The organism is Ornithinibacillus proteolyticus, assembly GCF_039581225.1.
Lineage (GTDB): Bacteria > Bacillota > Bacilli > Bacillales > Amphibacillaceae > Ornithinibacillus > Ornithinibacillus massiliensis.
Map to the genome: position 1 here is coordinate 1 of NZ_JBCPXV010000027.1, position 51,961 is coordinate 51,961.

The following is a 51,961-nucleotide window of genomic DNA, read 5'->3' on the forward strand; positions in this document are numbered from 1 at the left end:
TTTGCCTTCAAGCCCTCCGCACATTCCCTCACGAGCATGCACTGCCTGTCAGCTATACACTTCCGCCACTACGGCGTGTTTGGGACTTTCACCCTTAAGTTCGGAGCGCTGCCAAGCGCACAAAAGAAGAAAATGTTTAAATCCATTTTCTTCTTGAAGTTCGCTTTGAATTTTCTCTATGGTTCTGGTTAAATTCCAATACTTGATTTCTTTCTCTTTGTTTTCTCTTATCCCGCTCAATCAATGAATCTAATTTTTCAACGGCTCTTTCTAGTTCCTCCTCATTTATATCTCCTCTAGCATAAATTCCGCATAAAACACTATAAGCTATTGCCTTTGTTTCTATATTTACAACAAGATCTATATCAGAGTTTCCACTCTTGTCTATCAGCGTTTTTAATTTATTTTCTATTCGCTTTTCCAACATCATTCACTCCTCTTGTTGATAAATTTAAATAGAGGGATACTGTATCAAGTATCCCTCGCAAAGACTCATTAGAAATCAAAATCTTGATCTTGTCTTTGATCTTGGTCCTGATCAGAATCCGCTTCGGACCTAGCACGTACTCTAGCACGTGATTCACTATCTACATTAATGTCTAGATCTACTCTTGAATTACCACTATTTTCAACTCTAGCCCTTGCAACATTCGTATTTTTATCTTTAACACGAACATCAGTATCATTATCTACTTCATTATCACTTCTAAAATCTAGTTCATTATCAGCATCGCTTCTTGAATTACTTTTTGAATTACTTCTTGATCTAGAGTCACCAGACCCTCTTCCACTATCCCCAAAGATACTTGGGTTTCTCCATACGTTACTCATAGATTATTCCCTCCTTTTTGTAATAGTCGCTATATTATATTCAAATAGATATCATATGCTTAGATGAACTCCCTATTAAACTATAGTCAAAGATATATTTTTGAAATAAATACGTTATTAATCTAGTATAAATCCCCTATAAGTTATTCTTTCCTAAAGAATAGAAAAGGCCTATTTTTATTTGTTGCTAAAAGTCCGGGAATAATAACATTGGATAAATCCCTTTCAAAATCAGTTACCCTCGTCATATATATTAGATATACCTCTATATAATAAACACTTGGGGATGAGCTTAATTTTAAATTCCTCACTGCACTTAGCCATTAAAAAAACCCCGAAAGCTAGTTTTCACTCTAACGTTCGGGGGTCGATAATCGTTCTATAATAAGTTATTTTTATCATTATTCGTAAATATTACCTTTTATTTAGGATATTATTTTGCTATCGGTTTAACTACAATAGTAATAACGAGGCGTTTCCAACTGGTTCATAAACAGAAAATGAATAGCCTTTAAAGTTCAAATGGCAAACTAGTCTCTTAATCCGCCTGCATTCCACCATCAACATTATATAATGAGCCTGTTACAAATGAAGCTTTATCAGAAGCCAAGAATAACACGACTTCTGCTACATCTCTTGGTGTGCCAAAGCGACCTAATGGGATACCTTGTTTAAGTGCTTCTCCAACACCTTCAGGATCATCCGGATTCATGTTCTTTTGAATACCGGATAACATCTGTGTATCGACGGCAGCAGGTGCTACCGCATTCACGCGAATACCACTAGAAGCTACTTCAAGAGCGGCTGTTTTAGTCAATCCTGCAACAGCATGCTTAGAGGCTATATATCCTGCCATGCCGGCAGCCCCTATGTAAGCGGCATTTGATGCTGTATTGATAATGGACCCATATCCTTGCTTTTCCATTTGCTTTATAACATGTTTTAATCCTAAAAACACACCTGTTACATTATAATAACAGAGAAACATAATTCGATAATATAATGACCCAGAGCTCGTGTTCACACTCTGGGTCAATTTTCCATTAACTTATCGTATTCATTAACTCATATTGACGAAGCTTTAAATCAAATAAGGTAAGTGGATCACGATAGAATTCCGGTTTTTCTCTCATTATTTCTAGAGAATCCGTATGTTTGGCGATATCTCCCTGTAATTCCTCATTTACACTATTTATCACCTCATGGGAATTTGCGAAAAATCTACTAATATCCCATTCTATCGAGCCCTCAAACAATTCTACCTGTTGGATAAACGGTTGGATGATTTTCTCGGTTATTTCACTGTAATCCCCATTTTCAATATAGCTTCTATATTTGCTGTACAATTTATCATTACCTTTTGAAATGGAACCAAACAGTTTCCCTGCTCCTTTTAACAATAATTGAGACGGATTGTTACGCATCAAGATATTCACTTTCTCAATATGAAGCATTCCCCTCGTTATCCGCTCCATGTCCCTCTGCCAATCATCCAATACTTTAAAATCACCTTCTAATTTAAGCTTTTCCTCCCCATATTGGTAATTAAAGCCTTCACTCATTTCATTTAGATTCAATTGATAAGTATTGAATACTTCTTCGGAATTTTTTATCCAGCTTGCAATTGCATGTTTAAAATCATATAGAGCCGTCCTTTCCATATAATTCGCAATCCGCTTATTCATTTCGTTATTCAGGTCCACATGAAGCTTGCCAAAATCACTATCTTCCTTTATTAGTTCAGAGCAATTGCGAATTATTTCAGGCAGCTTTCGCTTGATTTGTTGTATGGCATCCTGTTTTATCTGACTGAATGAATCCGTTACACCTCTCGCTTCTTCGACTTCCATATCACGCAGCTGACTTTGTATATCATGAAGTCTTGTAAGTAGCTCTTCGTTCCAATGAATCTTATCCATAATTTCTTGTAAGACTTCTATACGTTTTTCAATCAGAAATTCTATCGCAGCCTTTATAATATTCCGTATTTTGGATGGACTTGCCACATCGATGTTGTACTCCTCTAACATTGGCTCCATAAATACTTCTAAATCATTTAACAAGCCCTCTTTCTCTGCCCATTTCTTAATGGACTCATATAGTTTAATCCCCTCTTGCCGGTTGTTTTGACTGACGTTAGAATTGGCAAAATAGTATTCTGCTTCATTAATCAGTGTTGCTTGCAGGTCGGAAGGAAAAATATCATTCCAAGCCAGAACAGCCGATGAAGAGATTAATGTATCAGATGTAGATGATATTTCTAACCAGTTTGATAAATGCTTTTGAATTAATGTAGAAATCTCTTTTATTAGAAACCTTCCACTGATTAATTCAAAGTAAGCATCTTTAAATAGGTTCGGAAGCTTCTTCCACATATACGATTCTTCGATACTATTATTCAATAAAAGCTCGTTAATTTCTTCTAGCCAATGAAGATAGAATTCACTTTGTCGATAGCTGTCCCACAATATTTCAGTAAGGCTTTCAAATCGGTATTTGTCCATATCTAATACGGTGACTAATACCTCGTTAAAATAGTTTGGGCCATAATGGGCAGTAAGTCCTCTCCCTACATACTCTTCTAATATCGTGATCCAGGAAAGTGACTTTGTTCGGATTGCCTCCTTTACTGCCAATTCAACTGCATGATCCCAATCCTTAATATCCTCAAAGTACGTCTGTGCAATTTCCGTCACACTTGGATAATCCGGATTTAATGTAACAGCGTTCTTAATTGCATCAACTGCTTTTTGTTGTTCCCCTTGTTGTATGTAAAGTGAAAAAAGCTGGAGTAGTACCTCCGTCTTCAAGTCTATCGACTCGGTTTCTACTTCCTTGTAAAATTTTTCTGCATGATCCCATAAACCCATTTCAAAATGAGCATCCGCTATATTTTTCTGTGCCCATGGAATAAATTTTTCATCTAAAGGATGTTGCCATTTATAAATAGCCGCTTCAAAATCATTATTTAAAAAATACACTTCTCCTTGAGCATATCGAATGGAGGATAGTTCTGGACGTTCTTTCTTCATCTCCTCCATGTACATATCACCCAACACTTTAATTGGATGCTCCTTATTATTCTGATCCACTATATTTTCATAATAGGATTTATTAATTAGTTGATTCTCTGTTGTCACGTTAATCCCCCACATTGTAATTAATTTTATCGTTACGGTGTTTATACCTTTATAGAAATCATTTTCGGTTACAAAAAATCTTCACACATTACTACTATATAAAGCTCACCGTTACTATATTCGTATTATTACACTTGTTTATGGGGTGAAGGGGAATGATAATTTTTTCCAAACTTTAAGTTTGAGTGAACTGGGAAGGGGATTTCTAGTGGGGTGGCTTAAATGGTGAAGGCTCAGATTTGGGTTGGGTGCTTTTTTGAGGGTTGGGTGCATGCTCGCTTGGTGTGGGGTCATGTTCAATTGGTGCGGGCGCATCTTTCTAGGGTTTGGGCTCATGTGCGCTGAGCTTGGGATCATCTTGCTCTGGTTTGGGTGCATGTTCACTTTTCTTGGGCTCATCTTTCTCAATTTCGGGCTCATGCTCACTTTACTCTGGATCCTCTTTTCCAGGTTTGGGTGCATGTACGCTTCACTTGGTGCATCTTATCCAGATTTGGGCGCATGTTCACTTAGCTTGGGATCATCTTTCTCAATTTTGGGTGCATGTTCACTTTTCTTGGTGCATCTTATCCAGATTTGGGCGCATGTTCACTTAGCTTGGGATCATCTTTCTCAATTTTGGGTGCATGTTCACTTTTCTTGGGATCATCTTTCTCAATTTTGGGTGCATGTTCACTTTTCTTGGAATCATCTTTCTCAATTTTGGGCGCATGTCCACTTTACTTGGGCGCATCTGATCCAGGTTTGGATGCATATCCACTTTACTTGGGCTTATCTAATCCAGATTTGGGCACATGTACGCTTCACTTGGTGCATATTCCCCCTTCCTAAACTACTCCCAAATGTTCATATATTCTACAAAAATGGCACGGAAATGTCCTTCTTTTTCCGTGCCATTTAACGTACGCATGATTTAAAAGCGGGTTCATATAAGACTATTCAATAAAGGAATCATTAAGGCTGCTTAATAGATCAGCAAACAATTCCTGTTCATCTACGGACCATTCTTGTAACATATTTTGGAATCGTTCTATTCTTCCTTTTTTGTCAGCGAGTAAATTTTCTCTACCGAGTGGGGTAATTTGGAATACACTTCCTCTCCCATCTGATGAATCTTTAGAACGGGAAATGAACCCTTTTGCTTCGGCAGTTGATGCTTGTCTAGAAAGTGTTGATATATCTAACTTAAAACGTTCAGCCAATGTTTTTAATCTTGCTGGTCCAGACTCTTCTAAATTCCGCAGTAACAAATATATCGATCTATCTAGAAATCCTATTTTCTTGTCTGTTTTTTCCTTGTAAACAGCATGACGAATAAAGGTTGTAATCTCATATTCTATCCGCTCGATTGCTTTTTTAGTTCCTTTTTGCACCAGCTTCCCCCCCTATATATCCTTTCTTAATCCATTGACAAAAACCCAACTACTTGTATAATACAATTATGTAGTTGCATTATACAAGTAATTAAAGAAAAATATATATTTTTATCCATACTAAAGATAAAGAAGGTGGGCAAGTTGTTCCAAATATAAGGACAACTTATTTTTTATGAAAGGAATACGGGTTATTTTACAAATAGCTATTTTATTTATGTTTTCATTTGTTGGCGATGTACTACACAACGTACTGAATTTACCAATACCAGGCAGTATTATCGGTCTAATTCTATTATTAATTTGCTTATCTTGTAAGCTTATGCCTGCTAGCTTTATAGCTGATGGGGCAGGTCTTTTACTTGCTTTACTACCTTTATTATTTATTCCCGCTATGGTCGGTATAATAAAATATCCATCATTATTCTCTATAGATGGTGGAATTCTATTTTTCATAATTATCATGAGTACGATCGTAACGATGATTGCTGCTGGATATACGAGTCAGCTCATCGAGAAGAAATCAACATCACGAAAGAAGCGAAAAAAATGCAACAAACACTTATCGCAATCAGTATAGTCCTCCTAACGGTAGGGATTTATTTTGCTATGTTAACGATATACAAGTATTTACCTTATCCTGTGTTTCTTCCAGTTCTTACGACTACAATAGTATTAGTAGTACTATTAACACTTTCTCATATTTCCTATGAGGAGTACATGATTGGTGGAAAATGGATTAATGCTTTACTTGGCCCTGGTGTTGTAGCACTAGCGTATCCACTCTACAAAAATCGAAAAGTACTTATTGAAAATATTCTTCCCATCGTTACTGGTGTATTCACTGGAATGATATTTGGAATGGTAAGTGGATTATTATTTGCTCAAGCTTTTGGCATTGGGGAAGACTTAATTTTGTCTATTCTGCCGAAGTCCATCACTACCCCCGTTGCAATACAAATCTCATCTGGACTAGGCGGGATACCTTCCATGACTGCTGTGTTCGTCATGATTGCTGGTCTATCAGGTGTCATTTTGGGACCTCATATTCTGAAATGGAGTCGTATCGACAGTTACCTTGGAAAGGGAATTGCTTTCGGTAGCTCCTCCCATGCCTTAGGTACTGCAAAAACATTTGAGTATGGGGAATTAGCTGGTTCTATGAGTTCTGTTTCTATGACATTGAATGCTGTATTTGGCACTATATTTGGTCCAATTGTAGCGTGGGCATTTCATATTTTTTAACAGAATTTATAACATGATAAAGGACATGGGATACGCTTCTTCCCCATGTCCCTTTTCCTATAACAAATCCTTACCTTCTCGCCATCTTCTGCTCATATATTTCTCCGACTCACCCGTATTAGCATTTATATAAAATATCTCCTTAACTAGCTCACTTTTCACTGCTACTTTCCATAACGGCAAGTAATTTAAGGTGATTTCTCTGATTTCATGTTTTGGCTTCTTTAATACATAAGAACGATTTATTTGTTTCTGCTGTACATCCCTTACATAGTTTACTGCACTATGTTCATCTGGAATCCGAACAGGTACTAGGTAATCCGGTTCCAACTCTTCCCTTGTTAATGGTGGTACCTTAGAAAACACCCCTCGATAACCTGAAACCCCATCTACAAAAATAAGATTCGGTGTTCTTCTCGGAGGAAATGGTGGGCGTTCTGCAATGACAATGGTTTTCGCAATGTAAAAGGGATGATAGATCAATTTCTTTTCTGTAGTAGAGTCGATTAAATGTTTGATCGTAATAGACTTATTGAATTTATGGCCTAGTCCAAGACTTTTATAAATATATTGGTAAAGTTCGACTTCACTTATCCTATTTTCCGTTCCAATTCGTTGGATGGATCTTCTTTTGCTTTCTATTGCATGCATGATTCATCACCCTCTTCATTAGTTTAAATGACCATGATAGTAATCCACTCGGTCTTGTATGTCCTTAGCTGGTGGTTTCGTCATTAAGCTAACGATAACGGTTAAAAATAATGAGACAGGCGCACCAATTATTGGTTCTGCATTGGTAGGGAGCCATTGTCCAATAATAAGAATCAAGAAGGTGAGTGCTCCTCCTACCATCCCGACGAGAGCCCCTGTTGTATTTGCCCGTTTCCACCAAAGTCCTAGTACTAGTGGGAATCCGAAAGAGGATAATAAGAATCCGCCGACCCAACCAACCATGATAGCAATCAACCCTGGTGGATCAATTGCGATAATGACACCGACAACGCTCGCAATAATCATAACGACAAGCCCTAATCCCGTGACAAATCGTTCTGATGCCTGTTTATTAATATGTCCTTTGTATATATCATGTGCTATCCCTGCGGATATAGCTAATAGCATGGCGTCCGCAGAGGACATAATTGCTGCCATAAGCCCTGCCAGCATAATTCCACCCAAAATCGGCGGCAAATAATGTTCCACAACAGAAACAAAAATCATATCACTTCTATCTAACGATTCAATAATTCCTAAACTTGCGCCAGCAGATGTCACCATGAAGCCTGATATAAATAATGTTAAATATAATAAACATGCCCACATAGCAGAACGCCGAGCAGTTCTGGCATCACGAGAAGCAAAATTACGCATGACGACAGATGGCGAAATGATGCCAAACCATAGAAATGCAATAAATAGACCGAAATAGGACATCCAAGGCTGTGTAATATCTCCAAATGTCGGGCTCACTGCGAGAGCATCACTAATTAAGGAACTAAGGCCACTATGATCAACTAAAATAAATCCAGCAAGTACGACAATTCCTACCAGCATAATCGCACCTTGTAAAAGATCCGTATAGGTAATAGCCCACATCCCACCTAATGCCGCATATATAGTAAAGCCCAATCCAAGTACGATAACGGCCGTTGTATAATCTATTCCGAGTACATAGGAGCCGATAAGACCAGATGCTGTTAACTGTGGTACCATATAAAAAGTCATTCCAATTACAACAATAACAGCGGAAACAATTTGGACTGATTTTCCATATCGTTGGTTAAAAAAATCTGGCATCGTTTTCGCACCAGAACGGCGAATTTGTCCTGAAATTAAAAACATCGCAAATGGCATAATTGCAATAACACCAAATGCATACGTAAAAAAGTAAGGTACTCCTAAAGCAACCCCAGACCCAACTGCCCCCATCAAAGAACTAGAGCTAGCTACTGCAGCAAAAATAGCAAATGCGCCAACAAAAGTATTGATACTTTGTCCAGCAGTAAAATAATCACTTTCCGATCGCCGTGCTCTTCGGTAAAAGTAAATACCAATCACAGTAATAACAATTAAATAAATAAAAAGAATAATAGCTTCTGTAGTTCGCATCACTATCCCCTCCTATCCTAATCTATTTTTCTCCCTCTCTCGCTTTTCAATCCAAAGACAATAAATAATCGCTAATAAAAACCAGAAGAATAAACCGATAAACATCAACCATCCAACCAAAGAAATCCCAGCAACATAAATGTCTGTCGGCCACCAGATGAATACAAAGCCTGCATAGAGAACTAATACTATCGTTAAGATAAACCCTGGGTCTTTAAATTTAGAGTTAGATGCCATTTGTACACCTCCTGTTTTCGAATTGCAAAACTTGTCTTATCTACATGAGTATGTGAAAAGATAGTGGATTATTCGGAGAGATTATGTGGGGAGTTGCTTTTAAGTCTTGACGTTAGGTTCTAATTAGAAAGTAAAAATGGCTCTAATCATCAAAATCAATGATTCGAACCATTTATTAGTGTATTTCTCATTAATAGCAAAGAAGAAAACATCCTATTAATAAAACTATAGGGTTAAACTATTGGATATAAAGTGCAAACATATCTCAACTTTTCAATTATTAACTCTCAGTCGTTCTAATTGGCTGTAATCTCTTCCATAAATGTTGGATTATTTTTCCGAAAATTGTTACAACCAGAAGAGAAGCAATAATGATACTTAAATACTTCATATCTAACAATACATTACCTCCACCATAAATTAGACTGAAATAGCTATTAACCCCATATGTCGCTGGAAGTAAATCACCAAGTCCCTGATAAAAAGAAGACAATAATTCACGTGGGACAATAGCTCCTGAACTAACTAATTGTGATGCGGTTAAGGCAATATTGAAAATCATACCGATGAGTATTGCGGATAGATTGAGCCAGCTGTGCGGACTTTTGAGCCAGTGTTTGCGGAAGATTGAGCCATTAAGTGCGGACAAGAGAGCCACTCTAACGGAAGTCCGCTTGAGTGGCTGTTATCTTATCTGAATTTGTTATTCTCTAATAGGCTATCAATAATCTCAATTGCCCATTTCACAAGTTCATCGCAATCTAAATCCTCATCTGCAGTCCTTATGCAAGTAGGTAATAGTTTTTCTTCAACTTTAATCATTACCTCGCTAGGCAAATACCTGTGTGATTACGGCCAATGAAATGTACCAACCTTGCCATGTTTTTTACCACCGAATGACAAAAAATGTACCATCAAATGACAAGCGTTTACCACTAATACCTTTGTATAATTAATGGGCACACCTATGGGTGTGACATTATTTATATAGGAGGTATTTTTTTATGATCCATTATCGAAAGATTTTGGAACTTTATGATGAGGGAATCAGCCTAAGGGGTATTGCAGCAAGTACCGGCAACTCTCGACAAAAAGTAACAGAAGTCATTCGTCTTGCCGAAAAGAAGGGCTTGGTTTGCCCATTAGAGGAGGTAATGACGGATCGATGGATTGAGGAATTCCTTTTTCCAGAAAAGAGTTTGGAGGCTTCAGGAAGCCATTGAACTTCGATTATATTCATGAAGAGTTGGCAAAGCCTAATGTGACGCTTTCACTTCTTCATCATGAGTATGAAACTGAGTGCCGGGCGAACAATAAGATTCCTTACTCATATCGTAGTTTTTTGCGTCATTACAGTAAGTATGCAGATAAGTTCAAAGCCACAATGCGCATTCGTAGAAAACCAGGGGAGATCATGGAAGTCGATTGGGCAGGAACTACCGCTTTCATCATCGATCGAGATACTGGGGAGAAAATAAAGGCGTATATTTTCGTTGCGACACTGCCGTGCAGTCAGTTATCGTATGCGGAAGCAACATTATCGATGGATTTGCATTCATGGATTAATGCCCACAGCAATGCGTATAAGTATTTTGGTGGTGTTACACAAATTATAGTGCCGGACAATCTTAAAACGGGCGTGACAAAACATACCTCACGTGAATTGGTCTTAAATCCTACTTATAAGGAAATGGCAGATTACTACAATACTGTGGTCATGCCTGCGCGGGTTCGTACTCCGAAAGATAAGGCAAGTGTTGAAGGCTCTATTGGCGCTATCTCTACCTGGATTATTGCAGCGCTAAGAAATAATCAATGTTTCAGTGTCGATGAATTGAACGAAGAAGTTTTGAGGAAATTAGATGAATTCAATCAACGTCCCTTTACTCGCAAAAAGGGAAGTCGTTGGTCAGCATTTGAAGAAGAGGAGAAATTTGCGCTTTCCCCTCTTCCTGCTTCGCCGTATAAAATGTCTGAATGGAAGACAGCGAAAGTACGTCCAGACTATGACATCTCTGTTGAAAGTATGTTTTATTCAGTTCCATATGAATATATCAATCGCCAAGTAGAAGTGAAGCTTTCTGATAACTTAGTAGAAATCTTTTTCAATCATATGCGGATAGCTTCTCATAAACGATTATATGGGAAGTTTGGTCAGATATCTACTATTCGTGATCATATGCCTGATAATCACAAGTTATTCGTAGATCAAACTCCAGAAGCTGTGATTGAATGGGCTGAAAGTATCGGACCATCAACCTTGAACGTTGTTCAATTCATTCTAGATACTTCGCAAACAGAAAAACTAGCTTTACAATCCATATTTTCGTTGAAAAAATCTGAACGTCGTTACACAAAGTATGAAATTGAACGTTCCTGTAAAATGATTATTTCTATGACGAAAAGACCGACGGTCAAAAGTATACAAACAATTTTAAAGAACAATAAAAAGAATGACGCTGAGCAAGAACTAAAACGCAAAACAGAAATTAGTAAAAATAACTATGGCTTCACACGTGGAGCTTCTTATTATGGGGGAACGAACAAATGATGAATGAACAAACCTTAACAAAGTTACACGAAATGAAATTGAGCGGTATGGCTGAAGCATATAGGGAACAAGCATTAAACAAAGATTTTCAAAAGATGAGTTTTGAAGATCGCCTTTCTTTACTCGTTGATTTAGAATATTCCCGTCGCAAAAGTAATAAACTTCAACGGTTAATAAAGACAGCTACATTCTTAAACTCAAATGCGTCTATAGAAGATATAGAATATCATGAGGATCGAAGATTAGATAAGGAGTTGATTTTGAAACTGGCTAGCGGGAGCTATATCCACGATAGTCACAATATTATATTAAAAGGTCCAACTGGTTCAGGCAAATCATATCTAGCTAGTGCATTTGGAGTAGCTGCTTGTCGTCAATTTTATAAAGTAAAATACATTCGCTTACCAGAATTACTAGATGAACTATCACTCGCAAAATTAGCTGCAGACGGCAGTTACCGGAAATGTATTAAAAAATATACGAAAGTTGATCTACTCATACTTGATGAATGGTTATTGACGGATTTATCAACCGATGAAGCAGCAATTCTACTAGAAATCACCGAAGCGCGTCATAAAATAGCTTCAACTATATTCTGTTCCCAAATTCATCCTAGTGGATGGCATTTAAAATTAGGAAATGAAACGATTGCGGAGGCTATTTTAGACCGTATTATCCATGACTCCTATCAAATACTAATTGACGGAGAAGTTTCTATGCGTGAGCGTCATGGATTGGGTGTGGAAGTATAATATGACAATATTAGAAACTATAATTCTACTTCAAGAACATAAAATAAATTGTGATCGATACACAGTTGAAAAATGGATTGAAGAAGGTAAATTAATGGCCACCGTAATCAATGATGAGTATGAAATAAATTTATCAGAGGTTGTGGATTTCTTATATAATCTAAGTTTAGTAGGAACAGCTGATGAGAAAGGTATTGATGATAAAACTAAGATTGAAAGACTAAGAACCCTAGTTGAAAGACTGGAAGTAGAGAATGACAAATTAAGGTGGGAAAAAACACTTTTGGAATTTGAATTAGGCATTAGTCCTTTTAATTACGCTGTTTTCGTATATATTGTTGCTATTTGACCATACTATAAATAGGCTGATATAATGCCATTTATGGAGGTGTTTAGAGATGTGGAGACACGTTTATCGTGATTTTAGCGACCTATCAAAATCAGAGCAATTAGCGTTATTTGAAGCAATGAAACAAGACTTATTCCCTGAAGAACGAGAAGATATTGCGAAGATGCTAAAAGATATTCGTGAAACTCGTTTTTCTGGCGGTTTGGCTTGCCTCCATTGTGGAAGCGTATCGGTCAAGAAGAATGGCAAATATCGTGCGAGACAACGATATTTGTGCAAGGACTGCGGAAAGACCTTTAACGATATGACCAATACTCCATTGGCAGGTTCTCGATATCCTCATAAATGGCTTAAATACTTTGAAATGATGGTAGAAGGTTATACGCTACCTAAAATCTCTGAGGCTTTAGATATCCATATTTCTACGGCTTTTTATTGGCGACATAAAATCTTGAATGCTCTCCGTTCATTAGGCAATCAAACTTTAAAAGGGATTGTTGAAAGTGATGAAACCTTTTTCTAGGAAAGCGACAAAGGGAAGAAGTCTATTATTCATAGAAAACCTCGTAAGCGTGGCGGTGTCGCTACTAAAAGAGGCATTTCGAAAGAACAGGTTTGTGTTCTTGTCGCACAAGACCGAAATGGACAAGTCATTTCTCAAATGGCTGGAAAAGGTCGTATTAAATCAACAGATATAGATAAGGTGTTAGGAGATTATATCGACACCTCTGCTTTGTTATGCTCCGATACAGCGACAAACTACAAGAAATTCGCAAAAGATAAGGGCTTGCAGCACGAAATGGTGAATATGCGGAAAGGTATTTATGTGAAAAAATCTATCTTCCATATTCAACACGTTAATGCTTATCACAAACGGCTAAAACAATTTATGAATCGTTTTCAAGGTGTGGCAACCAAATATCTTGATAACTACTTGTTTTGGTTCAGATACCTTGAACACAGCAAAAAGGTGGCTCACAAAGAACGAGTGAAGCAACTTTTATTTAGTGCTGTCCATAAATCTAACTATACGACAGTTGAGATGTTCAGAAGAAGTGCATAATAAAAGACCTCTAATTGGAGGTCAATAATTTACTTTTCTATTGTGATATATTCATCATCCTTTAATCTCGTAACTTCGCATCTTTCAAGGATTTCAAATTCTTTTAGTCTATCTTCAATTGTCTTGTTTGTACTATCCTTGAACAAATCTTCTCGGTCATAGTGAGGAAAAACAAGTTTGTCCGTTAAGCCTAATGCAGAAAAATCCTTAGTATTTAATGCATTCATTTGCGGTGTGAAGAAATGAACGACTTTAATGTTTGGACCAAGTAGAATAGCACCAGCACTCACACCTACAATAACAACATTTTTTTTCACTAAATTACGAAAGATACTATCTGCCCCACTCTGTTTAGTGTGAAATAACAAATTAAATGGATTACCACCATTGATATATATGACATCCTTATGTGCAAGACTTTTTGGGTTATCAAACTCTATATCAATGAAATCGATGTTTTGAAACCCCATATCCTTAAAGTCCTCTTTCGCCTTCTGAGCAAACCTATTATTATCCTTTTGTGGCGATGCAGTTGTGACAATGGAAACGTGCAGTTCGTTAGGTTTGCCCTTAATGAGTTTTAAAAATTCCTCTTTGATAGCACTATTGTAAAAACCATTAGAGGTTAGTAACAATTTCACTATAATCAGCCCTATTCTATTTTCTATTTCGTATTAGATATCCTTATTTTAACAGAAAAAATAGAGAATCAAGAATTTTTATCAAAAAACAACATTCTTTACGAAAACAGCCTTTAATTAAAATCCCAATAATTAAGCCACTATCTGCGGGTAGTGGCTTTCATTTAGCCAAAAAGTGATCATTTTAATGGTACATGTATTGGCGAATAGTGGTAAATTAGTTGGCGAACATTGGTAAAAAACATGTCACTGGTGGTAAAATCCCGTGGCCGTAATCACCTGTGAAGAAAATACGTAGCTATACGATGTTCAACCTCTATCGGAATCATTTAGATCCCACCAGTCCATGACGTTCTCTCATAGAAACATCACCATCCAAAAGAATCTGATAAGAATCGTGAACAATACGGTCAAGAATCGCATCAGCTATCTGTGCCTGTCCTAGTTTTGCGTGCCATCCTTCCGGAGAGTATTGAGAACAGAAAATAGTAGATGCTCTCTTTAACCTTGCCTCAATAATCTCCAATATATGAAGCACATTTTCCTCTGAAGGCTCTGTTAGTAACCACTCATCAAGAATCAATAAATCTACGGTTCTGTATTTTTGAATTAACTTCCGGAAGCTACCATCTGCTTCGTATTTTGCTACAGCTAATTCATCAAGTAATTCTGGTAATCTAACATATTTTACTTTATAAAACTGGCGACAAGCATGAACACCAAATGCATTGGCTATCCACGTTTTTCCATTGCCTGATGCACCCATTAAAATGATGTTATGATGGTTTTGAATATAGTTCCCTGTTGCTAATTCTAGAATAAGATTTTTGTCTAGCTTACGATCTGGATGATATTCAATATCTTCGATAGCTGCTGTTGGTTCATTGAATGTTGCCTGCTTAATTAACCGTTCTAGTTTATTTGTTTTTCTACGATCATACTCGTAATCTACCAGTAGATTGAAACGATCATCAAAATCCATACTGTTATATTCTTTATTCTTCCCCTGTTGCTGGTATAATTCTGCCATTGCACCCATTTTCATTTCTATTAATTTACGTAAAGTCTCTTGATTCATCATTTATTATCCCTCCCAAAGTATTGAGCACCACGTACAAATCCAAAGTCATTGGAGTCGGTATTATGGCTATTAGTTGCTACTTTTTGTTTTAGTTTTCGTTTTTTATTTCTTTCTAGCACGCCTTTTAAAACAGAAACCGTGGGGTTTGTTGATATCTCAAGTAATGTTTCTGTTGCTTTTTCCATTTCTATCTTTGTGTATTTAGTAGATAAGTTTCTTAATGTACTAAGGATATTTAATGCTTTTTTCTCCACGTTCATTTCCAAAATATAAGAGACAAATTGCGTCATAGATGATCCAATCGTTTCAGCCCACTTCCGATTATTTTCAGGATTATGTTCCAGATATAACCGATGATTATCAGGCATATGATCTGTATTCGTAGAATACTGACCAATCTCACCTTTTAATCGTTTATGGGATGCAATTCTCACCTCTTTGAAGTAAACTTCAATTAAATCCGTAGTTAGTCGTATATCGACAGACTCTCGGACATAATCATAGGGAACGGAATAATACATTCTTTCAACTTGGATGTGGTAGTTCAGTTGAACTTTTGCTGTTTTCCATTCCGTAAGCTTGTACCTTGTTTGAGGAAGCTGTTGAAGGTAGGATTTCTCTTCTTCCTCAAACACTTTTTTTCGTGAACCTGGTCGCTTTTGAAAATCAATCGTATTAATTTCTTCTAACTTGTCAAAGATTTTCTGGTTTAAATCTTCGATATGAAAACACTGATAGTTTCTTAAAGGAGCGATAATCTGTCGAGAAATATAACCAACTGTTCCTTCAACACTGGCTTTATCTTTCGGTCTTCGAACACGACTAGGAACGATGACTGTTCGATAATAATCTGCAAGTTCACGATAGGCTTCATTGAGGATAGGATCCCCCTAAGCGCTTTGGTAACTCCTGTTTTTAGGTTGTCCGGAACCAAAGTTTCCGGAACTCCCCCAAAATACTCCAAGGCATGGATGTGAGCCGTTAACCAACTAGGTGATTTCATATCTAGAAATGCCTCTACGTAACTGTATTGACTGTAAGGCAGGGTCCCAATAAAAACATACGCTGGAATGGTTTCTCCTGTTGAACGATCCATAATCTCAAGCGTTGTGCCAGCCCAATCTACTTCCATAACTTCACCTGGTTTTCTGCGTATAGGCATCGTGAGTTTATATTTCTTCGCATACTTCCCGTAGTTTTCGCAAAAGGTTCGATAGGCATAAGGAATCTTGCCACCATCACGCGCCTCTACTGCATACTCGTGATGTAATAAAGCCAAAGTGACATTCTTCTTCTGCAGTTCCTTATGAACTTTCTCCCAGTCAACTGGAAAATAACCTTTCTCAATAGCCTGTTTCTCTGGAAAGAGAAACGCTTCTAGCCATGGATTGGTCATGGTGTCGTTCAAACGTTCTACACCTAATTTCTTAGCGCGTCGAATGACATCAGAGACTGTATTTCTTGAATGTCCAGTGCTAGAACTAATGGTTCTCTGGCTGACTCCTTCGAAATACAGTTCCAGAATCTTACGACAATTAACCATAAAAAAACCTCCTGTATAATAATGTCATGCATGTCTGCATGCTACTTCATTATACAAGAGGCTATTCTATAGTGGCTCTATATTCCGCAGAAGATGGCTCTCATCTCCGCAATTGGTGGCTCAAAACTCCGCATAAGTGGCTCAATTCATCCGCAATAATCAATACCGATATTCCCAAATAACATGACGAAAACTTGAGATAAGGTTAAAAAGCTAAACATTAACAGTGCTTGAAAGCCCCATAGAACCAAGAAGTTTTGATTGATATCAATGTGAAACAAATACATTAAGCAAACGGTTAATAGTGATACACCAATTGCTACAAGTACATTAATTATTTGTCTTCCTATAAAAAGGGATGATTTACTATGCATGGTCGTTAATTTTCCTTCTGATAATTGTAGATGTTGGCTAACCAGCATAGCACCAATATAGGAAGCTAATACAATTAACAACGGTACCATCGTTGGAACAAATCCTTCTTTATCATTGATTTTGATAACATTTTCATGAATACTAGGATTACTACTGCTTTGCAGTATATCAATTAATTGACTTGTAACTTGTTCTACCACATGTTTATTTTCTGACTGCTCTGCTAGCATTTGAGGTACGTGGTCTGCTATTTGAATTTTTATTGCTTGTTGTACCTGCTGATTTACTTGCCCTGTTATATTACCTGCTATTTTCTCCATCATTTGTTTGGTTAAAGTTGCTGTAGACTGATTAATATAATAGTCTATACAGCAACCTTGTCATAATTGATGATTTAATGTTTATGGCGATGACACAACAAGAAGCTAATCTATTCTTTCACCTAATAAATGACCTATACAATCAATCATCTATTATTCTAACGTCAAACAAATCCCCAAAAGAATGGGGAGAATTGATTGGTGATCCAGCTATAACAGCAGCGATTTTAGATCGTATTGCATCAAGAGCAGAAATCATTAAATTAAATGAAGATAGCTATCGTATGAAAAATCGAAGAACGATTTTTGATGAGCAAAGTGTTAAAAATTAATTATCAAAAACTGTTAAATTCTACTTGACGGTTACAACCTTTCACAGGCGAGATTATTTATTATATATTTAAGAACCCGGAGCGTATTGTAAGATAGGGCTATACAAGCTATACTTTACTAAAATTCCTATTATTACCAATAAATTGGGATTTATTTGACGGATACAGTTTATTCGGTATTATTCTAAATGTAACCTTATATTTGACTGATGATGAACTCTACCAAATTCGCTCTAGATCATTAGATTACGAGGAATACCCTGCATACTTTATCAATGAAGTTAAACAAAATGTTCATTCAATACTAATAAAAAAGCTACCCACAATGGGTAGCCTCTTTTAGCAATATAGAACCTCGTTTATTGAAGTTGTATCTTTATTATCTCAATGTCATCCTCTTACCCGTTGAGATTATGTTCAGCCACATCTCATTCAAGCAAATAAATGTTGAAATAGAAGGTGCTGTTCTACGGTAATGTTATACCATATAGAGCTTATACATATAGCACCCACGGTTATTACCACAAAATCCTAGCCAACCTCATCAACATCTTCCAACCCCACTATCCGACTCCCCCTCATAATGCAAGTCCCGGAGCGTGAAGTGTAGATACCCTGCTATGTAAATGTAGTAATCAAGTCTATATTTTCTTCCTTTTTTACTCATAAAAAGTGATTAAAGCTATCTTTGCATTTATTCTTTCCGACAACTGTCAGTTAATTTATAAACAAGTGGAAACAAAAATGCCCAGATTATGAATGTCCCTATGGCAGAATTTATTAAATCTAACCAATAAATATGCCCACGATACCAATAACTAAACAAGCTCGTTATTATGACTACTATTAAAGAAGCGACTATAGCATTCCTTATATATTTTTTCATGCTAGACATTCACCTCAAGTAAAGGATTTTTAAGGTATTGTATAATTGACGGTTAATCTATTATTTGGTAGCTATAATAAATACTCTTTCTTCGCTCTCTGGTTCTTCAACAATCTTAAATAAATTATTTAAATGCGCAAATTCAACTGAACCAAAACCGGCATTATAAAGATATTCCCTAACATCTTCCATTTTGAAGATTGTATTATATATCACTTCATCATATTTATAATAGTCAGGTGAATCGTCATTCTTGACGAATCCATAATACCTTGTAAATGCTTTTTTCCTTAAAGGTTCGAACATACTTTGGGCGACACTAAATAGTGTCTCTTCTTCCCTAATAAATGTTCCCCCTTTAGATAGACCAAGTTTCGTATTGAGATCAAAAATGAATATTCCATCATCTTCTAAATGTTCATATACTTGTTGAAAGCACTGTATAAGGCTCTGTTCATCTTCTAAATGGTTTAACGCATCATAGGTTGATACAATATTAGGAAATTTTTTATTTAACGAAAAATATCTTGCATCATCATTATAAAATTCTGCTTTACCTATTTCAATAAATTGTTTGCTCAGCTCTTTGGCATGGTAAAGCATATCGTTAGAAATATCAATACCTGTAACCTTAAAATTTTTTGTTAAAAAATAATATGCTAATTGTCCAGTTCCACAACATAAATCCAAAACTTCCTTTTTATTGCTTTTAGTAGAAATATATTTATATATTCGTGGAGCTACTTGAACAGAAAAATGAATCAAATGTTTACTATATACATCTGCAAAACTCTTTCCGTAATTCATAATACGTACCCCCCTTATAATTTATTACCCACCAATAGTAAAAGGAATCAAATTAAAGCCTTTCTTCTCTTGATAATAGTGGCAAAAACAATGAATACAGTAGTTAAAATTAATAATAACCCTAATTCTTGGTAATAAGAAAATACACTTGCCTTTTCCGTCCAAACACCCCTCATCGCAATTAAGCCATAATAGATAGGATTAATAAACTCGACTAATGTATGTAAAAATTTTGGAAACATTTCAGGTGGAAATGTTAATCCCCCTAAAAACATTTGAAAGTTAAATAATATTAAAGCAATCGATTGATATGTTGCACTTTTAGTTGTTATTGCTGAAACAAGATAAACAATTGCATACTGAAATAAGTTGATCACAGTTAGCACTATAATAACCGATAAAACATTATCAAAAGGTATAGGAACATCGGATATAATCATAGCAGTGATGACTAGTAGCAGTATGGCTATGATTTGAAAGATGAGAGTTGCTAGAAATATTCCAAATGAAATCGTAACATGGTTTAAGCCTAGAAGCCTATATTTTAATAGGTTTCCTTGTTCTTCATATAAAGCTAAATATTGTCCGTAAATGACAATAACTGCATTGATAATAATGATAGGAATGAACGCAGGCAATAAATAATCTACTATTGTAAATTGTGTTCCTGTAATATCTATATCTGAAAATACATTACTAAAAATAACAAACATTAACACTGGCATTAAAAAACCGATCGCCGTCGTCTTATAATTTCTCAACAATAATTTCGTCTGATATTTTGAAAAAACTATCATCTTATTCATGTGTAATTTCACCTTTCTCGTTAATGACATATCCTAAATTTTTCAAGAATGCATCTTCAAATGAATAGTTCTTAATATAGATATCTGTTCCATTACTTTCCTTAATCTTTTCTAGGATTTCCGCTTCCTGTTCTGCATCGTATTCAATCATAAATCGATTACCATCTCTTGTTACAATTCCTAATTCTTGTTCTAAAAGACCATCCTTTACATTTGGAACTAAATTAGGTACTACAAAACTAATTTTTTTCTTATTTCCAAATGTTTGTTGTACTATTTCCCCAACACTACCTTTTAAAGTCACTTCACCCTTTTCCAAGATAACAATCCGATTTGCTAAGTACTCTACTTCATCTAAGAAATGACTTGTTAAGATAATAGTTGTGTTATACTCTTGATTAACCTTTTTAATTAAACCCCAAACTTTTCTTCTCGCTACTATATCTAAACCAGTTGTAATTTCATCAAAAATTATTACTTTGGGCTTGTTAATAAGAGTGAGTAATATTGATAACTTTTGCTTTTCACCACCAGAAAGGTTATTTATATTAGTCTTTTTAAAGGATAACAAATCAAATTCATCCAGTAATTCATCTATGTCAATGTCACTTTTTTGAAGTTGCTTATATAGATTACATATTTCGTAAACCTTTGCCCCTTCTTCATAAACTGACGATTGCATTTGCAAGCTAATATTCTTGTAAATATCCTTCTCTGGGAACTCATAATCAATTTCTCCACTATAAGGGATCAGCTTCATGATACATTTAATAAGGGTCGTTTTTCCTGCACCATTATGGCCAAGGATTGCAAAAATTTCTCCATTATTAACAGTGAAACTAGTATCTTTTAGGACCTGTTTCCTACCATAGCTTTTTGATAGATTCTGTATATTTATCATATAAAAAACTCCTTCTGTTAGATTATTTGTCACAACTAATGCAACAGTTTATCTTAGAATTTTTACATTTATCTTCAAAGAATCTGAATATCTTATAATTGGAAACATAGACTACAATCACTAGTTTTATAGATATTCATTACAGAAACTGATAATTGGGGATTTGCTAGTTGATAACATTTCCTTATAGGGAGACCTACATCTGTTCCTAAAGATTTATGTAAGTCATTTAAACAAAAATATACCGTGTTCACAAGAAAATTTAATATAAAGTTTCGATAATATATAGGATAACCATTTTCCACATTATTTATTAAAGTATAATTGTTGTAATAGCACTTTAAACATATCGTAGTACCTGGAACTAGAAGAGGACCTAACCTTAATTTATCAAGTGAGTAAACTAAATATTTATTGTCTTTTACACTTTGAACATATGGCAAATTCTTTTCATTAATTAAGAGAATGCTCCCTCGATGAATAGAGGCAATGTTTTCTCTAGAGGTTGGGATAATTTGAGATAATCCCTCTCTTTTAAAATAGGTGATAAGTTCCTGATTATCGTCTAAGGTATAGACTTTTTGATCATGAAACGTATCATAATAATCTTTAATAATAGAATGTTCAACCCCACTCTTCTTAGCAGCTAGTAAAACACCTCGAATATTTACCTCTCTTCTATAATCAGATTCATCCTCTGTTAAGAATATTAGTTCCTCTAATTGTTTACTTAGCATTATCATTAGTTTTTCTTCTTGGGATAACGCCTTCTTATCCTTAGGCATACTGAATCCATACAATAATTTCTGAACTAATAGCTCTTTATCTATTTTACTACTAACTTTTATGGAACGATGTAGCTCCTCGAATAAATGGGAAATAATAAATTCTTCTTCATTGATAACGGTGTATTCTGCTTTTAAGACTAAATACAACTAATTCACCCCACAACGACAACATAATGTAAATCGTATTGTTCCCCAATCATCTCTTTAAACTGCAACTCATTATAACCTCCAATACACGCAGAGTGATATCCCCGCTCCTGGCTATAAAGTAAAATATTTTGAGCCATATGCCCCATTTCTAAACACAGTAATCGGTAAGCAATTTCTCCGTACATTTTCTCAATTAATTGATAGTCGCTAGCAAAAAATAATTTTATCGGAAATGCAGCCAATTTCTTATCATAAATTATTTCTGCAATATGATAGTCAGGATCTTCTAAATATTTCTCTAAAGAATGGTCGTAGGCGTTATAACGATATACATAATTGTACTTTTCTAGGTTGATTGATAAAAATACAGTTGTAGCATAAGTAGCTCCTGGAGAAGGATAGCTAAATAATTGATAGCCCTTTTCGGTACTACCAGTAATCCCAACACTAAACCTTAGTAGTCTAGAGATAAAGTTATTGTCAACCTTCTTTCCACTGACTTCTCTTATAGTTCGCCGTGACATTAACAGTTTTTCAAAGTTCGTCTCTGCCTCAGGTTCTTCCATAGGAATTGCATCAAGTATTTCCCACTCTCGTGGATCCGTTACCGGTTTTATTCTGTTAGAGTGATAGTGTTCCGACATCATGGCATTATTATGATATAGTTTCCTTAATGTACTTCTATTACCAGTCAAATCCCAAAGCAGATCATTGCTTTTCAAATATCTCACCCTCTACCCCTATATTATTAGCAATCAATGACGCTAAATTATATTCGATGGCTGGAAAAATCCCAAGTCGATTATTTGTCATATGAACATGTGAGATAAGTACTGAAATATCGTGATGAATACCATTATGTTTAATACTATTTAAGTAATTATTATATATTGCATAATGTTCTATAGTAGATTGCTGGAGGTGACCTATTCTCCACTTCAATATCTGTTCATACTTATGGATTATTTCTCCATCAGCATTATAGTCCCTCCAAATATCTGAATATGTTCTATAAATATTACCTTTTTCTTTAGCAAGCTGAAAAGTTAAGTATATTAAATCCAGACCTACAATAATCCTTTTACCAAATGCTATTTTGTTTAGTTGGTTAGCCAAAACGCTACTTTCGTAGAATACATTTTCAGAATACCTTATTGCTTCTTGGCCACCGTACCGTGCATATTCTGGCTCATATTTAAACTCTACTACAGAACCATGCTCGCACCAGTAGGTATGAGTAATATTTTCATTTTCTAACATAGTATTCTGGTAGAAATGTTCATAATCAATTAAATCCACTATGTTTTTCTTTAGAAAAGTGGTGATAGATTCTTCGAAGCGCACTCTAATTTTTTGATAATCCTCTTCCTTACATTTAAATCGTAATCTTACATGAGGGCCACCTAACCAATACCTAATAAAAAAGTATGTCTCCATATCGTCTTGTATGACATGTTGAAAATCTGACTTTAAGTAATTATCAATCGCTTTAAAATCATGGATAAATCCATGTAAGGAATACCACATCCTGCCACTCCTTTTTTTATTTTATTCTCACAAATTAAAGGAGAAGTAAAACCGGTTTGCTTTGTTTTTCCTATTTATCTAAGAAAATAACTCAATTGCTGAATTGGAGAGTTACAGACAACTCCTATGAAATTTATTTCATAATTGCTATTAAGGTTTAGTATTTTTTTCAAATAATGATCATTATGATTTTTCATTGGTCTAAAAGCATATCCAATGGAAGCAGCATATAAAGAAACTAGCTGCATCAATTCTGAAGATGTGATAAGGTGATTTTTTAAACCATTTTCTAGCACACACTCTCTGTGTGAAAAACATACAAATACAATTCTATAAGATTTAAAATCAAAAAATTTATGGTCATCATGCATTACTTTACGAAAATCAATCTTTACATTACTTGTAGTTGAATCTGCCCAATATATACATTCCCCATTATCATCTTTCAGTAGAAAACAATATTCCATCCCACTACTACTAAATAGCTTCTTAGACTTCATCAAATAATGAAGTACATCTTCAGGTATAAAAGATTCAAATTTCTCTCCATAGTTATGATTTCCTATCGTTGTATGAGCGGAATTTCTAATTAACTTTGAAGATAACGGAAAGTATGGAATGTTATCTGTTTTAATAGAGAATTTGTCCTGATAAACAGAACTATTATAATGATTTAGAAGTTCATCTAAATATTTCGATTTTCTTAGTTCATTATGGGAAATAGATATTCTCATATCACGGCCAGTTGAATAGCTTTTACTGCCTGTCCATAGATTTACTTTATTTTGCAGACTTATTTCTAAACCAAAAGAAATATAGCTATAGCGCTGATCGATATTGATATGTTTATATATATATTTACTATTAATCTCTTTATATTGGAGGAAGTCTATATTTTTATTAAGTAATACATTTTTCACATTATATAACAGATGCCCTGCATCAAGTAGTGAGGCATATAAAGCGAATTCACTATAAAATCTAGCTAAATTTAGTACATCACTTACACCAAAAATATATAATTTATCTCTCTTAAAATATTTTTCATCTATATTACTATGTGAAACAAGTAATAACTGCTCTTCGTAAATATTGTAATAGTAGAACTTTCCATTAATTAGAAATAGTAATTTCGCTGTGTGCAAACTCCTCACGGAAGGAGAGTTATTATGATCATGATAATAACTTAGAATATCGTATCTTTTTATCTTTAAAGTATGTTCAATGACATCATCAATTAATTGTGGGTACCTTTCAATATACCCGTTATATAGATAATCTCTATTAACGAATTCCTTCTGAAAAGGAATCAAAATGGTAAAATTGTTATTATCTGAATTGGTATAGCGATCAGCAGAATAACTCTGATAATAATCCAATTCTAATTGATGAATAGATGGATTATGGGAAAGGATGTGGTTCACGATTCATCACCTCTGTTTCACCATCTAGATTATTTAACTGGACAGCTTGTTGAATTCTTTCTTGATTAATATTTTGATACAAATACCCAAAACCTATATTTTGCATTGTTGGTATTAGTATTTTCACACAATTAAAGCCAAGAATTTTTAAGGTACGACTCGATAAATTTGCTTGATAGACTTCATGATGGGGAGTGAGCTTATTTATAATCTTGTCAAAAAGCTCTCGTTGTGATGAGAATTTGTTTAGGTATGTGGAGCGTTTTTTTATAAGTTCATTTGCATCTATAATACGCTTAGTGTGAATAGCAAAATCGAAAGCAAATCTCATCTTTGGTGATGAATATAAATATAAATGATCTTCTAGCTTTTTAATCTTTCTATAATCCTCCATGAAATCAGTTGGTTTAACACCTTTATAAATCAACTTTTGATATCCAATAAAAGACCTAATTGATGTAGATGCTTCTACAAGTGCAGATTCAATCGCCTCCTCTGGATTAATATTTGTTCCAGCTGTTGTGTATAGAGCAATTCTATCTTCATCTGCCTCTTTATCTTCTAGTTCAAGCAAGACCCAAAAAGAGGGGACTTCACTTTCAAGAGTTACGTCAAAGATATGTACCTTATATCCAATTGACTGTAAATAGGCAATCATCAAGTTGATGTTTTTATTTCCAATATTTTCTATACCTTCTACTCTTAATGGACTTGATTTAGAATACCAATGTACTAAAAAAGAGTCTCGTTCAATTACCTCAAATAAACCACCAATTGATGCTTCAATCTCGTTCGATCCTAGTGCAATACCGTTTGAACTATCGAGAATGTAACGTTTGTCGTGTGGTTTTTCATAAAAATCATGTGTCGAGAAGTAAATAACTTCTTCTGGAACTAATATATATCTCTTATCATTGAATGAATATACGTATCTCCAAAATATATCAGTCTCCGTTGAATATGTTTCAATTTGTACAAAATCTTCTGTGCACAATGATTCTGGTAGATGAAGAAATTGATGAAGCGAGATAAATTGCTCTTTTTTCTCCATAAGAGATTGTTCACTGGTGTAGTAACTACTAGTTGTTGGAGGGGCAATTCCGTGAAACCTTTCTAATCCTTCTAATATAGCAGTAAAAAATGAACCTTTATATGTACCCCGCCTCCCATGTGCATCAAATTTTCTTCTCCCTAACATTACATACAAACTGATAAGAGGCATACTATCAGATATATTACGGCTATGTGTATCAAAAAGACCGAACAGTGGATGTAAAAAGCTCTCTATATTATTTTGAAGGACCTTTATTACCTCATCAAATTCTCTTTCTCTAAATCCATCATTTAATCGATCGTTTACAGGAATTATCGCATTTTCCTTTAATAAGTTAATGGACTCTTTTTCACCACAAACAGAACATTGAGGATATTTAATCATAAAGAGTTTAATAATTTCTTTCGTTAGTAGATTATAGGCAAAATAGTAATGCCCTTCCTCCTCCATAACCTTCTGTTTTAGCTCTTCGATAATCTTTAAATCAACTTGATTTAAATCAGGTCTATTGAAATGTTGATTCAAACCTTTATCTTCGACTCTCTTCCGAACACACTCTATACATCCTAATTTATGCGACTTACAAGCTACAACAACATATTGATTAATTTCAAGAGAAGCTACAATCGTTCTCCTAGACTCTAGAATTTTGATTTTTCTCCACCTCAATCTTTCGAACAATTAAATTAGATTCATGTAATTGTTCTTCATACTTCCATGCACTTTCCAATAGATATAAGTTAGAGTGCTTAAATAGCTGTAATCCATTTTCTATAAATTCTTTTTCATTAGGTATATCCAAGCTAATATATTCATGATTATCCTTTTGGAGTAATGCTTCTTTATCAATCGAATTGATAGATGTTAAAATATTCGTGATTCTTTTATTGGTATTAAACTTAATTAATATATAATTTAATGCTAACTCAACCATTTTTTCTTCAATGTTTAATGTCCTTTTTTCATCTGAGTACATTTTATCTTTTCCATGATCTAATAAGTAAACAATATATGAACTAGAATTGATATACTTTTTAACATAAAAATCTAGATCCATATTTAGTATAGTAAGATAGCTGTTTAAATTATTATTAGGATAATTCACTCGCTCAACCTTCTGAACAGTAAAAGGTTCATCCACATATTGTAGTAGAAATAGCACCTTATCTAGATAATAAGACTCGTTAGTAGAAATCATCCATTTGCTTTGTTTTAGATCCCTATTAAAATAGTATTCTAGACCTTTTTTAATAGTTTCCATAGCTATTTCAATATAATCGACACCTGCATAAACAAAAGTGTCGTTCATTGATCTATCGGATAGAGAATAAGTAGTGTATCCCATTTGAAATAAGTCAGCATATTGTTCATCCTTCCAACCTGAAATAGAAATTGGTATAGTTGGATTGTTATTGATGAACGACTCAAAATTTCCAATGTAATCTAGCTTTTCCTTAGAACGCTTAGGTTTTGGAAAAGAAAATTCTTCAACAGTTTGCATGAAATCTTCTTCCTCTAAATCATATTCATAAAATTTCCCTTCTTTATTTAAAGAAAAAGTAGATTTAGATATATCCACTATAGATTTAATAACATATAACATGGCATAATATGGACCCACTTTGTATAGTAAAGATTCTTTAGAAATCAAATGTTCCTTATTCTCTATAGGTTTGTAATTTTGAGCTAGCTTATTCGTACTCCCGATTATTTTATCCGCTGATAAAGATAGCTCGATAATATTATGATGAATAAAGTCATTCTCCATCGTAATTATCCAATCACTATCCTTAAGTTCTCCTCCTATTTCTTGTGAAACAGTCATATCATTTTCAATCAATAGATCTCTTAATATCGGAAAATGCTGTTCGACTTCTGGAGTGATATGTATTACCGCTTCGTCTAATAATCGGCAACTATGAAGAATATCCTTATCTGTAGGTAAATACTGAGACAAAACTCTAAACCAACTATTCTTGAAATAGCTAGATAAACCATAAGAATTAGAATAGATGAAAATGGCTCCGATATCATACAGCACTTTCAATAAACGTTTAATATATTTTTGATCTTCATGACTTTTCAAGTAATCACTAATTACCAGCTCACGTTTAGAAGCATTAAGAAGATCTATTAATAACTCATATTGTTCTTGAGACGTCTCTATGGATACCTCTAGAAAATACGTTTTAATAATACTTTTATTTTCATCCAAGTAAACCATTGTATTTTGTCGATTTAAAATCAGTAATCCATCCATTTAAGTTTCACCCTTCTGATAAATTTCAAAATTAAACTCTTTAGCATTGGGTCCTGAGTTGCTCAAATATTCTTCCATAAAAAAAAGATCATAAATTGACTTCTCAAACTTATCCACCACTTCTTTTTCAAATACTTTTACAGATAAAGGATTTTCTATGTTAATGTAGAGAGGTTTAAATTTAAAAAGTTCCTCATCATTTAGCTGTGAACTTCGATCGATGACGACAAAGAATTCTTTATCTAGTTCCAATTTTGAGAAAACTAAATTTAAACGTCTGTAATACTCAAAATCACTTTCTTCATCTTTTCTTGTTAATTCCTCTTGTATGTAGGTTAAACGAATCCTCTTTCTATTAAGCACTATATTGCCATAAGAGATTCTTGGTATAATTTCTTCCTTTATCATCTCTCCTAATTTGTAATACATCGCTCCTGATGTAAACATTTGTAATAGTATTGCTATATATCCAGGCATGTATGTAGGAGTAAGAGATCCTCTAAAACAGATTTTTGCTTCCTTACCATCTCTATCAATAAATCTAAATAAGTTATCACTGACGTTTACTTTAAAATCTTCGACCTTATGAAGCAATTCATTATCCTTAATAGAGAATCTCCGGTTTCCAACTCCTACTGTATAGCACTCTCTACTAAGTCGATGTTCCTTCACATTACCATTAAAACCGTACGTATCTGATAATTCATAGTAATTATTATCATCATAGAAATCCTTTGTATAAACCTGATAATCTTCACTATCAAATAAATATTCTATAAAATAATTCATGAATCGTGCCAAGTATCTTTCCTGACCTTCATATAAAGAATTTATTATTAATTTATCCTGATTAATTTGGGCAAAGACACCAGTACTTATCCCCTTCTCTTTTCTAATCTTTTTAGGGATTTTTTGGATATAGGTGTCAATCAATCTTGTGATATCGATAGAGTCAGATGAGTAGTTCTTACATAAACTATTTAATTCTGCTATAAAGCTACATTTTATATTATCTAGTTCTTTTAGTTCATCTGAATAAAATTGATCCGACGCAATAAATGCAGGATTTTCCCAATAGTTCGTCATATCCTTGGATAAATCAAACAAAATAGAGAAGAAATCACTATCCATCTCTAGAAAATCCTGTTTACGAATACTTTTTAATCTAGCAGCAAATTCATACCGTAATCTGATACTAGTATCAAAAATGAGTGAAAATGTTTGTATCTGTTTAAGCGGACTAATGAATCTATTCATTATTTCACTGTCGATATATTCTACCTCAGTATAATAACCGTCTTCATAGAATACTTGATTAGGAGCAAATTTAATACCTGTTTTCTCACTTATTTCTTTCAAAATAGTATTTAGTTTTTTATAATAGTAATGTTTTTCATTGATATCTTCTGCAAAAGATACTTGTTTAGACAATTCATAGATTTTATTAAGATACATTATTAATTCTGAGTAGGATCCTTCTTCCAATAAAGGAATTAGCTTGCTTTTGATATCTTCAAAAAAGACTTCATACTTTGTTTCATCAAATCCTATTACTGGAATTAATAGCCCTATTTTTAGGTAGTTACGAATGATTGCAAGTATCTTCTCCTTTTGTATTTCTTTTCCCATAGCAGTATGCAGTTCAGCGAAGGACATATAGTTATCCATCTCTTTTTCATTAAAAAGGGCAACTAATGACTGTGGTATTTTCAACTTTCCTAATCGTTCCTCTGAAAGAAAGACTTTTGTTCGGGTAGAATTTTCTTTTTTTGAAAGAAACTCAATGTAATGTACCCCATTTTCTGAGGTAATTGAAAATGGTGGGATCGTATATTTCGTCTTCTCAATAAACAAATTAGAGTTAAATAAATAATAATAAGTCAATTTATAAACAAATGTATAATTTAAAGAAACTGATTTTTGATATTCATTAGCTAACGTATTACGATTAGATAATTCCGCTCTCCCGACATTAGTAATATTACTAAATGGACTCGTTTTTAGAGCTGATCGACTAATAAAATTATATAAGGTACCTTCTAACTTACGATGTTTACTTTTATGTTCTTCTAAAGGTGTGTTCAAATAAGATGTTAATTTAGAATAAATCTGTGGATTAATCAAATGTAATCCGTTTGATATAAACAAATTTTCTTCAAGGATATCTTTAAACCGTTGCCTTACTTCTGTTAAATTTCTTTCATACATTAGTTTTGCGCTTTCTGATAACTGAATATAATGTCGATATAATCCGATAAATCTACTTATTTCTTCATTTAGAGTAATTGGAATAAATGCTTGTATATTATCTGAACTATTTACAAATCTTTGATACTTATTCTTTCTTAAATATCTAATAGAATTCAATAGGTAAGGATTATTTGTGTTTTTAAGCATTTTGTTAAGAGAGTCAATTATTTTATCACGGTAACTATTTAATAATAATTCTACGTGATCAATTTCAAGAAATACGTCGGTATCAAAATCATGTTTTATTGCACTTTTTTCTAATATATTTTCTCTTTTTAATACAAATGGATTTAAAGTCATTAGTTAACACCCAAATCCTTTATTAGATTTTATACAGAACTTCACCATTAAAATAATCATCATAATATTTTACAACAGAATAGGCATAGAATTGTTTCTCTGCCATGCTTTGTTCAAATAATGGCAGACTTAGGTAAAATAAATTAACAATGTCCCTAAATACAAGCATTTTTTTAGAGTGAAGAAATTGTTCTAGTTCTCCAGTTTCATCTAAACTTAATAAATCCGTATGAAATTCATTATTTAAAGGAGCAAGTTCCCTTTTCAACAACTCTAGTTGTGGCTTTAATCCTACTCCTTCTTCTGGATCATCATAATTGTCTATACTAAAGCTATCATTCATCTCCATTGCTATATTAGTCCATCTAGCTTCCCATTCTTGCATCAATTCAATAATATCATCTCTCAAAATGATTTCATTGTTATGAAATAGTTGCGTTCTTTTCTTTTCAAAATTAATCTTAATATTACTATTCAAACCTCTTGCTTCAATATTTGATAAGAACCCTTGTGCATGAGATAAAAATGTTAAATGTCCATTTTTGGGGCCATCCTCATATAATGAGGCAATAAAGCGAAACTGGTGTAAAAATAGATGTGCTCTTTCTACTATCGATAATTCATGGTATTTCTCCAAAATCTTTAGGTAAATATCATTTAGATCACATCGATACTTATCGAAAGTCTTTCGGTGTTGTTTCGAATTATAGATTCCACTTTTCCTAGGCCTTGAAAGAACATGACCATGCTCATGTAATAAATTGATATCAACATTATCTCGATATTCAAGTTCAACTAATGTTCTTTGTTTTTCCCGATATAATTGTTGTTTTTGCCTAAGATATTCGTGATTAATTGGATTTCTATTGATATAATCACGTACAAATTCTTTTATTTCATCCACTAGAAACCTCTCTTCAGAACCATTGCGGAATACTACCAGTGTGTTTGGTCCATGTTGCCAATCGTTATCAAGGTAATAACTACCCTGTAAATTCCTAAGCGTAGTATTACTAGTCATTTCTAGGATTAGTGGTATCTTACTTTCCGCATAGTTATAAATACTAATAGGCATACAAATAGCACCTCTTTTAGCTAATTTAGTTTAACTTGCATTATCATCTAGTTTAATACTGACATTCTATGGTTATCTAGGTAGTTTAAATCTAATAGTCTATCTATCGTTTTCTTATACAAACTGTCTGCTACGTCAACATTAATTTTAAATTTATTAATTACCTCCTCTCTAATCAATTCACTAGAAGCACCCTTTAACAAACCTTCAAATACCAACGCAACAGCTGTAGGGATTTTCAATAATTTTAAACTTCTATTTTCCACGATAATTGGCTCGTCTTGTATGTATAATAGGTAAATATGCTCTTTTATTAAAGAATTACTATTAGAAATGATGTCGTTTGAGAACATATGTGTATTAAATGGTGTGGAAACTTTAACATCTTGATATTTAGCATTGATAAATAACGGGACATTCTTCAACAAGTGTTTGATGATATTGGAAATATTTATATATTCACCAATATATTGGTTTTTCCTTCTAATCTCACAATACTGTTCTCTATTCATGTAATTAGGGAGCATCGCACATTTAGAACAACTATCTTTCACTGGGCAAATATTACATCCACGAAGCTCTTGCTCTTCTTCAGAGATTTGTAAAGCGTTACCAACCAGATTTATATAAGAATCTGAAAGTTTGCCAATTGCTTTGCTACATCCTCCACAAGGTAGAATATTTTGACTCTCATCTAAATTAAAGCGATGTAGTTTTGCTAATGCACAGTGTTCAGCCCTACCCCACCTACAAGCGTCCAATAGAAAACTTGATATTTCATAAAAGTTACGGAACTGTCCTGTTTGCACAAAATATTCAACATCATTTATAAAATGCTCGAGATCTTGCTCTGTATTAATAGACAAAAAATTGTATTCATCTAATAGCTGCTCATCATTAACTTCAGAATAAGGTGTTTTAAGAACTTCGATTTCTAAGGAATGGTGATGGTCATCTATTTGAAGTGTCTCAATATATTTCCTTCCTGTTTTGTACACTTGATGGTAGTGTGGTAAGAAAACATCTTGTTTTCTAGCTTCATCTTTGTTAAAGTCAAATACTTCATTTGTCTCCCGTATTGCACCACCTTCATTAATGCTATATAACAAACCTTCTACAGAAGACAATCTTTCTTGTCCTGAATCATAAATGACAGCACTATTAATACCTAAAAAATTACTTAAATTACGATAAGTATTCTTACCTAATTGTTTATCCTTAACAGCAACATGTTTACTATTACCACCAGCAAAGTTATAAGGATAGTAGCCTGTTAAGAAAGAAATATAACCATTTACAAGAGCACCTTCAACTCTCATTGATAATGAATTCTGTTGCTGATTTTGCAAAATCCCACCTAAATATTGCGGAATTTCACGACTAAAATTCCCTCGATCCCTAACTTTATCCATATCATTATGAAGTAAAATTCTAATGTCACCCTCAAATAGCTTTGAGTATACCGAACTATTGATAAACTTTAATAGTTGATTGGAGTTTACATTTTTGTTATTTTCTAGTAAAATAGGACTATACGAAATATTCCCTTTATAACTACTCATTGTTTTATAAATTCTATCAAATTTAGAAATAATATCTTCATAATCAATTTCTTGTATAAGAATCTCTAACCTATTAAATTTTGAATGTGCCAATTTCTTGAGAATATCGTCTGACAATTTGTTAAGGCTAACTCTCGCTGAAAATGTAAACGAATACTCTTCGGGATTCATAACATTCATTAGAGAATTGAATAATTCTAAATTATTGAGAATATCGTGATCCAAGAAGTTAATCGTGCCACTAACTCCTTTTGATTCAAATAATCGAAGGTCATCAATAATTTGGTTTACTATATATTTATGCTCTAATCTTAAAGAGTCAGTGAGGTTAAATAAATTTAATCTCATGCCATAGTTATTCACTTGTCTTACTTGTATATTTCCGTTCTGATATGGAGATAGTGTATTTTGAGTAGATAGATTGAAAGATGCATAATGACTCCGATTTTCTACGAAAGTGGATGCTTTTATAGGCAAATCGTTAACTAACTCAATTAGTATTTGTAATACCTTTTCAGCTAAGTTATCAGAGATTAGCAGGTCATAAGAATCTTGTTTAGAAATGAAATTATTATAATCATTAGAGACTAAACCAGTCCAAATTATTGTATAATCAATCTGTTTTAACCTTTCAGAAACTATATGGGTAATATCGAAGTTCTTTTCATCAATATAAAAAATTATGATTTTATTACCTATAGCTGCTATATCATCTTCTAGATCGTAAATTAATTTAAGGTTTTTCTCAATATATTGGGTTGTGCTTATACCTTCTTCAGCTAAATAGTTACGTATATAAGATAAATCAAAATGATTATCTGCGGTTATTAAATTATCATTATCTTTTTTAAAATAAACTAATGTTGCACAAGAATGTATTTGGACCATCCAATTCACAACCTTTTATATTACAAAATTAAATTGTTTAATATAATATTTTGGGATTAGAAGGGTTGGCTTAACCCATAGTCAATTAGACAACCCTTCTAAAACATGTTTTACCTTAGAAGTGAAATCATGTTGTAGAAGAGCAAGTTGAGCTTGAACCACATGTAGAGCAGTTGCTACCAAACGCAGAACCACTAGTAGCAGCTGTCTCTGGTAGAGCCGTAGCTTCATTGATATCAACAAACTCTAACTCTTCAATGTCTGCAAATAATTGATCAATTTTTTCATTTTCATTGATCTTTGTAAGTTCTTTTGACATAATTATCACCTCCTTTAATAGAATTAAACTATAGTATATCCATAGTCTATAACAATATTTTGACCTCTAATTGCATCGCTTTTATCAGATGTTAAAAATTCGATTACATTAGAAACTTCAGTTGGTGTTACTAGCTTTTTATAAGGAATTCTATTTATAAGTCTCTTACCAGGGAAGCTATCAAAATATTCCTTGTTTTCCTCTGTTAATACATAGGTTGGTGAAACACAATTTATCTTAATATCTTTATTCGAATACTTAGCGAAGTCAACAGTCAGATTTTTTACTAGTTGAATAATCGCTGCCTTAGACGGCCCATAATCTACTCGATCTTCATGCCCAACGATTCCATTTTGCGATGCAACACACACGATGGAAATTTTTTCAGAAAACAGGTTATATATCCGTTTTAGGAATTTAACAATTCCAAATAAATTTATATCAAATGTTTCTTGCCAGGAATCGGTTGTCGAAGTAAAAAAGTTTCTCATATAATTAACACCAGCTAAATATATTACGCCATCAATATTCAAATTCTTTCCCTTAATTACTTCATATATTTTATTAAGATCTTGTTCTGATGTAATATCATAAGATAACTGAATGGAATTAGAATTTTCCACCATTTCTTCGCCTAAAGATTTATCTATACATACTTGAAAATAATCTTTAAAGGTATCTCTAACAGCTTGTCCTATAATTCCTTCAGATCCAATAATGATTATGTTTTTCAATAACCACACCTCAACTCAGTATTAAGATTCTATGATATGCTCTCGATAATCTTATAAAACTGTTCTTTAAAAGATTCCAGTTTATTAGGAATATATTTTTGTAATTCTATAGAATCGATTTTGTTCTTTAAATAATACTCTAGTAAAAGTAAGGTTGCTTTATTTACTTTGTAATTCTTGTTTAGGGAAATATTATATAAATAATATTGATCATCTATTACGAACCCGATAAGCTTAAAATCTTTATGTTTTTGTAGATATTCTTTAGTAAAAAATGCATTGTAAGGGGTAACCATATACATCTTCTTTTTTCCTAGTAGAGCAGAAATGTTTATAACCATTGGGAATATTCTCATGATTGGTGTAGTCATACGGGTATTTTTGTAACTTAAGTAGTTAACTAGCACATAAAAATCTTCATCAAAATTATTCGTAATAAGATAGTTTTTACTGTAATCCCTGAAGATGCCATCTTTAAAATAGAATAACCGCTGATTTCTATCGATGTTCATCACTGCGGAATAATCAATAATGCCATTGGTAATTTGATTATTCAACACTTCACCATTACTTTGAAAAGATTTCATACCCTCTATTATTTCTTCTTCGTTCATATGAATTAGTTTCATAGATTCTATTGTTTCTTTTTCTCTGTGAAAGTTTACTAGGACTGGAAACAATTCAGGCAGGATATCAGTGGTACATCTATCATAAAAAATGATTGAATTTATAACACAATTCTTTAAGACACTACTATTTATTTTGTTTAATAAATCCTTATTTTCAACATAAAAATGTTTGATTTGATTTCCTTTGGTGTTTAGAGGATATTGGCCCGTTAACAATAGATATAAGGCATCTTTTATAGGGGACGTTTCCTGTTCAAACTTTACATGTAAAGCAGTGTTGTTAGGAAACTTTTTTCTAAGGTTGTAACTAGATAAAGTAGAGTGGCCAATTTTCAATATTTGGTTAGTATCGACTAATTGGAAACGGATTGGATAATTGTTATTTAAGAATCCTACAAACCTATGCATTCTTTTACCATCGCATACAAATATATAATCCGTTACGTTGTAATATTCAAGAAAGGAGTAAAAATCATCTGGTGTGTTAGTATAGAAATCTAGTAATTCAATCGAATCTAGCTTATTTAAATCTGCTCCGATTAATTGGTTTGTCATGTGGAACATTCCATACTTATCCTCATATACATATCCGATAACTAGCAATTTACAAACAACACCTCTATAGACTTTATTAATAATTCGATTATCATTTTAACATTACAATTACATGAAGTAAATAATTTTTTCTTAATTATTTATAAAATTTTAACATTATTGAAATTAGTCTATCACTCTATTATAATAACCATTAATCGGAATCAACAATTTTATTGTGACTACCATTGATAATCTCTTCTAAATTATTATAAATAAAAGAGGTGTTATAATTGAGTACGAAGAATATGCTTTATCCACATGTTCACCCTTTAAAGCCAGTATCCTATGGACCTGATTTCCCTATTATAGTTCGGGGTGAAGGGATATACATCCAAGACACACAAGGAAAAGTTTATCTTGATGCAATAAGTGGTTTATGGAACGTTTCTTTAGGTTATGGAAATCCTAAAATTAATGAGGCCATAATAAATCAGCTAGATAAAATTGCTTATGTCAATCCAATACAACATAGTAACCCTACTACAGTAAAGTTTGCAGAACAACTATTAAACGTTGTTCCAGATAATATAGTAAATGTTATCTATACATGCACTGGTTCTGAATCTACAGAACTAGCAATTAAGATCGCTCGTAAATATAATCAACTAAAAAGTAGACCCCATAAAAACAAAATTGCCACATTAGATTTATCCTACCATGGTACGTATTACGGATCGATGAGTATCAGTGGAGTTGATCGTGAAGTTTCTTCAGAATATGGTCCTAATCTGTCAGGGATGATTTTTTTACCCACTCCTGTTAAGAAATACCCTAATCAAGCAAATAGTGATAGCATTGACGAGATTAAGGAAGAGTTACACAATATTTTCAATCGAGATGGGGGAAATATTGCTGCAGTAATTATAGAGCCTGTACTAGGTTCCGGGGGATCCATACCTCTCACGGTAGAATATGTTCAATTGATAAAAAAATTCTGTCTGCAACATGATATCTTGTTAGTCATCGATGAAGTAGCTACAGGCTTTGGTAGGACTGGAAGATTGTTTGGGTTTGAGCATTATAACATTGAACCAGATGTCCTTTGTTTGTCTAAAGGAATTAATAATGGTTATTTGCCATTAGGAGCTACTTTAATTAGCAGTAAAATTTATGAAACCTTTATAAGTCATAATACCCAAATTGAACATTTATCCACACAGAATGGTAATCCATTAGCTTGTGCTGCAGGAATTACCTCCTTGGAAATAATCAATAATGATAAATTACTAAAACACGTGACAAACATTGGCGAATATCTTCGAAACGAAATTTTTAATACACTCCAGAGTCATAAGAATTTTTCCGAAACACGAGGTAAAGGTCTTATGCTAGGTATTGAATTGGTTAAAAATAAAAAAACTTATCAATGCCTCAGCTACCAACAGATTAGTGAGCTTGTTAATAAATTTACGCAAAAAGGACTAATTGTTTATCCATTCTTTAATCAGCCACGTACAACAGGAATACATTTATTCCCGCCATTTATATTAACATATGAAGAAGCTAATAAAATTGTAAAAATTATCAAGAAAGTATTTGATAATACTATTTATTGATATTTTCTTGAACATTTACATCTTTATTATATAGCCCACACTTTTATTGCTAGATAAATTAATTCGGGTTTTGATGCCATTATGAAAACATGCAATAAAATTACTCGTGATTAAATTATGGTGGGATGCAATCCTTTTAACTACTTTTCAATTGAAATAGTTCAACGCCTTTACGATTAAGCTCACCTTAATTAATATTGGTGAAATACAAGAAGGCAATATTCCTATAAGAACCGTAACTGAATGTTATTCTACTTTAGAAAATTATTTTATATCTACATTGAAAACAAATTTTCGAACGGTTCTTTTGTTATTTTAACTATTTTAATTGGTCATTAATTATCACGATTATGGATTATAAGTATTCAAAAAGTAATCTATTATACGAAGAAATCCCTAGTTCAACCCATATCATTTTAAAATAAATATTGCTGTTTAATAAGAGGCCATTTTGTCAATCCTTCGATAATGGACTCTTTTTTTATTATCACTACAAGGTTTCGTCGAATCTCCTAAAACCTGTTATAGTATGTTAATTAACAATTTCTTAAAGCAAAAGCGCTTCACATTTCACATACCATTCTTAATGGAGGATAATGACTATACATACAAAAGTATTGATGTCGTTCAAATGCAACTTTGTATAAGAGAATATTTAAGAAAAGGTTCATTTTTATTAGATTACAGGAGGAGCAATGAGAAGAGCAATGCTATATTTCGTAATTTTTTTAATTCTACTATTGGTATCCATTATTTTATTTTTAACTATTAACCCCGTGTTCGGTGGAAATCCAAGTAAACAACAACAAGAGAAATTTGAGAAATTACCTAACTATCAAAACGGAAAGTTTACCAATCAAGTAGCAACGGAGATGAACATGGGAATCTCTGGGATGTTCAAGATGGTTAAAGAATCTATATTCCCAGGAGATAACGATCGCTCTCCAACTGGGGACTTACCTATTTCTAAATTTGATTGGGAAATGGTGAAAAGTGAAGAAGATAGTTTAACTTGGTTTGGTCATTCTACTTTTTTATTAAGTATTGATAATAAGAAAATATTGGTGGATCCAATGATTGGACCTAGACCCTCTCCAGTTTCATTTGTAGGGGGAAGCAAACGCTATAGTCAGGATCTTTTACATATCATTGAAGAATTACCACCTATAGATGCAGTTTTCATTACGCATGATCATTATGATCACTTAGATTATACATCCATAATGAAGCTAAAGGATAAGGTATCTCATTTTTTTGTTCCTCTAGGAGTAAGTACTCATCTTATTCGATGGGGAGTTGACAAAGAAAGAATCACAGAACTTAATTGGTGGGATGAAACAGATTTTAATGGTTTAACGATTGCATTGACTCCTTCCAAACATTTCTCAGGAAGAGGGCTACTCAATCGCAACTCCACTTTATGGGGAGGTTGGGTTATTCTTGGGGAGAATACACGTTTTTATACAAGTGGGGATGGCGGATATGATAAACATTTTAAGGAAATAGGAGAAAAATACGGTCCGTTTGATATTACACTAATAGAAGGTGGTCAATATGATGAGCTCTGGGACTGGGCTCATATGAAACCAGAAGAATCCCTTCAAGCCCACTTAGATGTAAATGGAAAGAATATGATGTTAATTCATTGGGCTGCATTTACCCTCAGCTATCACAGCTGGACAGATCCAATTGAACGCGCATTAAAAGAAGCTGAACGATTAGAAGTGAATATAATGGCTCCACAAATAGGGGAAACGGTCCCTTTAAATAGAGACTTGCCATTAGAACCTGATTATTGGTGGGATTTTTAGTAGGAAATTTAAGCTTCTAATTAAGTTAGCATTGCCGATACTGATTGTTCCAAAAGAATACTCCCCATATGGTACGCAGATTCTAAAGAAAAATCTGTTTCGCCTTATGGGGAGTATTTTTATCTAAGGTATGAATTAATAATGACATCAAAGTCTTCCTTTAATAGTCTAATTCAAAGTTATCAAGCATTGCACGTACTTCATCCGTTGACTCTGTGCTCATCAACTGATTTCTTAATTCACTAGCCCCTCGAAATCCTTTAACATAAATCTTAAAGAAGCGATGAAGAGCCTTGAAGGAACGTGTCTCTAATTCTTGTGAATATTTATCATAAAGATCAAGATGCAATCTTAACAGATCAAGTAATTCCTTGCTGCTATGTTCTCTTGGCTCTTTTTCAAAGGCAAATGGATTTTTAAAAATACCACGGCCAATCATCACTCCGTCAACACCATATTGCTCCACAAGCTGTAAACCAGTCTGACGGTCAGGAATATCCCCATTAATCGTCAACAGTGTTTCTGGTGCTATCGCATCACGAAGATCTTTGATTTCTTTAATTAGCTCCCAATGAGCGTCAACTTGGCTCATTTCCTTTCTTGTACGCAAATGAATTGAAAGATTAGCAATGTCCTGCTTCAATACATGTGTTAGCCAGTCCCTCCACTCATCTACATCCGTATAACCAAGTCTTGTTTTCACACTTACAGGCAATTCTCCTGCCTTTGCAGCTTGTATTATTTCTGCAGCGACTTCTGGACGAAGGATCAGGCCGCTTCCCTTTCCTTTTGCTGCCACATTAGGAACAGGACAGCCCATATTAATATCCACACCTCTAAATCCCAACTCCGCCATACCAATACTCATTTGTCGGAAGTAATCGGGTTTATCACCCCAAATATGGGCAACAATTGGCTGTTCATCGTCTGTAAATGTTAAACGTCCACGTACACTTTGGGTTCCCTCTGGATGACAGTAACTCTCCGTGTTTGTAAACTCAGTAAAGAACACATCCGGTCTAGCTGCTTCGCTCACGACATGACGAAAAACAACATCTGTCACATCTTCCATTGGAGCAAGTATAAAAAATGGCCGTGGTAAATCACGCCAAAAATTATCTACCATATTAAATTCAAATCCTTTCACTATGGGATATCAGGTCAGTATCAAATCCCAAAAATAAAACGCTATATTGTCAATGTTACCTATATACTTATAGCATGCATAAGCGCTTTTTATCAAGCTATAGTTAATTCCAGACATTATAAACTTTACCATTTACTATTAGAGGGTGGGACAAAAGAATTTATATTAAAGTAAAAACCAAATCATGAGCAAAGACCACGCTGCGGAAATTTACTTACGGTTGCTTCCAGTACAGGGGCGACATCTGTAAGAAAAGACCATCGCAGTGTCTTCTTTTTCACCGCCGGGCAGCTGGTGAGCCTCCTCAGCTCTTTTATAGAAAAAAAAGACAGGAGCCCCTGTCTCATCTTTTCCTACTTTATAATAAAATCAAGAATAGCTGGAGCAAAATCCATACTTGTAAACAATTATAAGCTCCTTCCATTCCTTAACCATTATGGAATGACCTTTTACGATTCTGCAATCATGTCTAACCATTTTATATCAGCTTCTAAATGAAGCAACGCTCCTTCAATAAGCAGTTTCATCGTTTCATTTCCTGAGCTCAGCATTTGTTTCTTGAGATGAGTAAGATGAAGAATATCCTTTATCATCGTTTCCTTTTGATTTCTTATCATGCTTTGTCTATTCTCATAAGTCACTTGATTGGCGCATAGAAACTTAAAGTAAAATTCGTCCTTGAACAAGGATCTACCAACAGGCTCCTCCAACCAACGCCAGAGCTCCTCTTTACCGGCAGTTGTAATCGTATAGAGCTTGCGGTCCTTCTTATCATGACCTGGGGTTTCTACTAGTGAATCCCTTTCTAGTCGGTCAAGTGTCGTATATACCTGTCCTGCATTTAATGGCCACATTCCTTGCACCATTTCCTCGAATCCGGTCTTTAATTCATAACCATGTCTAGGTTTTTCATACAATAGGGCGAGTAGTGAATGTTTTACTGACATGTTGATATTCCTCGCTTATCCATAATTTATTGCTTCTCTTATCGATATTTTTGATGCTGAATTACTTGGTATCCAGGCAGCAAGAAGTGTAAATACAATTCCTCCTGCAACAGATATAACTAAACTAGACCACGGAACCGAAAATTCAAGAAATGCTGGCGCTTGAGTCGAAGTAGCATTTAAATAAATAACTAATATTCCATACAATATTCCGACAACGACCCCAGTAATACCGATTAACAAGCCTTCTGCTATAATCATAATTCTCACCTGTGACTTTGTAAAACCTAATGCTCTCATCGTCCCGAGTTCTTTCGTACGCTCTAGCGTATTCATAAAAAGTGTATTACTAATTCCAATTGCCGAAATCGCAATGACTAATATAAGTAGGGCAACAATCAAATCTTTCATACCTTCTAGCCCACTTTTTGCTTGCTCAATAATTAATTGCCTCATATCTACATTTGCAATTGAATCTCCATAAGTAGTCCAAAGACTAGCTAACACGATTGGAATAGTCTCTTCATCCATTACATCAATCGTTATATGATAGTTCCATGCCCAGTTCAAGTAGTCCTGTACAATTGGTTCCTCTACAAATCCTACATAACCTGAATAATGAGCGGATTGAACTGTTCCTTTGATAAAAAATTCTGTCTCACCAGCTGGCGTATGAAAGGTAAATATATCCCCGACTGCTGCCCCCATTTCAGCTAATGCACGATCGCCTATATAAATAGATGGCATATGACTTGTTACATCTGTCGTTTCCGTTAAATCGAACATACTAGCATCATTATTACCTGAAAAAGAAAAGATGGAAAATTCTCTAAGTTCATCATCTGGAGAATACCATGTCACATTCGGTATTTCCGCATAATCCTCTACCTTTTCAATACCTTCTATAGTTGCTAAGGCTTCTATCTCATTTTCCGTCCAGGCGGTTTCTTTCTCTACTATAATATCCCCACCAAAGGTTGCACGAATATCCTTCTCCAATCCTACAGGCAACGATTCTAATGCCGCACTCATAAATAATGCTAAACTAACTCCAATAGCCAGCATCGCAGCAGTATTTGCGTTTCGTTTCTCAAATTGCTTCAATGAACGATCTGCCTGTTTTCCTAAGAAACCGAACAACATCACAATGATTGGTCTAAGGACATATTGAGTAAGCTTCATCCATAGCGGGAACAGGAGAACAAGCCCGATGAATAGAAGTAAAAACGCCCATACATTATCAATCAATCCAAGAACGGTACAAAGAACACCTATTATCACTCTTGGTATGTTAATTTTATTTACATTATCGCTTTTTTGACCTGCCATTGCATCTAATATCGGGATTTTACCAGCCTTGTATATTGGGATTGCTGCTGCTATAAAAGGAAATACGATCCCTATGATAGCTGATATAATCATAGGTGACACGATTTCTACTTCATACGTGATATTTTGTGTCACAATGGAAGAAATTAAAATCTCTTGAACAACCATTCCTAGCCAAACCCCAAAACTTAAACCAAGCACAGTACCTATTCCTGCTAGAAAACCAATTTCCTTAAAATTAAGTTGAATCACATTTCTACTTGTATAGCCTAAGCTCTTCATAATAGCAATCTCATTATTGCGTTCTATAATACTCGTACGAATCATATTGAACGCAATAAAAGCACTTATAAAGATCGATAATATTGCTATTAGGTCAAATACAAAATACATCCCATCCACATTATTATATTGCTGGGTATCTACGACAACTGGTTGAACAAACAAATCAGAGCCTGCTAAATCCCTTTCGTATTCCGCTTGCAGTTCTTGTGGGTCCAGAATCCCATCAACTTGAAAGCGATACTCCGTAATCTGCTGACTCATTCCCACCCATTCTTGAAGAATAGCTAGTGGAACGATTACCTCAAAGTCTCGGAAATTTGCTGCTTCCATTGTTTTCGGGCTATTTAAGACTCCACCTTCATATACAATAGCCGTAACTTCCAAGCTACCCATATTCTGAAAAGATACTGTATCGCCAATGTCTTTCCCCCAAAGTTTAGCTGTATTTTCTGTTAGGATTAATCCTTCCTTCGTCACATCTCCCTTTTTTACAGGTAATGGCATAATGTCATTTTGAAAGTCCGATAGCCCTGTGAAGTTTACCGTTGCTTGCACCGGAGAGTCCGTTTCCATATCAACAAAGCCTTGCTTTGTTAATAGTGCTATCCCTTCTGTCACCTCATCCCGATCAGGCAAATCCCCTAAATCATTTGCAGAGAAAAACCGCTCCGTTCCATATATCTTAAAATCCGCATTGCCAGCGGTTAATCTTTCTTGCTCATCCATAATATTGGAGAAGGTTGCCTTTGCAATGAGCATACTCGTCATGACGGAAACACCTAGGGCTATTGCAATCAGTGTAAATAAAAAGCGCTTTTTATGCCGTGTAATATTACGCCAGGAAACGCGAAAGGAATTTAGCATAATCCTCATCCTCCCTCGTCACTTCAGCTTCAATCAAACCATCTTTAAATAACACAATCCGATCTGCATAACCCGCGGCAAACATATCATGTGTTACCATAACAATCGATTGTTTTCTCTCCAGATGAAATTTCGCTAGTAAATCAAGTGTATCACTAGAACGCTGTCTATCTAGATTCCCAGTTGGCTCATCCGCCAATAAGATCGAAGGCTCGTGAATTAATGCTCTTGCAATAGCCACACGTTGCTGTTGTCCTCCACTAAGTTCATTAGGAAACCGTTTCTCATAGCCTACTAAATCAACGGCCGCTAATAATTCCTCCACTTTTCCAGGTGGTACTTTTTTTCCGTCAGCATGCAATGGAAATACGATATTTTCATAGATCGTTAATGTCGGTAATAATTGGTAGTTTTGAAAGATTAGTCCAATGTCCTTACGCCGTATTAATGTACGTTCTTTTTCTGATTTAAGCGCAATATCCACCCCATCAAGTTTAATAGAACCAGATGTAGGTGTATCCAGACCACCAAGTAAATGGAGTAACGTTGTTTTACCTGAACCACTCGGACCAATAATACACACAAACTCCCCTTCCTCTACCGAAAAATCAACTCCTTTTAGAACTTGTACGGTTTCTTTACCTGTTTTATATTCCTTCTTCAACTCAGTAACGTCAATCATACTATTCACCCCTCTGTTTTGATGGAAATATGGTATATGACCATGAATAAATAAAATCAATAATAAACACTAATCCCCAAACCATCGATATCCCATATAATGTCTCATTAGCATATGGTGTTTCCCCTATAATTTCCGTACCTATCCATGATAGATCTTGTAAATAAGGCAAAACTTGATTCCAATTGTCTAGACTGTAATTCAAGAAAATCAATTGAACGATGATAAAAACAAGTAAATGGATTATGGAACTGATTCGATATTTCTTTGCAATATATTTTGGATCCTTTTGTTTCTGCATCACGTATTTGTCTTTTTCCGTTAGTAGTTCTGTGCCACGCCAGCTGCCAATTTTTAAACGCATCCAACGATCAAGCTTCTTAAAATCACTAATCCCAAACGTACAAGCATATATAACAAATATGGTAATGACAATTTGGAATGTAGAAATTTCTCCCGTTTCTTTATACACGAACAGTGCTAATGCAGCTTCCAGAAACAACAACACGATAAACAGAAATAGGAAGCCCAAGCTTAACTTTCGTTTGTTTGCTACATAGCGAGTAACACCAAACAACAGAATGAAAATTAGTGATAACACTTCGGCTAAAATAAATATCTCCCACTGGTATCTCAATATAAAATCCATGTCTTTCTCCACCCTTTTTACATACTGAATATTTATATACCGAGTATATACTTACTCAGTATATACGTCAATAGTAATTTTACATCTTGTAAATCATTATCATAGAAAAGTAGATACCTATTTAGTCTTGACAAGCATAGGCTCAACCTTAGCAAGAGACCCATGTCTTTGTTTAAGATGATATACTCACCATTAGTCATCACTAGAGAATTCTAGAACGAAGTGTAAGCTGTGATTGTACAAATATGAATTCTGCCTAACGAAAAGATTTCCCCATGTTTTAGATGGCATTCCATAAATTAAAGTAGTTTGTTCAAATTGAATATTTTGTATTATAATGATTAGTGACATTACTGTAAGCGCTTGCTATCAAACGTAGGGAGAGGGTTTCACATGATTACTTTTATTGTTGCCATAGCTTTATTGATTACCGCTTATTTCACTTATGGAAAATATGTGGAAAAGGTATTTGGACCAAATGCAAATAGGCCAACACCTGCATACGCCAATCAAGACGGTGTTGACTATGTACCAATGAACAAACAGAAAAATGCATTGATTCAATTATTGAATATTGCTGGAACTGGCCCTATCTTCGGGCCAATCATGGGTGCTCTATATGGACCTGTGGCATTCTTATGGATTGTGTTAGGCTCCATATTCGCAGGGGCAGTTCATGATTACTTAACAGGGATGATCTCTATCCGAAATCGAGGTGCTCATATACCAGAACTTGCTGGGAAATTCTTAGGGAAGCTTTCTCGTCATTTAGTTAATGTTTTTGCACTATTGTTATTATTACTGGTAGGTACCGTGTTCGTCACGACACCAGCATCCTTATTGCATAATTTAATTGATGGTAAAATTGCTCTGATTGCTATTATTTTACTAATCTTTTCCTATTTCATCTTGTCTACTATTCTACCGATTGATAAGATTATTGGAAGGGTTTATCCTTTCTTCGGGGCAGTATTAATAATTGGTTCAATTGCAGTAGGTATTGCATTATTATTATCAGATTACACAATTCCTGAGTTATCATTAACGAATATGCATCCAGCTGATTTGCCGATTTTACCAATATTATTCTTAACTATTACTTGTGGTGCATTATCTGGATTCCATGCGACTCAATCACCACTTATTTCTAGAACGACACAAAATGAGAAGCAAGGACGCTACATTTTCTATGGAATGATGGTTGCAGAAGGTGTCATTGCCATGATTTGGGCAGCCGCTGCTATGAGTTTATTCGATGGTCAAAGTCTACAAGGATTAATTAATGAGGGTACCGCTTCCCTTGTTGTTAATGAAGTTTCCATGACTTTACTTGGCGCTGTTGGTGGTACAATTGCTGTTCTTGGTGCCGTTGTGTTACCGATTACATCTGGAGATACAGCTTTCCGTGCAGCACGAAATATCATCGCCGATTACATCAGGATGAGTCAAACAAAAATGGGGAAGCGTTTAATGATTGCACTTCCAATGTTCGCGGTTTCTTACTGGTTAACCACTATTGATTTCAACCTATTATGGCGCTATTTCTCATTTGCCAACCAAGGCACTGCAGCACTGGCTCTGTGGATTGGTACGATGTATTTGTTTGTTAAAAAGAAGAATTATTTCATTTCACTAATCCCAGCCTTATTCATTACTGATATGGTATTAACCTATATCTTATATGATAGTAATCTAGGCTTCGGCTTATCTTATTCAGCAGCACATACAGGCGGTATCATCATGACCATGCTCATTACTGCTTTATTCTTCTGGAAAGGGAATAAGAATAGAAAAGAGAACTTGGTTGTTGATATGGAAGTACCTTCAAATCAGAATGTAGCCTAAGAGACTAGCTAAAGATATTTTGCTATTTAGTGAAAAAAATTATAAAGCAGTTTAATAAATGAAAAGAGTGGTACTAATCAAATATATTGATAGGTACCACTCTTTTTCCTGTATCGATTAATTCTCCCGGTGAATATCCTTGCTTCGGCTCTTATATTCTAGCCACTTCCAATCCACTTTTTCTAAGAATTATTTCCTAATATAAAAAGCCAAAATAAGAGTAGTACCATACTATCTCTTATTTTGGCTTCGATAAAACTATTTATATAAACTCTTTTCATATCATTTAAAACAGATTAAGTCACTGATTGAAAGGTTCTACTTCCTTTTTTCCGCTTCCTTAGCTGTATTTGTATTACGAGGTTTTGGCTTGATTACTAGTCCAAGTTCTTTCTTCTCTTTGGATAATGAACGATAAAGCGAAATCAACATTAAGACAATTATCAATGAAAATGGGAATGCTGCTCCAATTAAAGCATTTTGGAGTGCTTTTAATCCTCCACTATATAACAGAATGATGGCTATAGCGGATTGTGCAATTCCCCAAGTAAATTTCACTGAATTTGGAGGTGTTAGTGATCCACGTGTTGTTTGCATTCCCAGTACAAATGTTGCAGAGTCTGCTGACGTAATGAAGAAAGTAGAAATAAGTGTTATTGCTACAAACGAGAGTACCATTGACCATGGAAATTCATTAAATATCGCAAATAAAATTTCCTCTGTAACAAAGTTCGTTAAATCTACATTTCCAGCATTTTGTACTTCAATTGCGGAAGTACCGAATACCGCAAACCATAAAAAGCTCACAACAGATGGTAGTAATAAAACACCAATTAAGAATTCGCGAATTGTTCTTCCCTTTGAAACACGCGCAATGAAAATCCCAACAAATGGTGACCAAGCAATCCACCATGCCCAATAAAATATCGTCCATTCATTAATCCATTCACGATGCCCATCATTTAATGGTGCAATTCGAAAGCTCATTTGAACTATATTTTGAATATATCCACCGATTGTATCTGTAAACATGTCTAATGTGAGAATCGTAGGTCCTACAATAAACATTAATAAGAATAACCCAACTGCTAGAACCAAGTTTGTATTACTTAAATATTTAATCCCCTTACCTAGTCCTGACATGGCAGATATCATGAACAGTATGGTGACGATAGCGATAATAATTAACTGTACAAGAAAATTATTCGGTATCCCAAACAAAAATGATAATCCACCATTAATCTGTGTGGCTCCAAACCCTAAAGTAGTGGCAACACCAACAATTGTAGCAAAAACAGCCAGCACATCAATAATGGTTCCGAAAGGCCCTTCCATCGCTCTTTTTCCTAGTACTGGTTTTAACGTTGCAGAAATAAGGCCTGGCTCCCCTTTACGGAAGTTAAAATAAGCTAATGCCAACGCTACAATTGCATATATAGCCCAAGCATGAATTCCCCAGTGAAAAAAAACATACCTTATGGCTTCTTTATTTGCTGCATTTGTTCCACCTTCTGCTAACGGGGGATCCATGAAGTGAGAAAGTGGCTCCGCCGCTCCCCAGAACACAAGTCCAATACCCATACCTGCACTAAATAGCATAGCAAACCAAGTAGGTTTAGAAAATGCGGGTTTATCCTCAGGCTTTCCTAGTTTAATAGCACCTACAGGGCTAAAAATAAGAAATACACAAAACAATACAATAATGGTCACTAAAATAAGGTAATACCAACCAAACGATGTTGTTATAAAAGCTTGGATATTATTAGTGATTTTTTCAAAGGTGCTTGGTGAAACTACACCAAATACGACTAATACCAACACAATTGCAAGTGAAATCCAAAAAACATTTGAAACTCTACGCATAAATATAACTATTCCTTTCTTTTATGTACGTTGAGACAAAAGTAATACTCTCTCTATTTCTTTCTGCCATCAACTGCGTTTGCCAGAGAAATCTAATCTCTCCTGCTAAACTAAAATAATTTTTGAAAAATAATCAAGGGGAATTAGGGTTAAATTCCTAATACTATACGGTTCATTAGATAAGTGGAGTATACTGCCCTTCTACTGGATAGGAATATAATCGATTCATATCCATAAAAGGAAAATAATCAAAGGACAAAAATATGAATGTACATACATTAAACTAATGAATTAATTAACAGCTATTTTTGTTAAAAAATATATGAAACTATTATAGTTTAACATAAAATATAGGATTTTACATGTAATGCGCGGAATTGTTAGCTGAAACCTTCTATATATAATTCATCCACGTTCTTCCGTAGCAGGTGTTTATTTGGTCTTCTCTTACAAATATCAAATATGTATAGTGGCAACACTAAACTGCCTTTGACCGGCCCATTCCCTAGAAGTCCTACTGCATTTAGTCCCCCCTCGAATAACCGGGGATATTCAAAAGCATTGAATAAAAGGCTATCATTAAAAATCCTAATATTAAAGATGATTAAATATTATTAGAACTTTCCGACTACAAAAAATGAGTATTAATACCTAGTTTATGGCTAGACGAACAAAGTCCCAGTACAAATAATTGCGAGTCTGTCTGTATAAAACATGTAAAAAATTGCATAAAACGGTATATTAACATATAGTTATCAATCGTATTTCTTACAAAAAACCCATAAACCTATTTATATCTAGGTTTACGAGCTTATCAATTACTATCTATGATACCCCTCTCAATAAACTGAAAATCCCTCTTTATTTCCGACAAGTCTCCAATCAGCTCTATACCAAATGGCTTGTTTTGTATGTCGGTAAATTACCATATAATAAAGCAAATCTTAAATAGAGCTAGTTGTTCGCCGATCAAGTGCATTGGCCACATATAGTTCATTACCAGTTTTGCTATTTAGCCGATTCGATTCACATTTTGAGCTAACTCTTTCTTTAAAGCTTTCACAAGCTCTTGAAAATATTGAAATGGCCCACTTATCCATAAATTACGGTGATAAACAAAATGAATTTGTCTTTCTAAATCTTGATTTTGAAATTCAATATCAATATAGGATAAATGTGCTTCCTTTTCTATTAATCGTTTAGAAATAAGTGCGACAGCCTTTCCATATGACAACATCTTAATAATTGTTGAAACAGAATCTAGTTGAATCATTTCCATCCTTAACTTCTTTTCTTGTAGCCACGACTGGGAAAAGCGACCTGTTGAACTAGATAGTCTGTGAACTAGTAGTGTCTGATTGTATAAATCATTTTCTTCTAAACTTATTTTCCCGTTAAATGAATGGTCCTTACTAAAGGCTAGCACAATCTTATCACTAGTAATAGGTTCATATAAAAGATCTTGCTCCTTATTACCTGTTTCCATAATTAAGCCACAATCTAGTTCTTGTAATAATAGTCTTCTTTCAATATCTGGAGCTGTTTTTACATCTAAGGAAACCTTGACCTTTGGATAGCGTTCAGCTAGTTGATGGATTAATTCCGGCATAAACAACTGTGCTGGAACACCACTTGCACCTAGCTTTAGAGAACCTTTTTCTCCATTTTTATAATCTGCTACGCTTTTTTCTAATGCTTGATTTGTCTGGCTTAATTGCTTTGCATAGTGATAAAGCATCTCCCCTGCATCTGTCAGTCGATAGCCACCTGCGTTAGTTCGAAAAAGCTTAATCCCATAATCATCCTCTAACGATTTAATATGAAATGATACGGTTGGTGTCGATAAACCAAGTGATTTAGCGGTATCTGTCATTTTTCTCGTTTCTACTAATGAAATAAACACATTTAATTTTTGTATATTCACTTTATCACCCTAAAGCATTTTAGATTTTTTCTAACGGAATGAATTTCATAATTCTTAGTCCATGTCTCCCAACGGTTTTGAGAGTTGAAAAAAGAAGCACCTCCCCAAATCTTGTATAATGGTAGTTGACTATACAACCATAAAAAGACTGAAGGAGTGCTTC

Annotated in this window: 43 protein-coding genes and 3 pseudogenes; 10 read left to right on the forward strand and 36 right to left on the reverse strand. The window is 34.2% G+C overall.

Going from position 1 to position 51,961, the window contains the following annotated elements:
- Positions 1–136: 136 nt before the first annotated feature.
- From AAIB49_RS13040 to AAIB49_RS13060, 5 genes are all read right to left on the reverse strand, one after another.
- Positions 137–424: a hypothetical protein gene (locus AAIB49_RS13040; protein WP_186871035.1), complete on the reverse strand. Its 288-nt coding sequence runs from the start codon at positions 422–424 to the stop codon at positions 137–139.
- A gap of 71 nt (positions 425–495) precedes the next feature.
- A complete protein-coding gene (locus tag AAIB49_RS13045) occupies positions 496–831 on the reverse strand; it encodes a hypothetical protein (RefSeq protein WP_186871034.1) in 336 nt (111 codons plus the stop codon).
- Between the two features lie 538 nt (positions 832–1,369).
- Positions 1,370–1,819, reverse strand: a complete 450-nt coding sequence (locus tag AAIB49_RS13050; protein ID WP_343458298.1) for an SDR family NAD(P)-dependent oxidoreductase — start codon at positions 1,817–1,819, stop codon at positions 1,370–1,372.
- A gap of 55 nt (positions 1,820–1,874) precedes the next feature.
- Positions 1,875–3,971, reverse strand: a complete 2,097-nt coding sequence (locus AAIB49_RS13055) for a tetratricopeptide repeat protein (RefSeq protein WP_343458274.1) — start codon at positions 3,969–3,971, stop codon at positions 1,875–1,877.
- A gap of 935 nt (positions 3,972–4,906) precedes the next feature.
- Positions 4,907–5,344: a MarR family winged helix-turn-helix transcriptional regulator gene (locus AAIB49_RS13060; protein WP_343458275.1), complete on the reverse strand. Its 438-nt coding sequence runs from the start codon at positions 5,342–5,344 to the stop codon at positions 4,907–4,909.
- Positions 5,345–5,519: 175 nt separating this feature from the next.
- Here AAIB49_RS13060 and AAIB49_RS13065 point away from each other — a divergent pair, with 175 nt between their 5' ends.
- Entirely contained in the window at positions 5,520–5,924 is a 405-nt protein-coding gene (locus tag AAIB49_RS13065; protein WP_339216589.1) for a CidA/LrgA family holin-like protein, read from the forward strand.
- Positions 5,894–6,589 (forward strand): LrgB family protein, encoded by a 696-nt coding sequence (locus tag AAIB49_RS13070; protein ID WP_339216591.1) that lies wholly within the window; start codon positions 5,894–5,896, stop codon positions 6,587–6,589. Before AAIB49_RS13065 ends, AAIB49_RS13070 begins: the two co-directional genes overlap by 31 nt.
- A gap of 57 nt (positions 6,590–6,646) precedes the next feature.
- Here the strand turns inward: AAIB49_RS13070 and AAIB49_RS13075 are convergent, their stop codons facing one another.
- From AAIB49_RS13075 to AAIB49_RS13090, 4 genes are all read right to left on the reverse strand, one after another.
- Complete coding sequence (locus AAIB49_RS13075; RefSeq protein WP_343458276.1) at positions 6,647–7,240, reverse strand: hypothetical protein; 594 nt, start codon at positions 7,238–7,240, stop codon at positions 6,647–6,649.
- Positions 7,241–7,258: 18 nt separating this feature from the next.
- Positions 7,259–8,695, reverse strand: coding sequence for a sodium:solute symporter family protein (locus AAIB49_RS13080; RefSeq protein ID WP_343458277.1), 1,437 nt, complete (start codon positions 8,693–8,695; stop codon positions 7,259–7,261).
- A 12-nt stretch (positions 8,696–8,707) separates the two neighbouring features.
- On the reverse strand, positions 8,708–8,932 hold the full coding sequence (locus AAIB49_RS13085; RefSeq protein ID WP_186871021.1) for a hypothetical protein: 225 nt from the start codon (positions 8,930–8,932) through the stop codon (positions 8,708–8,710).
- 280 nt (positions 8,933–9,212) lie between these two features.
- Entirely contained in the window at positions 9,213–9,581 is a 369-nt protein-coding gene (locus AAIB49_RS13090; protein ID WP_343458278.1) for an ABC-2 transporter permease, read from the reverse strand.
- 355 nt (positions 9,582–9,936) lie between these two features.
- Between AAIB49_RS13090 and istA the strand changes: the two are divergent.
- From istA to AAIB49_RS13110, 4 genes and pseudogenes are all read left to right on the forward strand, one after another.
- Positions 9,937–11,483 (forward strand): annotated as a pseudogene (gene istA, locus AAIB49_RS13095) (IS21 family transposase).
- Positions 11,480–12,235, forward strand: a complete 756-nt coding sequence (gene istB / locus AAIB49_RS13100; protein WP_343458279.1) for an IS21-like element helper ATPase IstB — start codon at positions 11,480–11,482, stop codon at positions 12,233–12,235. The pseudogene istA and the gene istB (AAIB49_RS13100) overlap by 4 nt, the downstream one beginning before the upstream one ends.
- A gap of 1 nt (position 12,236) precedes the next feature.
- Positions 12,237–12,584: a hypothetical protein gene (locus AAIB49_RS13105; RefSeq protein ID WP_343458280.1), complete on the forward strand. Its 348-nt coding sequence runs from the start codon at positions 12,237–12,239 to the stop codon at positions 12,582–12,584.
- Positions 12,585–12,633: 49 nt separating this feature from the next.
- Positions 12,634–13,647: pseudogene (locus AAIB49_RS13110) on the forward strand (IS1595 family transposase).
- A 29-nt stretch (positions 13,648–13,676) separates the two neighbouring features.
- Here the strand turns inward: AAIB49_RS13110 and AAIB49_RS13115 are convergent.
- From AAIB49_RS13115 to AAIB49_RS13135, 5 genes are all read right to left on the reverse strand, one after another.
- A complete protein-coding gene (locus tag AAIB49_RS13115) occupies positions 13,677–14,288 on the reverse strand; it encodes a Type 1 glutamine amidotransferase-like domain-containing protein (protein WP_343458281.1) in 612 nt (203 codons plus the stop codon).
- Between the two features lie 325 nt (positions 14,289–14,613).
- Positions 14,614–15,369 carry an IS21-like element helper ATPase IstB gene (gene istB, locus AAIB49_RS13120; protein ID WP_339213243.1) on the reverse strand — a complete coding sequence of 252 codons (756 nt, stop codon included), beginning with the start codon at positions 15,367–15,369 and terminating at the stop codon, positions 14,614–14,616.
- The gene (locus AAIB49_RS13125) at positions 15,366–16,004 is read right to left on the reverse strand and encodes a Mu transposase domain-containing protein (protein WP_343458282.1); all 639 of its coding nucleotides are present in this window, start codon (positions 16,002–16,004) and stop codon (positions 15,366–15,368) included. Before AAIB49_RS13125 ends, istB (AAIB49_RS13120) begins: the two co-directional genes overlap by 4 nt.
- A gap of 107 nt (positions 16,005–16,111) precedes the next feature.
- Positions 16,112–16,777 carry a hypothetical protein gene (locus AAIB49_RS13130; protein WP_343458283.1) on the reverse strand — a complete coding sequence of 222 codons (666 nt, stop codon included), beginning with the start codon at positions 16,775–16,777 and terminating at the stop codon, positions 16,112–16,114.
- Between the two features lie 281 nt (positions 16,778–17,058).
- Positions 17,059–17,610, reverse strand: a complete 552-nt coding sequence (locus AAIB49_RS13135; protein ID WP_343458284.1) for a DUF3533 domain-containing protein — start codon at positions 17,608–17,610, stop codon at positions 17,059–17,061.
- Positions 17,611–17,657: 47 nt separating this feature from the next.
- Here AAIB49_RS13135 and AAIB49_RS13140 point away from each other — a divergent pair.
- A pseudogene (locus AAIB49_RS13140) lies at positions 17,658–17,939 on the forward strand (ATP-binding protein); the annotation flags it as partial.
- Positions 17,940–18,885: 946 nt separating this feature from the next.
- Here AAIB49_RS13140 and AAIB49_RS13145 read toward each other — a convergent pair.
- The 15 genes from AAIB49_RS13145 to AAIB49_RS13215 all read right to left on the reverse strand — a co-directional run bounded on the left by AAIB49_RS13145 (position 18,886) and on the right by AAIB49_RS13215 (position 36,902).
- Entirely contained in the window at positions 18,886–19,632 is a 747-nt protein-coding gene (locus AAIB49_RS13145) for a class I SAM-dependent DNA methyltransferase (protein WP_339216605.1), read from the reverse strand.
- Between the two features lie 47 nt (positions 19,633–19,679).
- Entirely contained in the window at positions 19,680–20,438 is a 759-nt protein-coding gene (locus tag AAIB49_RS13150) for an ABC transporter permease (protein WP_339216607.1), read from the reverse strand.
- Entirely contained in the window at positions 20,431–21,339 is a 909-nt protein-coding gene (locus tag AAIB49_RS13155) for an ABC transporter ATP-binding protein (protein ID WP_343458285.1), read from the reverse strand. Before AAIB49_RS13155 ends, AAIB49_RS13150 begins: the two co-directional genes overlap by 8 nt.
- Before the next feature lie 92 nt (positions 21,340–21,431).
- Positions 21,432–22,274 carry a hypothetical protein gene (locus tag AAIB49_RS13160; RefSeq protein WP_339216610.1) on the reverse strand — a complete coding sequence of 281 codons (843 nt, stop codon included), beginning with the start codon at positions 22,272–22,274 and terminating at the stop codon, positions 21,432–21,434.
- A gap of 5 nt (positions 22,275–22,279) precedes the next feature.
- The gene (locus tag AAIB49_RS13165) at positions 22,280–22,999 is read right to left on the reverse strand and encodes a nitroreductase family protein (RefSeq protein WP_339216612.1); all 720 of its coding nucleotides are present in this window, start codon (positions 22,997–22,999) and stop codon (positions 22,280–22,282) included.
- Positions 22,986–23,804, reverse strand: coding sequence for a lantibiotic dehydratase C-terminal domain-containing protein (locus tag AAIB49_RS13170; RefSeq protein ID WP_343458286.1), 819 nt, complete (start codon positions 23,802–23,804; stop codon positions 22,986–22,988). Before AAIB49_RS13170 ends, AAIB49_RS13165 begins: the two co-directional genes overlap by 14 nt.
- A gap of 74 nt (positions 23,805–23,878) precedes the next feature.
- The gene (locus AAIB49_RS13175; protein WP_343458287.1) at positions 23,879–25,228 is read right to left on the reverse strand and encodes a hypothetical protein; all 1,350 of its coding nucleotides are present in this window, start codon (positions 25,226–25,228) and stop codon (positions 23,879–23,881) included.
- Entirely contained in the window at positions 25,206–26,807 is a 1,602-nt protein-coding gene (locus AAIB49_RS13180; protein WP_343458288.1) for a YcaO-like family protein, read from the reverse strand. Before AAIB49_RS13180 ends, AAIB49_RS13175 begins: the two co-directional genes overlap by 23 nt.
- 109 nt (positions 26,808–26,916) lie before the next feature.
- Entirely contained in the window at positions 26,917–28,542 is a 1,626-nt protein-coding gene (locus AAIB49_RS13185) for a hypothetical protein (RefSeq protein WP_343458289.1), read from the reverse strand.
- A complete protein-coding gene (locus AAIB49_RS13190) occupies positions 28,543–31,092 on the reverse strand; it encodes a hypothetical protein (RefSeq protein ID WP_343458290.1) in 2,550 nt (849 codons plus the stop codon).
- A 22-nt stretch (positions 31,093–31,114) separates the two neighbouring features.
- Positions 31,115–32,167, reverse strand: a complete 1,053-nt coding sequence (locus tag AAIB49_RS13195; protein WP_211741995.1) for a hypothetical protein — start codon at positions 32,165–32,167, stop codon at positions 31,115–31,117.
- 47 nt (positions 32,168–32,214) lie between these two features.
- Positions 32,215–34,617 (reverse strand): hypothetical protein, encoded by a 2,403-nt coding sequence (locus AAIB49_RS13200; RefSeq protein ID WP_343458291.1) that lies wholly within the window; start codon positions 34,615–34,617, stop codon positions 32,215–32,217.
- Positions 34,618–34,744: 127 nt separating this feature from the next.
- Positions 34,745–34,936, reverse strand: coding sequence for a thiopeptide-type bacteriocin (locus AAIB49_RS13205; protein WP_186871001.1), 192 nt, complete (start codon positions 34,934–34,936; stop codon positions 34,745–34,747).
- Positions 34,937–34,959: 23 nt separating this feature from the next.
- Positions 34,960–35,670, reverse strand: a complete 711-nt coding sequence (locus AAIB49_RS13210; RefSeq protein WP_339216622.1) for an SDR family oxidoreductase — start codon at positions 35,668–35,670, stop codon at positions 34,960–34,962.
- Positions 35,671–35,699: 29 nt separating this feature from the next.
- Complete coding sequence (locus AAIB49_RS13215) at positions 35,700–36,902, reverse strand: hypothetical protein (protein WP_343458292.1); 1,203 nt, start codon at positions 36,900–36,902, stop codon at positions 35,700–35,702.
- Between the two features lie 224 nt (positions 36,903–37,126).
- Here AAIB49_RS13215 and AAIB49_RS13220 point away from each other — a divergent pair, with 224 nt between their 5' ends.
- On the forward strand, positions 37,127–38,452 hold the full coding sequence (locus AAIB49_RS13220; RefSeq protein WP_343458293.1) for an aminotransferase family protein: 1,326 nt from the start codon (positions 37,127–37,129) through the stop codon (positions 38,450–38,452).
- 707 nt (positions 38,453–39,159) lie between these two features.
- Positions 39,160–40,263, forward strand: a complete 1,104-nt coding sequence (locus AAIB49_RS13225; protein WP_186871054.1) for an MBL fold metallo-hydrolase — start codon at positions 39,160–39,162, stop codon at positions 40,261–40,263.
- Between the two features lie 160 nt (positions 40,264–40,423).
- Here the strand turns inward: AAIB49_RS13225 and AAIB49_RS13230 are convergent, their stop codons facing one another.
- The 5 genes from AAIB49_RS13230 to AAIB49_RS13250 all read right to left on the reverse strand — a co-directional run bounded on the left by AAIB49_RS13230 (position 40,424) and on the right by AAIB49_RS13250 (position 46,166).
- Positions 40,424–41,389, reverse strand: a complete 966-nt coding sequence (locus tag AAIB49_RS13230) for a tRNA dihydrouridine synthase (RefSeq protein ID WP_186870997.1) — start codon at positions 41,387–41,389, stop codon at positions 40,424–40,426.
- A 470-nt stretch (positions 41,390–41,859) separates the two neighbouring features.
- Positions 41,860–42,357 carry a PadR family transcriptional regulator gene (locus tag AAIB49_RS13235; RefSeq protein WP_343458294.1) on the reverse strand — a complete coding sequence of 166 codons (498 nt, stop codon included), beginning with the start codon at positions 42,355–42,357 and terminating at the stop codon, positions 41,860–41,862.
- Positions 42,358–42,372: 15 nt separating this feature from the next.
- Positions 42,373–44,835 (reverse strand): ABC transporter permease, encoded by a 2,463-nt coding sequence (locus AAIB49_RS13240; protein ID WP_343458295.1) that lies wholly within the window; start codon positions 44,833–44,835, stop codon positions 42,373–42,375.
- The gene (locus AAIB49_RS13245; protein ID WP_343458296.1) at positions 44,804–45,517 is read right to left on the reverse strand and encodes an ABC transporter ATP-binding protein; all 714 of its coding nucleotides are present in this window, start codon (positions 45,515–45,517) and stop codon (positions 44,804–44,806) included. Before AAIB49_RS13245 ends, AAIB49_RS13240 begins: the two co-directional genes overlap by 32 nt.
- A gap of 1 nt (position 45,518) precedes the next feature.
- On the reverse strand, positions 45,519–46,166 hold the full coding sequence (locus AAIB49_RS13250; protein WP_339216633.1) for a hypothetical protein: 648 nt from the start codon (positions 46,164–46,166) through the stop codon (positions 45,519–45,521).
- Between the two features lie 393 nt (positions 46,167–46,559).
- Between AAIB49_RS13250 and AAIB49_RS13255 the strand changes: the two genes are divergently transcribed.
- Positions 46,560–48,011 carry a carbon starvation CstA family protein gene (locus AAIB49_RS13255; protein WP_186870992.1) on the forward strand — a complete coding sequence of 484 codons (1,452 nt, stop codon included), beginning with the start codon at positions 46,560–46,562 and terminating at the stop codon, positions 48,009–48,011.
- Positions 48,012–48,329: 318 nt separating this feature from the next.
- On the opposite strand, the gene AAIB49_RS13260 is transcribed toward AAIB49_RS13255, so the two are convergent.
- Together AAIB49_RS13260 and AAIB49_RS13265 are read right to left on the reverse strand one after the other, a co-directional pair.
- A complete protein-coding gene (locus AAIB49_RS13260) occupies positions 48,330–49,874 on the reverse strand; it encodes a glycine betaine uptake BCCT transporter (protein ID WP_343458297.1) in 1,545 nt (514 codons plus the stop codon).
- A 1,012-nt stretch (positions 49,875–50,886) separates the two neighbouring features.
- A complete protein-coding gene (locus AAIB49_RS13265; RefSeq protein ID WP_339216641.1) occupies positions 50,887–51,798 on the reverse strand; it encodes a LysR family transcriptional regulator in 912 nt (303 codons plus the stop codon).
- Between the last annotated feature and the right edge of the window lie 163 nt (positions 51,799–51,961).

Excerpts from the sequence above, each read along its gene's own strand:
- AAIB49_RS13045 (WP_186871034.1), bottom strand. The coding sequence starts at position 831 with ATGAGTAACGTATGGAGAAACCCAAGTATCTTTGGGGATAGTGGAAGA.
- AAIB49_RS13050 (WP_343458298.1), bottom strand. The coding sequence starts at position 1,819 with ATGTTTCTCTGTTATTATAATGTAACAGGTGTGTTTTTAGGATTAAAA.
- AAIB49_RS13065 (WP_339216589.1), top strand. The coding sequence starts at position 5,520 with ATGAAAGGAATACGGGTTATTTTACAAATAGCTATTTTATTTATGTTT.
- AAIB49_RS13070 (WP_339216591.1), top strand. The coding sequence starts at position 5,894 with ATGCAACAAACACTTATCGCAATCAGTATAGTCCTCCTAACGGTAGGG.
- AAIB49_RS13075 (WP_343458276.1), bottom strand. The coding sequence starts at position 7,240 with ATGCATGCAATAGAAAGCAAAAGAAGATCCATCCAACGAATTGGAACG.
- AAIB49_RS13080 (WP_343458277.1), bottom strand. The coding sequence starts at position 8,695 with ATGCGAACTACAGAAGCTATTATTCTTTTTATTTATTTAATTGTTATT.
- AAIB49_RS13085 (WP_186871021.1), bottom strand. The coding sequence starts at position 8,932 with ATGGCATCTAACTCTAAATTTAAAGACCCAGGGTTTATCTTAACGATA.
- istB (WP_343458279.1), top strand. The coding sequence starts at position 11,480 with ATGATGAATGAACAAACCTTAACAAAGTTACACGAAATGAAATTGAGC.
- AAIB49_RS13105 (WP_343458280.1), top strand. The coding sequence starts at position 12,237 with ATGACAATATTAGAAACTATAATTCTACTTCAAGAACATAAAATAAAT.
- istB (WP_339213243.1), bottom strand. The coding sequence starts at position 15,369 with ATGATGAATCAAGAGACTTTACGTAAATTAATAGAAATGAAAATGGGT.
- AAIB49_RS13135 (WP_343458284.1), bottom strand. The coding sequence starts at position 17,610 with ATGATGGAGAAAATAGCAGGTAATATAACAGGGCAAGTAAATCAGCAG.
- AAIB49_RS13145 (WP_339216605.1), bottom strand. The coding sequence starts at position 19,632 with ATGAATTACGGAAAGAGTTTTGCAGATGTATATAGTAAACATTTGATT.
- AAIB49_RS13150 (WP_339216607.1), bottom strand. The coding sequence starts at position 20,438 with ATGAATAAGATGATAGTTTTTTCAAAATATCAGACGAAATTATTGTTG.
- AAIB49_RS13155 (WP_343458285.1), bottom strand. The coding sequence starts at position 21,339 with ATGATAAATATACAGAATCTATCAAAAAGCTATGGTAGGAAACAGGTC.
- AAIB49_RS13170 (WP_343458286.1), bottom strand. The coding sequence starts at position 23,804 with ATGTGGTATTCCTTACATGGATTTATCCATGATTTTAAAGCGATTGAT.
- AAIB49_RS13185 (WP_343458289.1), bottom strand. The coding sequence starts at position 28,542 with ATGGATGGATTACTGATTTTAAATCGACAAAATACAATGGTTTACTTG.
- AAIB49_RS13190 (WP_343458290.1), bottom strand. The coding sequence starts at position 31,092 with ATGACTTTAAATCCATTTGTATTAAAAAGAGAAAATATATTAGAAAAA.
- AAIB49_RS13195 (WP_211741995.1), bottom strand. The coding sequence starts at position 32,167 with ATGCCTATTAGTATTTATAACTATGCGGAAAGTAAGATACCACTAATC.
- AAIB49_RS13200 (WP_343458291.1), bottom strand. The coding sequence starts at position 34,617 with ATGGTCCAAATACATTCTTGTGCAACATTAGTTTATTTTAAAAAAGAT.
- AAIB49_RS13205 (WP_186871001.1), bottom strand. The coding sequence starts at position 34,936 with ATGTCAAAAGAACTTACAAAGATCAATGAAAATGAAAAAATTGATCAA.
- AAIB49_RS13225 (WP_186871054.1), top strand. The coding sequence starts at position 39,160 with ATGCTATATTTCGTAATTTTTTTAATTCTACTATTGGTATCCATTATT.
- AAIB49_RS13230 (WP_186870997.1), bottom strand. The coding sequence starts at position 41,389 with ATGGTAGATAATTTTTGGCGTGATTTACCACGGCCATTTTTTATACTT.
- AAIB49_RS13235 (WP_343458294.1), bottom strand. The coding sequence starts at position 42,357 with ATGTCAGTAAAACATTCACTACTCGCCCTATTGTATGAAAAACCTAGA.
- AAIB49_RS13240 (WP_343458295.1), bottom strand. The coding sequence starts at position 44,835 with ATGCTAAATTCCTTTCGCGTTTCCTGGCGTAATATTACACGGCATAAA.
- AAIB49_RS13245 (WP_343458296.1), bottom strand. The coding sequence starts at position 45,517 with ATGATTGACGTTACTGAGTTGAAGAAGGAATATAAAACAGGTAAAGAA.
- AAIB49_RS13250 (WP_339216633.1), bottom strand. The coding sequence starts at position 46,166 with ATGGATTTTATATTGAGATACCAGTGGGAGATATTTATTTTAGCCGAA.
- AAIB49_RS13255 (WP_186870992.1), top strand. The coding sequence starts at position 46,560 with ATGATTACTTTTATTGTTGCCATAGCTTTATTGATTACCGCTTATTTC.
- AAIB49_RS13260 (WP_343458297.1), bottom strand. The coding sequence starts at position 49,874 with ATGCGTAGAGTTTCAAATGTTTTTTGGATTTCACTTGCAATTGTGTTG.